At 72.4% G+C, this 55,435-nt stretch carries 51 protein-coding genes (2 of these 51 running past the window's edge); 23 read left to right on the top strand and 28 right to left on the bottom strand.

All coding sequences use genetic code 11. The features are described 5' to 3' along the window. From ACFWFZ_RS12180 to ACFWFZ_RS12155, 6 genes are all read left to right on the top strand, one after another. A protein-coding gene (locus tag ACFWFZ_RS12180; RefSeq protein ID WP_387120449.1) for an activator-dependent family glycosyltransferase crosses the window boundary here: on the top strand, positions 1-975 show its 3' portion. It extends 360 nt beyond the left edge of the window; 975 of the gene's 1,335 nt are visible here — the last part of the coding sequence; the start codon falls outside the window, past its left edge; its stop codon occupies positions 973-975. After that, a complete protein-coding gene (locus ACFWFZ_RS12175) occupies positions 968-1,741 on the top strand; it encodes an SDR family NAD(P)-dependent oxidoreductase (RefSeq protein WP_387120446.1) in 774 nt (257 codons plus the stop codon). The genes ACFWFZ_RS12180 and ACFWFZ_RS12175 overlap by 8 nt, the downstream gene beginning before the upstream one ends. Positions 1,742-1,802: 61 nt before the next feature. Continuing rightward, entirely contained in the window at positions 1,803-3,089 is a 1,287-nt protein-coding gene (locus tag ACFWFZ_RS12170) for a P450-derived glycosyltransferase activator (protein WP_387120443.1), read from the top strand. Positions 3,090-3,291: 202 nt separating this feature from the next. Continuing rightward, the gene (locus tag ACFWFZ_RS12165; protein WP_387120669.1) at positions 3,292-4,176 is read left to right on the top strand and encodes an ABC transporter ATP-binding protein; all 885 of its coding nucleotides are present in this window, start codon (positions 3,292-3,294) and stop codon (positions 4,174-4,176) included. After that, positions 4,173-5,027 (top strand): ABC transporter permease, encoded by an 855-nt coding sequence (locus ACFWFZ_RS12160; RefSeq protein WP_387120440.1) that lies wholly within the window; start codon positions 4,173-4,175, stop codon positions 5,025-5,027. The genes ACFWFZ_RS12165 and ACFWFZ_RS12160 overlap by 4 nt, the downstream gene beginning before the upstream one ends. Further along, positions 5,020-5,421 carry a helix-turn-helix transcriptional regulator gene (locus ACFWFZ_RS12155; protein ID WP_387120438.1) on the top strand — a complete coding sequence of 134 codons (402 nt, stop codon included), beginning with the start codon at positions 5,020-5,022 and terminating at the stop codon, positions 5,419-5,421. Before ACFWFZ_RS12160 ends, ACFWFZ_RS12155 begins: the two co-directional genes overlap by 8 nt. 94 nt (positions 5,422-5,515) lie before the next feature. Here the strand turns inward: ACFWFZ_RS12155 and ACFWFZ_RS12150 are convergent, their stop codons facing one another. Beyond that, positions 5,516-6,823 (bottom strand): activator-dependent family glycosyltransferase, encoded by a 1,308-nt coding sequence (locus tag ACFWFZ_RS12150; protein WP_387120435.1) that lies wholly within the window; start codon positions 6,821-6,823, stop codon positions 5,516-5,518. Between the two features lie 167 nt (positions 6,824-6,990). Here ACFWFZ_RS12150 and rdmE point away from each other — a divergent pair, with 167 nt between their 5' ends. The 6 genes from rdmE to ACFWFZ_RS12120 all read left to right on the top strand — a co-directional run bounded on the left by rdmE (position 6,991) and on the right by ACFWFZ_RS12120 (position 14,090). Next, positions 6,991-8,598, top strand: a complete 1,608-nt coding sequence (gene rdmE, locus ACFWFZ_RS12145; RefSeq protein ID WP_387120432.1) for an aklavinone 12-hydroxylase RdmE — start codon at positions 6,991-6,993, stop codon at positions 8,596-8,598. Between the two features lie 47 nt (positions 8,599-8,645). Beyond that, positions 8,646-9,443: a phytanoyl-CoA dioxygenase family protein gene (locus ACFWFZ_RS12140; protein ID WP_387120429.1), complete on the top strand. Its 798-nt coding sequence runs from the start codon at positions 8,646-8,648 to the stop codon at positions 9,441-9,443. Between the two features lie 24 nt (positions 9,444-9,467). After that, positions 9,468-10,625: a P450-derived glycosyltransferase activator gene (locus ACFWFZ_RS12135; protein WP_387120666.1), complete on the top strand. Its 1,158-nt coding sequence runs from the start codon at positions 9,468-9,470 to the stop codon at positions 10,623-10,625. 27 nt (positions 10,626-10,652) lie between these two features. After that, positions 10,653-11,936 (top strand): activator-dependent family glycosyltransferase, encoded by a 1,284-nt coding sequence (locus tag ACFWFZ_RS12130; protein WP_387120426.1) that lies wholly within the window; start codon positions 10,653-10,655, stop codon positions 11,934-11,936. Positions 11,937-12,014: 78 nt separating this feature from the next. Then, positions 12,015-12,824 carry an FkbM family methyltransferase gene (locus ACFWFZ_RS12125; protein WP_387120423.1) on the top strand — a complete coding sequence of 270 codons (810 nt, stop codon included), beginning with the start codon at positions 12,015-12,017 and terminating at the stop codon, positions 12,822-12,824. A gap of 21 nt (positions 12,825-12,845) precedes the next feature. After that, positions 12,846-14,090, top strand: coding sequence for a DUF418 domain-containing protein (locus ACFWFZ_RS12120; protein WP_387120420.1), 1,245 nt, complete (start codon positions 12,846-12,848; stop codon positions 14,088-14,090). Here ACFWFZ_RS12120 and ACFWFZ_RS12115 read toward each other — a convergent pair. Then, positions 14,068-14,928: a class I SAM-dependent methyltransferase gene (locus tag ACFWFZ_RS12115; RefSeq protein WP_387120417.1), complete on the bottom strand. Its 861-nt coding sequence runs from the start codon at positions 14,926-14,928 to the stop codon at positions 14,068-14,070. The two genes, ACFWFZ_RS12120 and ACFWFZ_RS12115, sit on opposite strands and share 23 nt — an antisense overlap. Positions 14,929-15,380: 452 nt before the next feature. Between ACFWFZ_RS12115 and ACFWFZ_RS12110 the strand changes: the two genes are divergently transcribed. After that, entirely contained in the window at positions 15,381-15,989 is a 609-nt protein-coding gene (locus ACFWFZ_RS12110; RefSeq protein ID WP_387120414.1) for a dTDP-4-dehydrorhamnose 3,5-epimerase family protein, read from the top strand. A 93-nt stretch (positions 15,990-16,082) separates the two neighbouring features. Here ACFWFZ_RS12110 and ACFWFZ_RS12105 read toward each other — a convergent pair whose 3' ends face one another. Further along, entirely contained in the window at positions 16,083-17,555 is a 1,473-nt protein-coding gene (locus tag ACFWFZ_RS12105) for an NDP-hexose 2,3-dehydratase family protein (RefSeq protein WP_387120411.1), read from the bottom strand. A gap of 725 nt (positions 17,556-18,280) precedes the next feature. On the opposite strand from ACFWFZ_RS12105, the gene ACFWFZ_RS12100 reads away from it, so the two are divergent. Further along, positions 18,281-20,344, top strand: coding sequence for a BTAD domain-containing putative transcriptional regulator (locus ACFWFZ_RS12100; RefSeq protein WP_387120408.1), 2,064 nt, complete (start codon positions 18,281-18,283; stop codon positions 20,342-20,344). Positions 20,345-20,399: 55 nt separating this feature from the next. Here ACFWFZ_RS12100 and ACFWFZ_RS12095 read toward each other — a convergent pair whose 3' ends face one another. From ACFWFZ_RS12095 to ACFWFZ_RS12080, 4 genes are all read right to left on the bottom strand, one after another. After that, positions 20,400-21,545: an ABC transporter substrate-binding protein gene (locus ACFWFZ_RS12095; RefSeq protein ID WP_387120405.1), complete on the bottom strand. Its 1,146-nt coding sequence runs from the start codon at positions 21,543-21,545 to the stop codon at positions 20,400-20,402. A gap of 308 nt (positions 21,546-21,853) precedes the next feature. Further along, positions 21,854-24,700 carry a SpoIIE family protein phosphatase gene (locus ACFWFZ_RS12090; protein ID WP_387120402.1) on the bottom strand — a complete coding sequence of 949 codons (2,847 nt, stop codon included), beginning with the start codon at positions 24,698-24,700 and terminating at the stop codon, positions 21,854-21,856. 299 nt (positions 24,701-24,999) lie between these two features. After that, positions 25,000-25,923, bottom strand: a complete 924-nt coding sequence (locus ACFWFZ_RS12085; RefSeq protein ID WP_387120399.1) for a PaaX family transcriptional regulator C-terminal domain-containing protein — start codon at positions 25,921-25,923, stop codon at positions 25,000-25,002. Next, positions 25,920-26,540 carry a GNAT family N-acetyltransferase gene (locus ACFWFZ_RS12080; protein ID WP_387120397.1) on the bottom strand — a complete coding sequence of 207 codons (621 nt, stop codon included), beginning with the start codon at positions 26,538-26,540 and terminating at the stop codon, positions 25,920-25,922. Before ACFWFZ_RS12080 ends, ACFWFZ_RS12085 begins: the two co-directional genes overlap by 4 nt. Positions 26,541-26,644: 104 nt before the next feature. Between ACFWFZ_RS12080 and ACFWFZ_RS12075 the strand changes: the two genes are divergently transcribed. After that, entirely contained in the window at positions 26,645-27,706 is a 1,062-nt protein-coding gene (locus tag ACFWFZ_RS12075) for an alpha/beta hydrolase family protein (protein WP_387120394.1), read from the top strand. Between the two features lie 269 nt (positions 27,707-27,975). Here ACFWFZ_RS12075 and ACFWFZ_RS12070 read toward each other — a convergent pair whose 3' ends face one another. From ACFWFZ_RS12070 to rpmB, 13 genes are all read right to left on the bottom strand, one after another. Beyond that, the gene (locus ACFWFZ_RS12070) at positions 27,976-28,731 is read right to left on the bottom strand and encodes a class I SAM-dependent methyltransferase (RefSeq protein WP_387120391.1); all 756 of its coding nucleotides are present in this window, start codon (positions 28,729-28,731) and stop codon (positions 27,976-27,978) included. A gap of 61 nt (positions 28,732-28,792) precedes the next feature. Beyond that, positions 28,793-29,992, bottom strand: coding sequence for an aminotransferase class V-fold PLP-dependent enzyme (locus ACFWFZ_RS12065; RefSeq protein WP_387120663.1), 1,200 nt, complete (start codon positions 29,990-29,992; stop codon positions 28,793-28,795). Position 29,993: 1 nt separating this feature from the next. Then, entirely contained in the window at positions 29,994-31,313 is a 1,320-nt protein-coding gene (locus tag ACFWFZ_RS12060; protein ID WP_387120388.1) for a pyridoxal-phosphate dependent enzyme, read from the bottom strand. Beyond that, positions 31,310-32,782 carry a Y4yA family PLP-dependent enzyme gene (locus ACFWFZ_RS12055; protein WP_387120385.1) on the bottom strand — a complete coding sequence of 491 codons (1,473 nt, stop codon included), beginning with the start codon at positions 32,780-32,782 and terminating at the stop codon, positions 31,310-31,312. The genes ACFWFZ_RS12060 and ACFWFZ_RS12055 overlap by 4 nt, the downstream gene beginning before the upstream one ends. A gap of 142 nt (positions 32,783-32,924) precedes the next feature. Beyond that, complete coding sequence (locus tag ACFWFZ_RS12050; RefSeq protein WP_387120382.1) at positions 32,925-33,476, bottom strand: GNAT family N-acetyltransferase; 552 nt, start codon at positions 33,474-33,476, stop codon at positions 32,925-32,927. Positions 33,477-33,533: 57 nt separating this feature from the next. Next, positions 33,534-33,770 (bottom strand): 30S ribosomal protein S18, encoded by a 237-nt coding sequence (gene rpsR / locus ACFWFZ_RS12045; RefSeq protein ID WP_387120379.1) that lies wholly within the window; start codon positions 33,768-33,770, stop codon positions 33,534-33,536. 37 nt (positions 33,771-33,807) lie between these two features. Next, positions 33,808-34,920: a CobW family GTP-binding protein gene (locus tag ACFWFZ_RS12040; protein WP_387120660.1), complete on the bottom strand. Its 1,113-nt coding sequence runs from the start codon at positions 34,918-34,920 to the stop codon at positions 33,808-33,810. Positions 34,921-34,946: 26 nt separating this feature from the next. Continuing rightward, on the bottom strand, positions 34,947-35,195 hold the full coding sequence (locus ACFWFZ_RS12035; RefSeq protein WP_030843780.1) for a type B 50S ribosomal protein L31: 249 nt from the start codon (positions 35,193-35,195) through the stop codon (positions 34,947-34,949). Positions 35,196-35,221: 26 nt separating this feature from the next. Next, the gene (gene rpmG / locus ACFWFZ_RS12030; protein WP_007267663.1) at positions 35,222-35,386 is read right to left on the bottom strand and encodes a 50S ribosomal protein L33; all 165 of its coding nucleotides are present in this window, start codon (positions 35,384-35,386) and stop codon (positions 35,222-35,224) included. Between the two features lie 96 nt (positions 35,387-35,482). Further along, a complete protein-coding gene (locus tag ACFWFZ_RS12025) occupies positions 35,483-36,661 on the bottom strand; it encodes a GTP-binding protein (RefSeq protein ID WP_387120373.1) in 1,179 nt (392 codons plus the stop codon). 4 nt (positions 36,662-36,665) lie between these two features. Further along, a complete protein-coding gene (gene rpmF, locus ACFWFZ_RS12020) occupies positions 36,666-36,836 on the bottom strand; it encodes a 50S ribosomal protein L32 (RefSeq protein ID WP_030843773.1) in 171 nt (56 codons plus the stop codon). 185 nt (positions 36,837-37,021) lie between these two features. Next, positions 37,022-37,327, bottom strand: coding sequence for a 30S ribosomal protein S14 (gene rpsN / locus ACFWFZ_RS12015; protein ID WP_387120369.1), 306 nt, complete (start codon positions 37,325-37,327; stop codon positions 37,022-37,024). Continuing rightward, positions 37,327-37,563, bottom strand: coding sequence for a 50S ribosomal protein L28 (gene rpmB / locus ACFWFZ_RS12010; protein WP_327364356.1), 237 nt, complete (start codon positions 37,561-37,563; stop codon positions 37,327-37,329). The genes rpsN and rpmB overlap by 1 nt, the downstream gene beginning before the upstream one ends. A 432-nt stretch (positions 37,564-37,995) precedes the next feature. Between rpmB and ACFWFZ_RS12005 the strand changes: the two genes are divergently transcribed. The 3 genes from ACFWFZ_RS12005 to ACFWFZ_RS11995 all read left to right on the top strand — a co-directional run bounded on the left by ACFWFZ_RS12005 (position 37,996) and on the right by ACFWFZ_RS11995 (position 39,789). After that, on the top strand, positions 37,996-38,871 hold the full coding sequence (locus ACFWFZ_RS12005) for a MarR family transcriptional regulator (protein ID WP_387120366.1): 876 nt from the start codon (positions 37,996-37,998) through the stop codon (positions 38,869-38,871). A 40-nt stretch (positions 38,872-38,911) separates the two neighbouring features. Then, the gene (locus tag ACFWFZ_RS12000; protein ID WP_387120364.1) at positions 38,912-39,310 is read left to right on the top strand and encodes a roadblock/LC7 domain-containing protein; all 399 of its coding nucleotides are present in this window, start codon (positions 38,912-38,914) and stop codon (positions 39,308-39,310) included. 74 nt (positions 39,311-39,384) lie between these two features. Next, a complete protein-coding gene (locus tag ACFWFZ_RS11995; RefSeq protein WP_387120657.1) occupies positions 39,385-39,789 on the top strand; it encodes a hypothetical protein in 405 nt (134 codons plus the stop codon). A 109-nt stretch (positions 39,790-39,898) separates the two neighbouring features. On the opposite strand, the gene ACFWFZ_RS11990 is transcribed toward ACFWFZ_RS11995, so the two are convergent. Continuing rightward, entirely contained in the window at positions 39,899-42,550 is a 2,652-nt protein-coding gene (locus ACFWFZ_RS11990) for an AMP-binding protein (RefSeq protein WP_387120361.1), read from the bottom strand. 214 nt (positions 42,551-42,764) lie between these two features. Between ACFWFZ_RS11990 and ACFWFZ_RS11985 the strand changes: the two genes are divergently transcribed. The 4 genes from ACFWFZ_RS11985 to ACFWFZ_RS11970 all read left to right on the top strand — a co-directional run bounded on the left by ACFWFZ_RS11985 (position 42,765) and on the right by ACFWFZ_RS11970 (position 47,220). After that, positions 42,765-43,784 carry an iron ABC transporter substrate-binding protein gene (locus ACFWFZ_RS11985; RefSeq protein ID WP_387120358.1) on the top strand — a complete coding sequence of 340 codons (1,020 nt, stop codon included), beginning with the start codon at positions 42,765-42,767 and terminating at the stop codon, positions 43,782-43,784. Between the two features lie 6 nt (positions 43,785-43,790). Then, positions 43,791-45,380, top strand: a complete 1,590-nt coding sequence (locus ACFWFZ_RS11980) for an ABC transporter permease (RefSeq protein ID WP_387120355.1) — start codon at positions 43,791-43,793, stop codon at positions 45,378-45,380. Then, the gene (locus ACFWFZ_RS11975; protein WP_387120352.1) at positions 45,377-46,423 is read left to right on the top strand and encodes an ABC transporter ATP-binding protein; all 1,047 of its coding nucleotides are present in this window, start codon (positions 45,377-45,379) and stop codon (positions 46,421-46,423) included. The genes ACFWFZ_RS11980 and ACFWFZ_RS11975 overlap by 4 nt, the downstream gene beginning before the upstream one ends. Before the next feature lie 230 nt (positions 46,424-46,653). Then, entirely contained in the window at positions 46,654-47,220 is a 567-nt protein-coding gene (locus tag ACFWFZ_RS11970) for a GNAT family N-acetyltransferase (protein ID WP_387120349.1), read from the top strand. On the opposite strand, the gene ACFWFZ_RS11965 is transcribed toward ACFWFZ_RS11970, so the two are convergent. From ACFWFZ_RS11965 to ACFWFZ_RS11950, 4 genes are all read right to left on the bottom strand, one after another. Beyond that, positions 47,196-47,951, bottom strand: a complete 756-nt coding sequence (locus ACFWFZ_RS11965; protein WP_387120346.1) for a nucleoside 2-deoxyribosyltransferase domain-containing protein — start codon at positions 47,949-47,951, stop codon at positions 47,196-47,198. The two genes, ACFWFZ_RS11970 and ACFWFZ_RS11965, sit on opposite strands and share 25 nt — an antisense overlap. Next, entirely contained in the window at positions 47,941-48,690 is a 750-nt protein-coding gene (locus ACFWFZ_RS11960) for an alpha/beta fold hydrolase (RefSeq protein ID WP_387120343.1), read from the bottom strand. Before ACFWFZ_RS11960 ends, ACFWFZ_RS11965 begins: the two co-directional genes overlap by 11 nt. Positions 48,691-48,803: 113 nt before the next feature. Next, positions 48,804-49,862 carry a macrolide 2'-phosphotransferase gene (locus ACFWFZ_RS11955; RefSeq protein ID WP_387120341.1) on the bottom strand — a complete coding sequence of 353 codons (1,059 nt, stop codon included), beginning with the start codon at positions 49,860-49,862 and terminating at the stop codon, positions 48,804-48,806. Beyond that, positions 49,859-51,364, bottom strand: coding sequence for an AMP-binding protein (locus ACFWFZ_RS11950; RefSeq protein ID WP_387120338.1), 1,506 nt, complete (start codon positions 51,362-51,364; stop codon positions 49,859-49,861). Before ACFWFZ_RS11950 ends, ACFWFZ_RS11955 begins: the two co-directional genes overlap by 4 nt. 43 nt (positions 51,365-51,407) lie before the next feature. On the opposite strand from ACFWFZ_RS11950, the gene ACFWFZ_RS11945 reads away from it, so the two are divergent. Further along, a complete protein-coding gene (locus ACFWFZ_RS11945) occupies positions 51,408-53,018 on the top strand; it encodes a CocE/NonD family hydrolase (protein WP_387120336.1) in 1,611 nt (536 codons plus the stop codon). Here ACFWFZ_RS11945 and ACFWFZ_RS11940 read toward each other — a convergent pair. The 3 genes in view from ACFWFZ_RS11940 to ACFWFZ_RS11930 are tightly spaced (at most 57 nt apart) and all read right to left on the bottom strand, a layout consistent with a single transcriptional unit that may run on beyond the window. Further along, entirely contained in the window at positions 52,983-54,062 is a 1,080-nt protein-coding gene (locus ACFWFZ_RS11940) for a glycosyltransferase family 2 protein (protein WP_387120333.1), read from the bottom strand. The two genes, ACFWFZ_RS11945 and ACFWFZ_RS11940, sit on opposite strands and share 36 nt — an antisense overlap. A 57-nt stretch (positions 54,063-54,119) precedes the next feature. Beyond that, complete coding sequence (locus ACFWFZ_RS11935; protein WP_387120330.1) at positions 54,120-55,352, bottom strand: acetyl-CoA carboxylase biotin carboxylase subunit family protein; 1,233 nt, start codon at positions 55,350-55,352, stop codon at positions 54,120-54,122. Then, positions 55,345-55,435: the final stretch of a PIG-L deacetylase family protein gene (locus ACFWFZ_RS11930; protein ID WP_387120327.1), read on the bottom strand. 614 nt of this gene lie beyond the right edge of the window; 91 of the gene's 705 nt are visible here — the last part of the coding sequence; the start codon falls outside the window, past its right edge; its stop codon occupies positions 55,345-55,347. Before ACFWFZ_RS11930 ends, ACFWFZ_RS11935 begins: the two co-directional genes overlap by 8 nt.

The raw sequence follows: 55,435 nt of genomic DNA, 5'->3' as shown, positions 1-55,435 counted from the left end.
GCCGGGATGATCGACGATCTGGTGGGCTTCGCCCGCGGCTGGCGTCCCGACCTGGTGATCTGGGATCCGCTGACCTTCGCCGGAGCCGTCGCCGCCCGGGTCACCGGTGCGGCGCACGCCCGGCTGATGTTCGGCCTGGACCTCGTCGGCCGCATGCGCGAGAGCTATCTGGCGCAGGTGCGCGGCAGGCCCGCCGCGCTGCGCGAGGACCCCATGCGGGAGTGGCTGGGCTGGGTGATGGAACGCTACGGCGGCGAGTTCACCGAGGATCTGGTGACCGGCCAGTGGACCGTCGACCCGGTGCCGACCTCGCTGCGGCTCCCGGCGGACCTGCCGTACGTACCCGTGCGCTGCGTCGCCTACAACGGCCGGGGCAGCGTTCCGCACTGGCTGCGCGAGGCACCCCGGCGGCCCCGGGTCTGCCTGACGCTGGGGGTCTCGCACCGCGAGGTGATGGGCGGCGACCAGGCGTCCGTCGGCGAGCTGATCGAGGCGGTGGCCGGACTGGACGTCGAGGTGGTCGCCACCCTCGACGCCCGCCAGCTGCGGGACGTCGGCAGCCTTCCGCCCAACGTCCGCGCCGTCGAATTCGTCCCGATGGACGTGCTGCTGCCGACCTGCTCGGCGCTCGTCAGCCACGGCGGGTCCGGCACGGTGCACACCGCCCTGCTGTACGGCGTCCCGCAGGTCCTGGTGCCGGGCACCATGTGGGACAACGCGATCCGTGCGGACCTCGTGGCACGGTCGGGCGCCGGACTGGGCCTGGACGCGCGGAACCTGACCGCGGCCGCCCTGCGCGACGCGCTCACCCGCGTGCTGACCGAGCCGTCGTTCGCGTCCGCGGCCGAGCGGCTGCGCCTGGAGACGCTCGCCACCCCGTCCCCCCGGGACATCGTCCCGCTGCTGGAGCAGCTCACCGCCGAACACCGGCAAGGACCCGCGCACCACGACGATCCTGTGAGGAACCATGTCTGACGCAGCACCCCCGCCCCCGGCCCCGCGGTCGGTCGTGGTGACCGGAGGCGGCTCCGGCATCGGCAGGGCCATCGCGCACGCCTTCGCCGACGAGGGCGCGGCCGTCCTCGTCGTCGGCCGCACCGCCGCTGACCTCGCGGCCACGGCCAAGGGGTACGACACGATCAGGACGCTCGCCGTCGACCTCACCCGGGCCGGCGCGCCCGGCCAGGTCGTGGAGACCGCGGTGCGCGAATTGGGCGGGATCGACGTCCTGGTGAACAACGCGGCGGCGCTGGGCCACCGGGCCCTCGCCGACGTCGACCCCGAGCAGGTGGCCGTCCAGCTCGGCACGAACCTCGCGGTGCCCGTGCTCCTCACCCGGGCCGCGCTCGACGCCCTGGCCGCCGACGGCGGCGGCACCGTGGTGAACATCGGCTCGTCCGGTGCGCGGGGGTCCCGGGCCTGGCCGGGCAACAGCGTGTACGGCGCCGCCAAGGCCGCCCTCGACTTCCTCACCCGCAGCTGGGCCGTCGAACTCGCACCGCGCGGCATCCGGGCCGTCGGCGTCGCCCCCGGGCTGGTCGACTCCGGCTTCGCGGAGCGGGCGGGCATGTCGGCCGAACACTACGACGGCATGCTCCGGCACGTGGGCGCGCTGACACCGCAGGGCCGGGTCGGCACCCCCGAGGAGATCGCCTGGTGGGTCACGCACCTCACCCGGCCCGGGGCACGCCATCTGACCGGCGCCGTACTGCCGGTCGACGGCGGGCTGTCCCTGACATGAACCGGCATGACCCCCATATCGGGACGGGGCCGCAGGCCCCCGGAGAGGCGGAGTTCGGCAGATGGCGACCATGAACGAGAGCGAGCTGGGCCGGGTGCTGCTCACGCACCGCGGCGTCCAGTGGATCATCGGCACGAAGGACGACCCGTACGCCCTGCTCGTGCGGGCCGCCGGCGACGACCCGCACCGGCTCGGTGAGCAGATCCGGGAGCGGGGCCCGCTGTACCGGAGCAGCGCCGAGGCCTGGGTGACGGCCCATCACGAGGTCGCCGCGGCCGCGCTCGGCGACCCGCGGCTGAGCGTCCGGCACCCCGACGCGGACGCGGCCGCCGCTCCGGACGAGGGCGGGCAGCGCGAGCCCATGCCCTGGGAGGTGCCCGCGCTGCGCGAGATCCTGCCCTTCGACGAGGTCTTCCTGACCGCCGGCCGGGCCGACTGCGAGCGGGTGCGCGAACTGCTCGAACCCCTGCTCGGCGCGAAGGCCCTGGAGCGGTGGCGGCCGGTGGCCGAGGGGGCGCTGCGCCGTGCCCTCGACGCGGCGGGCGGCGGCTTCGACCTGCGGGCGGAGGTGGCCGACCCGGTCGCCGCCCGGATCGTGGCGGAGCTCCTCGGTGTACCGGACGAGGAGCACGACCGGTTCGCGACGCTGTGCCGGGGCGCCGCGGGCCTCCTGGACGCCACGGTGTGCTCGCCGCACCTGCGCACGGCCCGCGAGCTGATCGCCTCCGTCGAGGGTATGCGCTCGCTGCTCACCGGCCTGATCGCGCGGCGGCGGGAGAGGCCCGGGGACGACCTCGTCAGCGCCCTGCTGGCGGCGGCGCACGAGGACGAGGTGCGGTCGGTGTGCATGCTGCTGGCCCTCGTCGGACCCGAGTTGGCCGCGACCCTGTACTGCGGCGCGGTGGCGGAGCTGCTCGACCACCCTGCGGTGTGGCGGGCGCTCCGCGAGGACCCCGGGCTCGCGCCGGCGGTGGTCGAGGAGACGCTGCGCCACGCGCCGCCCGTCCGGCTCGTTCCCCTGTACGCGGCCCGGGACCTCGAACTGGCGGGGACGGCCGTCGCGGCGGGCGGCCAGGTCGTGGTGGCGGTCGAGGCGGCCGGCCGGGACGCGGCGGTGCACGCGGATCCGGCCGCCTTCGATCCGGCCCGCGGGCGGACGGGGGAGCGGCTGGCGTTCGCCGAGGGCCTGCCCACGTCGCTGCCGGCCCCGCTGGTGCGGTTCCTGGCGGAGTCCGGGCTGCGCGTACTCGCGGCCGAGGCGCCCGGCCTGCGGCGGACCGGGCCCGTCCTGCGGCGGCTGCGGTCCGGGGTCACCGGGGCGGTCATCGAGCTGCCCGTCGCCCGCTGAGCCGGTCCTCACGGTGCGTCACGAACCCTTTGGTCATGTGACTTGTACGGGTCGTAGTAGAGATACTATCTTTGATCTCACAGGTCTGATCGAAAGGTAGGGACCTATGGCGGAGTTAAGTGATCTGCGCGAGGCGAACCGGGCTGCGGGAGCGCCGGACGACTCGGCAGGCGAACGAGTGATCGACATCCGCGGACTGCGTATGCGGTACGGGTCCAAAGACGTGCTGAACGGCGTCGACTTCAGCGTCCGCAGGGGTGAGGTGCTCGCTCTGCTCGGGCCCAACGGCGCCGGGAAGACGACGACCATCGAGATCATGGAGGGGTTCCGGACACGCTCGGCGGGCGAGGTCAGCGTGCTCGGCGTCGATCCGGCCAGGGGGGACGAGGAGTGGCGCGCCAGGCTGGGCGTCGTGCTCCAGTCCTGGCGCGACCACGGCAAGTGGAGGGTCCGCGAGCTGCTGGCCCAGCTGGGGGACTTCTACCGGCCCTACTCCACGCCCGAGCGGCCACGACCGCGCGACGTGGACGAACTGATCTCCATGGTCAGCCTGGAGGAGCAGGCGGACCAGAAGATCGGATCCCTGTCGGGCGGCCAGCGCCGCCGCCTGGACGTCGCGATCGGCATCGTGGGACGGCCGGAGGTGCTGTTCCTGGACGAGCCCACCGTCGGGTTCGACCCCAAGGCGCGCCGCGACTTCCACGACGTCGTGCACCGGCTGTCCGACCTGGAGGACACCACGATCCTGCTCACCACGCACGACCTGGACGAGGCCGAGAAGCTCTCCGACCGCATCCTGATCCTCGCGGGCGGCCAGATCGTCGCGGACGGCAGCGCCGACCAGCTCGCCCGCCAGACGTCGGGCAAGGCCGAGGTCCGCTGGAGCCTGAACGGCGAGCAGTTCGTCCACGCCACCCCCGACGCCAGCACGTTCGTCCACGAGCTGTTCAAGCAGCACGGCGACCGGGTCCGCGACCTGGAGGTGCGCCGGGCCAGCCTGGAGGACACGTACATGACCATGGTCCGTCAGCACGAGGCCGGCCGGTCCGAAGAGGCGGTCGCCGCGTTCAGGGAGGCAGGCCGATGAACCCCACCCTCTACGCCGTACGGCTCGGTCTGCGCCGCGGCTGGACCGAGTTCCGGCAGAGCGTGACCTCGCCGGGCGACATCGTCTACTACCTCTTCCTCGGGGGCGTCTTCCTCGGGGTGCTGTTCTTCATGCGGAACTCGACCGTGGAGGGCACCGACCTGTCGCTGGCCACGCTGACCATGCCGAGCATGATCGGCGGACTGCTGGCCTTCCAGGCCCTGGGCGGAGCGGCGTTCGCGCTGGCGGCCGAGCGGGAGGACGGCACGCTGCTGCGGGCCAGGACCGTACCGCAGGGACTCGTCGGCTACATCGCCGGCCGGGTGCTGGGCATCGCGCTGAGCACCCTGCTCACCCTGGTCATCATCCTGGTGCCCAGCGTGTTCCTCTTCGACGACCTGATGACCGGGGACCTCGCCAAGTGGCTGAACCTGGTCTGGGTACTGGCCCTCGGGCTGCTCGCCACCCTGCCGATCGGCCTGATCATCGGCGCGATGGTGAAGAACCCGCGCGGCGCCAACACGTGGGGCATCTTCCCGACGATGGGCCTGATGGCGATCTCGGGTATTTTCTACCCGATCACCTCGCTCGCGGGCTGGCTCCAGGGCATTGCGCAGCTGTTCCCCGTGTACTGGGTGGGCCTGGGCACCCGCGCCGCGCTGCTGCCCGACGCGGCGGTCGCGGTCGAGCTCGGCGACTCCTGGCGCAGGCCCATGACCGCGGTCGTGCTCCTCGCCTGGGCCGTCGTCGCGCTGGTGATCGCACCGAGGGTCCTGGGCCGTACGGTGCGCGGCGAGACGGGTTCGAAGGTCGAGGCCCGGCAACAGGAGGCATTGAAGCGCGTTGGGTGACAAGGAAACCGGCAGCAGGCGCGCGCCGGCGCGCCGGGGCACGTCGGCGGCGGAGCCGGAGGCCGGGGCGGCTGCCCCGCGGTCCGGCTCCGGCGCCGACACGCCCGCGGCGGGCTGGCGCTCCGCCGGCGAGCAGAGCCGTCCGCGCGGCGGCGCCGGGAACGAGACGGTCCACAACCGCATCGCCGTGCTGCGGGTCGAGCGCGCCATCACGCGCAGGCAGCTCGCCGACGCCCTCGGGGTGCACTACCAGACGGTGGGCTACCTGGAGCGTGGCGAGTACAGCCCCAGCCTGCACCTCGCCCTGCGGATCGCGGAGTACTTCGAGGTACCGGTCGAGGTGATCTTCTCGACCTCCCCGTTCCCCCGGATCGGGAGCACTCCCTCCGCATAGGACGTGCCCAAGCCGGGGCCGTCCGCCGCGTGCCCCTGCGCGCAGGCGGACGGCCCCGAGCCGTGCTCCCGGCCGGGTGCCCCGTCCGCACGGTTCAGCGCGCCGCGGGTGCCGGGCCGCGCGACCGGTGTTCGGCGGTCAGCCGCTCCAGCACCGGGACGATGTCGGCCGGCGACGGCGTGGCGAGGACCTCCCGGCGCAGCCGCTCGGCGTTCGCGCGGAACGACGGCTCCCCCAGCACCCGGACCAGCGCGGCGCGCAGCCCCCCGGGTGTCAGCTCCTCCGGATCGATGCACAGCCCGGCCCCCGCGTCGCGCACCCGCTGCGCCTTGGGGACGTTGCACCACATCTTGGCCGGCACCATCACCTGGGGCACGCCGTGCGCCAGCGCGGTCTGGAGGGTGCCCGAACCCCCGTGGTGCACGATTGCCGCGCTGGTGGGCAGCAGCGCGTCCAGCGGTGCGAAGTCGACGACCCGGACGTTGTCCGGCACCCGCCGGCCGGGATCGAGCTGGTCCGCGGTGAACGTCGCGACCACGTCCACGTCCAGGTCCGCCACCGCCTCCAGCAGGTCGCCCGCTGACGCCCGGTCGGCGCCGACCACCTCGCGGAACGACCTGCCGAGGGTCATACACACGCGGGGCCGGCGGGGCGGCGGCTCCCGCAGCCAGCCCGGGACCGTCGCCTCGCCGTTGTACGGCACGTAGCGCACCGGCACGGACGGCAGGTCGACGGGCAGCCGCAGCGACGGCGGAACGGGATCGATCGTCCACTGCCCCACGACCAGGTCCTCGGTGAACTCCCGGCCGTACCGCCGCAGGATCCGGTCCATCCACTCCTCCAGCGGATCCTCCCGCAGCGCCGGCGGCAGTGCCGCCAGCCCGCGCAGATAGTGCTGCCGCATCAGCCCGACCAGGTCCAGCCCGAACATCAGCCGCGCGTGCGCCGCGCCGCTGATCCGCGCCGCGAGCGCGCCGGGGTAGTACATGGTGTCCCAGACGACCAGGTCGGGCCGCCAGGACCGGGCGAAGTCGATCAGTTCCCCGGTGGCGTCGTCGGGCAGGGTGTTCTGGTAGACGAACGATGTCCACGCGGTGAGCACCCCGTGGACATAGGGAAGGGTCAGCTTCTCCGGCTGGGTCTCGCTGATGTCGAGGACGTCCAGCCACGCTTCGTCGCGTATCTCGTCGGGCTCGTCGGTGTACTCCGGATTCATCGTGGCCGCGACGTCGAGGACCCCGCCGACCGCGACCGCGGTCAGGCCGGCGTTGTTGATGTCCTCGACCACGTCCGGCCTGGTGGCGACACGGACCTCGTGTCCCGCGGCCCGCATCGCCCACGCCAGGGGTACCTGGGTGTGGACGTGGGTGCTCGCCGGGAACGGCGTGAACAGCACTCGCATGGGAGGTCACCCTGCCGGTGCCGCTTCGTACGGCGCTCGAGGATTCCCGCAGCCCCGCACGAGCCCGCGCCGACGGGCCTCCAGCGAACTTCGAAGCCCACCGGCGAGTCTCGGCCCGGGGCAACGGAGGTCCGCCAGGACGGCCGCCACCGACGCGGGAGAAGACGATGGCCACATCTGACAAGGAATTAGACGTACTGGTCGTGGGCGCCGGCCTGGGAGGCCTGTCCACGACGATGTTCCTCGCCCGGCTGGGCGCGGCGGTGCTCATGGCCGAGAAGCATCCGACGACGTCGATCCACCCCAGGGCGATCGGCCAGAACCCGCGCACCATGGAGCTGTTGCGGCTCGGCGGGATCGCCGAACAGGTACAGGCCGCCACCGACCACCGCGGCGCCAAGGGCCACTTCACGACCCGCGTCGCCGAGACCGTACGCGGCGAGGTGCTCGGCACCTTCGAGGAGGGGTTCGACAACCTCGTCGCCACCACCGCGCCCTGTTCCCCCATGCCGTGGGCGCTGGCCTGGCAGGACCAGCTGGAACCGCTGATGCTGGACCGGGCCCGCCGGGACGGCGCGCGGATCCGGTTCGCCGCCGCGCTGGTCTCCTACGAACAGGACGCGCACGGGGTGACCGCGCTGCTCCGCGACCGCGAGAGCGGGGCGGAGACCACCGTACGGGCGCGCTACCTGGTGGCCGCGGACGGCGACCGCAGCCCCGTCAGGGAGGGGCTCGGCATCGCCCGCCGAGGCTACGGCTCGCTGTCCCACGTGGTCGGCATGATCTTCGAAGCCGACCTGTCCGAGGTGCTCACCTCGGACGCGTCCGGACTGTACTACCTGCGCAACCCCGCCTTCAGCGGCATCTTCATCGGCAGCGACCGGCCCGAGCGGCACACCTTCCTCGTCGAGTACGACCCCGAACGCGGCGAATCCGCCGAGGACTTCACCCCCGAGCGGTGCCTCGATCTGATCCGCACCGGCCTGGACGCACCGCAGCTCGAGCCCAAGGTGCTGGACGTCCAGCGCTGGGAGATGGCGGCCCGCATCGCCGAACGCTGGCGCGCCGGCCGGGTGTTCCTCGTCGGCGACTCGGCCAAGGTCGTACCGCCCACCGGCGGGCTCGGCGGCAACACGGCCATCGGCGACGGATACGACCTGGCCTGGAAGCTGTCCGCCGTCCTCACCGGCCAGGCCGGCCCAGGACTGCTGGACAGCTACGAACCCGAGCGCGGCCTCGTGGCCCGGCTCGTGATGGACGAGTCCATGGCCCTCTACGCCTCCCGGCTCGCCCCGCACCTGCAGGACCGCATGGCGGAGCCCGCCGGCTACGCCGAGGTGATCCTCGGCTTCCGGTACCGCTCGGACGCCGTCGTCATCGACGACGACGACCCCGCCCGGGTCGAGTCCCCGGCCCGGCCCTCCGGCCGGCCCGGATTCCGGATGCCGCACGTGTGGGTGCGCAGGGCGGGCGAGCGGATCTCCACCGTGGACCTCTTCGGCTCCGGCTGGCTGCTGATGACCGGGGCGGACGGCGCCGGCTGGACCGGATGGGCCCGCGGCGTGAGCCGGGACCTCGGCGTCCCCGTCGAGGTCCACGGCCCGGCCACCGGTCTGGACGACCCCGACGGCGAGCTCGCCGAACGGTTCGGCATCGGCACCGGCGGGGCCAGCCTCATCAGGCCCGACGGCGTCGTGGCCTGGCGCACCGCCACCCGGCCCGACGACCCTGCCGCCGCCCTGCGCGACGCCCTCACCCGGGTGTTGTCCCGCTGACCGGGACGCCCCCGTTCCCACCACCACGACGAAGGAGCGAACACGCCATGACGGCCCGAAGCGCCCCGGTAGCGGCCGGCGACCTCCTCACCGACGAGGCCCGCCGCCACTACCGGGAGAACGGTTTCGTCCGCATCCCCCAGGTCCTCTCCGCCTCCGAGGTGGAGCGGTTCAGGGCCGCCTCCGAGGAAGTGCTCGCCCGCTTCGGCCCGGAGGTCTGGGGCGCCGGCGAGGACGAGGTGCAGGTCCATTTCGTCGCCCAGGCCTGGCTCAAGCACGAGGCGCTGCGCGACCTCGCTCTGCACCCGGCGATCACCGGCATCGCCAAGCGGCTCGCCGCCGGCCCGCTGCGCCTCTACAGCACCGACATCCTCCTCAAGTCCGGCCGGAAGAAGCTGAACACGCTGCCCACGATCGTCCACGACGACGAGACCGGCCTCCCGCTGCACGGCATCGACCGGACGCTGACGGCGTGGGTCGCGCTGGTCGACGTACCGGCCGAGAGCGGCTGCCTCACGTACCTGCCCGGTTCCCACCTGCGCGACGACGCCGAGCGGCAGATCCACATGACCAGCTTCGCCGAGTACCGGCCCATCGCCGACATCTGGCCGGACTACGACTGGCACCCCCGGGTCACCGTGCCGCTGCGGGCCGGAGACGTCGCCTTCCACCACTGCCGCACCGTGCACATGGCCGGGGCGAACCTCACCGACAACCCCCGGATGGGCCACGGCATCGTCTACATGGACGACGGCGCCACCTACCGGCCCGGGACCGAGGACGCCCACATCTCCCACATGGCCCCCGGGGACCCGCTGGACAACGAGAAGTTCCCCCTTCTCTAGAGGAGACCGCCGAAGGTGAGCGTCATGCAGGGCACATGGAACCGCACGGACATCAAAGAGCTGGGCAGACGGCTCCAGCGGGCCAACGGGGAGCTGTGGCTCCAGCAGGTCAAGGGCGATCCGTACGCCGACCTCCTGCGCGGCCACGCCGAGGACCCCCGGCCGGCCCAGGAGCGGATCCGCGCGCTCGGCCCGCTGTGGCGCAGCGCCACGGGCGCCTGGGTGACGGCGGACCACGCACTCGCCGCGGAGCTCCTGGGCGGGACGTGGCCGCACCGGCCCCTGACGGACGAGGAGGCCCACGTCCCGGTGCACGGCGCCGGGCTCGGCGGGGACGCCGCGCGGTACGAACACCTGCGCGGCCACGTACGGGACGCCGTCACCCCCGCGGCGGTGGACGCGGTGTGCGAGCGGGTGGTCGGCGGCCTGGCCGCGGACTTCGACCTCGTCACCGACCTCGCGGAGGTCGTGGCCGTGGACCTGCTCGCCGCCACCCTCGGGCCGGCCGGGGCGGACCGCCGGGAGCTGGCCCGGTCCTGCGCCGCCGCGGGGGTCGTCCTCGACGGCCTGCTGTGCCCGCAGCCGCTGGACGCCACCCGGCGGGCGGTGGCCGCCGTCGGCCGGCTGCGCGAACTCCTCGCAGCCCCTGCAACCGGCCCGGGTCCCGGGCCCGGCCCGCAGGAGGCCGCGGTCCTGCTCGCCACCGCGGGGGTGCGCACCGCGGCGCGCCTGACCGCCGGCGCCGTGCTGGCGGTGGTGGACCACCCCGCCCAGTGGTCGCGGCTGGCCGACGACCCCGCGCACGCCGCCCCGGTCGTCGCCGAGGTACTGCGCCACGACCCCCCGGTGCAGATCCATCCGGCGGTCGCCCTCGCCGACACCGAGTTCGCCGGACAGCGCGTCGCGGCGGGCGGGCGGGTCGTGGTGCTCGTCGCCGCGGCGAACCGCGATCCCGAGGTCTTCGACGCCCCCGACCGGTTCGTCACCGGCCGCCCCGCCGAAGCACTGGCCCCCGCTCTGTACCACCGGGTGACGTGGCCGTTCGCCCGCGCCCAGGCGGAAGCGGTCCTGCGCGCACTGGCGGCCGCCGGCCCGCGCCCGCGCCGGTCGGCCGGCCACCTGCGAAGCCGCCGCTCACCGGTGACGAGGCACCTGCTCGGCTGCCCCCTCACCACCGGCTGACCGGCGCCCACAGAAAGGAACCCGGCGATGAGAGTCCTGTTCACGTCGATCGAGGGCAACCACTTCCACCAGATGGTCCCGCTGGCCTGGGCCCTGCGCACCGCGGGCCACGAGGTGCGGGCCGCCTGCAACGAGAGCCTCGTCGACACCGTCACCCAGACCGGCCTGACCGCCGTGCCGATCCAGTCGCCCACCCTCTGGGAGCAGCTCGACGGCTTCCAGAAGGAGGCGATCTCCCTCTTCAACGAGATCGGCACCAGCAAGCAGGACCCCTCCAAGGCGACCTGGGAGGACCACCTCTCCTACGAGAACATGGTCGTCCCCGCGCTCTACCAGCCGCTCAACAACGACGCGCAGATCGACCAGCTCGTCGAGGCGGCCCGCAGCTGGCAGCCCGACCTCGTCATCTGGGAGAGCTTCTCGATCGCCGGGGCCGTCGTCGCCGTCGCGACCGGCGCCGCCCACGCCCGCCTGGTGTCCGGCCCCGAACTCGCCCTGCAGATGGTCACCCGCGGACACTTCGTACGCCACCGCGACCGGCAGCCCGAGCCGCTGCGCGAGGACCCGACGGCCGAGTGGCTGAACTGGACCCTCGAACGCCTCGGCAGCGACCGGCGGTTCGACGAGACGATGCTGACGGGCCAGTGGGTCGTCGACACCCGGCCCGCCCGCCTGCGCCAGGAGCTCGACCTGCCCACCGTCCCGATGCGCTACGTCCCCTACAACGGGCGCTGCGTGGTGCCCAGGTGGCTGGGCGAACCGGCGGAGCGCCGCCGGGTGTGCATCACCCTCGGCACCTCCATCACCAGTGAGGAGTCCGAGCGGTTCCGCCTCGACGACACCCTCGCCGCCCTCTTCCAGAGCCTGGCCGGACTCGACGTCGAGATCATCGCCGCCCTCGACCCGGCACAGCTCGACGCCCTGCCCGACCTGCCGGAGAACATCCGCACCACCGACTTCGTCCCGCTGGCCGAGCTGGCGCCGTCGTGCTCGGTGATCGTGCACCACGCCGGCTACCAGACGAAGGCCACCGCGGACCTGCACGGCGTGCCCCAGGTCGTCATCGTCGGCTACGAATGGGTGAGCGAGGACATGGGCGAGGAATACGAGAAGTCCGGCACCACCCTGGCCGTCTCCGCCCGCGACCTGACCGCCGAGGTGCTCCGCGAGAAGATCCTCCGGCTGCTCGACGAACCCTCGTACACCGAACGGGCCGGCGCGCTCCGCGAGGAGATCCTCGCCATGCCGACGCCCAACGACATCGTCCCGGTCCTTGAGGCGATGACCAGGGAGCACCGGCACCGCGGATGACCGGTGCGCCGGTCCGGCCAGCCGGTGGACCAGTGCTCCTCGTGCGCGCTTCGAGATCCGTGCCGCAGATTCGACGCCATGCCGAATCCGTGGGATCTCCCCGACGAACTGCCCACCGACCTTCCCGTCTCCCGCTGCGAACTGCCCGACGGCCGCGTGCTGTCGGCGGTCCAGGAAGCGGAGGCGCACACCCTCTGGGAGGAGATCAGCACCGCCGCCCCCTATCGCAAGGCGGCCGAGGGCCTCCGCCCCGACGAGGCCGTCATCGACATCGGCGCCCACATCGGGCTGGCGTCCCTGCTCTTCGGCGGGCTGGCCCCCCAGAGCCGCCTGCTCGCCTTCGAACCCGCCCCCAAGGCCTTCACCTGCCTTGAGGACAACCTCGCCCGCCACCTGCCCAGGGCGACCGCGGTCCGGCAGGCGCTGGGAGCGGCGCCCGGCACGTCCGAACTGACCTACCGGCCCTACGTGGCCTCCGCCTCGACCCTGTACGACGACGCCGAGGACGACGCCCGCAACCTCGAAGCGCACCTCGACAACATCGGCGCCGACGAACGGACCCGGGAGGTCGTACGGCGCACCTTCAACGTGACCCAGCGCGTCACGGTCGAGGTGACCACGCTGGCCGCCGTCATGGAGGAGCACGCCGTCGACCGGGTGGGCCTGCTCAAGATCGATGTCGAACGCGGTGAACTCGACGTCCTCGACGGCATCGGCCCGGCCTGCTGGCCCCGCATCCGAAGGGTCCTCCTGGAGGTCCACGACATCGACGGCCGGCTCGGCAGCGTCGTCTCACGGCTGGCCGGCCTGGGCTTCCACGTCACCGTCTCCCAGTGGGGGGTCTACGTCGGGGGCAGCGTCCACCTCGTGCTGGCGGAGCGGGACTGACGTGCCGGGGAGGAAGGGCCGATGAGCGACGGCGCTCCGCGTCCGCCGGGAGCCGGGGCGACGGCGGACCGCGCCCTCGCCCCCGATCTCGCCCGGGGCCTGATGCTGCTGATCGTCGCGCTGGTGCACGCCCACATGTTCGTCAGCGGGAGCGCCGCCGTGATCCGGGGCTACCCGGTGGTCGCCGGCTCGCCGGCGGACGCGCTGACGGCGGGCGTGCTCACGGTGCTGGCCGACAGCCGCAGCTTCCCCATGTTCGCCCTGCTGTTCGGCTACGGCACGGGCCGGATCCTCGCGCGCGAGCGGGAGCGGGGGCGGGACGGACCCGGTGCGCGCGGGGTGCTGCGGCGCCGCGCCCGGTGGCTGCTGCTGTTCGGGGCCGTCCACGCGCTGCTGCTGTTCGCCGGGGACGTGCTGGGCGCCTACGGACTGCTCGGGCTGGCCGCCGTCGGCCTGACCGGCGCCCGCGACCGCACCCTGTTCTCGGTGGCGGGCGCCGGTGTCGTCGTGGGGACGGTGCTGTACGCGAGCATGCTGGCCGCGAGTGCCTCCGGCGACCCGGACGACACCGCGGCGGCGCTGGTCCTGGCCGCCGACCCGGTGTCCGACGCGGTGTACCGCCTCGGCACCTGGGTGTTCACCACACCGCTGTTCGCCGTCATGTCGCTCGGCCCGTTCCTGATCGGCGCGCACGCGGCCCGCCGACGGATCCTGGAGGAGCCGGGCCGCCACCGGGTCCTGCTGCGCCGGGTGGCGGTGGCGGGCACCGCCCTGAGCGTCGCCGGAGGTCTTCCGCTGGCGCTGGTCACCTCCGGGGCGTGGACCACCGCGCCCTCCGACGTGGTGTGGGGGCTCGCCGCCCTGCACGTGCTGACGGGGTACGCGGGGGGCTGCGGCCTGGCCGCGGCGGTGGCCCTGCTCGCGCTGCGACTGGAAGACCTCAGGAGCAGGGCCGTCGTCGCCGTCGCCGCCTGCGGACGGCGGTCGATGAGCGCTTACGTCTGGCAGTCGGTCGTATGGCTGGCGCTGTTCGCGCCGTACACCTTCGGGCTCGGTGACCGCGTGGGCGTCCTCGGCTCCGCGCTCGTCGCCCTCGGCACGTGGGGCGCCGGGGTGCTGCTCGCCGAACTGCTGCGCCGCGGGGGCCGGCGGGGGCCCGCCGAGACCCTGCTGGCCAGAGCCACCCGCCGCCGGTCGTCGCTGGCGGCCGCCGCTGCGGCGCGGGGGAGCGCGGTACGGGAGGTCAACGGGCCACCGTCGCCGTGACGTAGCGCACCGGCGTCTCGATCGACAGGGGTCCGCCGTCGTGACGCATCGCGTCCAGCGCCCCGGTGAGCCGGATCCGCAGCCGCTCGCGGTCGTCGTCGGGCAGGTGCTCCCACAGCAGGCGCATGCCCTGGGTGTGGGACCACGCCACCCATGCCTCGCCGGACGGGGCCACGAGGTCGACCGCCTCGTCAGTGATCTCGACCTCGTGGAACCCCGCGGACTCCAGGGCCCGGCGCAGGTCCGCCTCCTGCGCCAGCCAGCTGTTGAAGCGCTTCTGGAGTTCCTCCGGCCGCCACTGCGGCGGCAGGTTCTCCAGGAGCGAGCGCGGGATGAGCTCGGTGAAGACGGGCGGGAGGAACGGGAAGGTGTCGTCGTCGAACACCGGGCTGGTGAAGGCGATGCGCCCGCCGTCGGCGAGCAGTTCGGCGTAGCGCGGCAGGGCGGCCCGGGCGTCGGGGAAGAAGATCAGGCTGTAGCTGCCGGTGACGACGTCGAAGGAGCGGGCCGGCAGATCGGGGAACTCCCCGTCCATCACCCGCAGTTCGATGTTGCCGGCGCCGATGCCGGCCGCCTCCTTGCGGGCCTCCTCGATCATGGCCGGCGCGATGTCGATGCCGAGGACGCGGCCCTGCCCGCCGACGAGCGTGGCGGCGTGGAACAGGCACGCCCCGCGCCCGCAGCCCACGTCCAGCACGCGCTGCCCGGGCCTCGGTGCGGCCCGCTCGACGAGGCGCCGCCCCATGGGGGTGAAGAAGGTGACCCCCATCCGGTCGTAGGACCCGGCGGCACGGTCGAAGGCGGCCGTGACATGGGCCTTGTAGGTGGTGTTGTCCACGTGCGTCGCTCCCAGGAGTGGTCGGCGTGTCCGGCCCACCATCGTCCGGCCGGCACCTGCGCAAGCGCTCGAGGGCAGGTGGACCCCGCCCGGTCGCGGGCGGGGCCGGGGGCGGCGGCGTCCAGCCGTCGTTGAGGCGCGTACGAGACCCCGCGGGAATCATCGTCAGCAGCACGCGGGCCCAGGTCCTGTCGTCGAAGTCCCGTCGGGCCCGCGGCGTCCGGCACCGCACCTCGCCGCGTTGTCGGAGCGCCCGAGTACGTCCAGTACACGGGCGCCCCTCCGCCGTGCGATGCACGGCACCGGACGCCGCGGGCCTGACCGACGCCACTTCGACGACAGGACCTGGCGGAGAACTCCCGATCCTGGCACGCCGGACACGGGACCCGGGCGCTCACGGACCACAGACCGCACATCACTGCACCGAATGGGAGTCCGTCATGCTTTCCTCCATGGAGTCGCGGAAACTCTCCGTCGAGGGCGCAATCGAATTCACCCCGCGCGTGTTTGACGACGAGCGTGGCATATTCCTCTCGCCCTACCAGGAGTCGGCGTTCTCGGACGCCACCGGCGGGCACACGCTGTTCCGCGTGGCCCAGACCAACCACAGCAGGTCACGGCAGGGCGTGGTGCGAGGGCTGCACTACACCCTGACGCCGCCGGGTTGCGCCAAATACGTGTACTGCGCGCGCGGCAGGACGCTCGACATAGCGGTGGACGTCCGGGTCGGATCGCCCACCTTCGGACAGTGGGACGCCGTACTGCTGGACACCGAGGTGTTCCGCTCCGTGTACTTCCCGGTCGGCGTGGCCCACGGCTTCGTCGCGCTGGAGGACGACACCGTCGTGTCCTACCTGCTCTCCGGGGAGTACGTCCCGGAACACGAGCTGGCGCTGTCGATCCTCGACCCGGAACTGGCCCTGCCCATCCCCGCCGGCATCGAGCCCGTCCTGTCCGAGCGCGACCTCGCGGCTCCCACCCTGGAGAAGGCAGCCTCGGAGGGCCTGCTGCCCGACTACGCCGAGTGCCTGGCGATCGACCGCGCCCTGCGCTCCGCCTGATCCGCGGCGCTGCGACGAGGGGTGGGGCCCACCGCTGGAAACCGCCGATCCGGCGGGCCCCACCCCTCGTCCGCGTCCGGGCGGCTCAGCCGCTCACAGGACGAGCGCCTCTCCGCCGGGCCGCCGCGGCGCCAGCAGGCTGTGCAGACAGGCCACGAGGGTACGGGCCTGGACGTTGAGGTAGTGGCTGTGCCTCAGGAGGGTGCTGAGCTGCTCCAGGGTCAGCCAGCGGAAGTCCCGGTCCTCCATGGACTCGGCGTCGCCGTCCGCCTCGACGACGAGGTAGCGGTTGAGGGCGTGGTGGAAACGGCCGCCCTCCTCGGACAGCAGGCAGTCGAACCTGGTCCGTTCCGGCGGGGCCGACAGCACGTCGTCGACGAAGCGGGGCAGGGCCGCGCCCGGCGCCACGCTCTCGGGGGTGAACTGGACGGTGGGGGAGAGCTCGACCCCGTCCACGTATCCCGGCTCCACACTGGCCCGCAGCAGGACGTGGAGCACCCCGCCGATCTCCTTGACCAGCACGGCGATCACGCCGGTGCCGTGCGGCTCCAGCATGGGCTGGGACCAGCCGCGGACCTCGCGCGTGCCGGCCGAGACGTTCACCCCGATCACGGAGAAGAAGCGCCCGCTGGTGTGGGAGACCCGCTCCGGCGAGCTGTGCCAGTCGCGCAGCTCGACCAGCGGTACCGGGCGGGTGGTGAGGTCGTTCTGGGCGCGGTGCTCGGTGATCCAGCTCTGGAGCTCGTCCACGGTGTGCACTCCGCCCGGCTCCCCGGCGCACGAGCGCGCCAGCGCGTCCCGGAAGCCGTCGCCGCTGCCCGTCAGGACGTCGAGACCGCCGCCGGCCAGGGGCAGGCACGACAGAGTGGTGCGTGTGTCCATGTTGACGATGTCCTCGACGGCCAGCAGCCGGTGGATCTCGCCGAGCGTCATCCAGCGGAAGTCCTCCTCGACGGCGATGTCCTCGGTGGCCTCGATCACGATGTTCCTGTTCCGCTTGCGGTAGAACCAGGCGCCCTGTTCCGACTGGAGCACGTCGGCGATGACGCGGTGCCGCGTCCTTTGCTGGAAGTACTCCAGATAGGGGACGGCGCGCCCTTTGTGCAGCCGCCGGTAATTGCTGCGGGTGGCCTGCACGGTAGGGGACAGCTGCAGGTGGTTCCTGTTCCCCGGCTCGACCTTGGCCTGCATGAGGAAATGCAGCACCCCGTCGAACTCCTTGGCCAGCAGGCCGAGGACGCCGACCTCCGGCTGGTGGATGATCGGCTGCTGCCAGTGGGGTACGGGACCGGAGGGGAAGCGCACGTCGAGCCCGTCGATGGCGAAGAAGCCGCCGCTGGAGTGCCGCAGCGCCCCGGTCCCCGGGTCCCGCTCCCAGTTGTCGAGGCCGTCGAGGTCCACGCGTTCGACGTGCAGGCCGGAGCGCTCGCGGGCGCCCGCGAACCACGAGGCGAACGGGACCGGTTGGCGGACGCGGCTCTCCTCGGCGAGGGCCGACCCCGCGAGCCGGTCCTGGAGCGTGCGCAGGACGGTCGGGGAAGGGAGCGGGAGGGCGATTCTGTTCACAGGGACTCCTTTGCGCCGGGAGGACAGGGTCGTGCTGCGTGTTCGGCGGTCGTCCGCGTCCGCGGCGTCGAGGAGGGTGGCCGTACCGGTGTCCTCGGACGCTCCCGTGGGGGTCGGGGCCTTCGACGGCGCGCAGGGCCCAGTACAGTGCGGGCTGCCAGCAACGACCTCGAATCTCCCTGAACCCCGGCGGCGGGGCGGGTTGGTGTCCCGCGCAGCGGAACTGATGCGTCCGGATGGAGTCCGGTGAGGGGTTCGACCGTTCTTCGAGGGTGACGCCCGATGGTTGTGGCCATGACGCCCCCCACGCGCCGCCCGTGCCCGTCCGGAGAGTGCTGCCCTCCTCCCGGAGTCGAGCCAGGATCGTGGCGACCTCCAGGCACCCCGACGGCTGTGTGCGCCGAAAGGAACCGGCGCATTCACGCGGGTGATTGGCGTGAATCCGAAGCGGAATCCCGCCGCTGTGAGGGTTCCCAGAGGTGGGCGGGTCTCGGAAGATCCAACTCCGTTTAATTCTGGCCTGTTTGGGGCCGGTAAACCCGCCGGTGGCCGACGCCGCCTGGGTGAACGGGTCGCAGGACGCTGGCATATGGCCTTGCCCTGTCTTAAAGGAAGAGTTAACTTAGTGCAAAGTCAGGAGAGAAGTAGCTCCGTGACCCTTACGTCGGCCAGGCGGCGCTCGAACCTCTTGTGAACGTGCAGCATCACTGAACGGGGGACGTGAGATGGACTTCCGGATGCTCGGCCCATTGGAAATACTCGATGGTCCGCGCAATGTCGTGCCCACCGCACCCAAGCCGCGCCAGGTGATAGCCCTTCTCCTCATGCGGAGGAACACCCTGGTGCAGACCTCTGAGCTTATCGATGAACTGTGGGAAAGCGACCCTCCCGCAAGTGCGATGACCACGCTGCAAACGTATATCTACAAACTCCGGAAGATTCTGACGGCGCGAAATTCGGAAGAAATTCTTTTCACCAGGCCCGGGGGATACACCCTCGCCATTCCCGACCGCTCCGTCGACCTCCACCGATTCGAAACGGAAGCCGGTGAGGGAAAGTCGCTCTTGAAGGGCGGCGACCCGGCGGGGGCGGCCGAGTCGCTCCGGCGCTCGCTCGCGCTCTGGCGCGGCTCCGCACTGGTCGACGTCGTGCCGGGCGGCCTGCTGTCCTCCTACGTGACACGGCTTGAGGAGTTCCGGGAGCGCACCCTCGACCTGCGGATCGAGGCCGATCTCCAGCTGGGACGCCACCAGGAGCTGATCAGCGAGCTGAAGTCGCTCGTGCTCAGCCGCCCGCTCCACGAGAACGTGCACGCCTCCCTGATGATCGCGCTCCACCGCTCCGGACGGCGCCACGAGGCCCTGGAGGTCTATCAGGTGCTGCGCCGCAGCATGATCGACAACCTCGGTCTCGAACCGGGCAAGGAACTCCGGGCGCTCCACCAGGCGCTGTTGTCGGAGGCCACGGGGGGCGTACTGTACGAACGCCACCGCCAGCCCGTCCTGATCGAGCCCGACCGGAGCCCGGTCATGCCCCCCGAACACGAGGAGGAGCCGGCGGCCGCCACACCCCGGCCCACCCCTGTCCGGCCCACCGCGCAGGGCATCCCCGCACCCGCCCAGCTCCCGCCGGACATAGCCGACTTCACCGGCCGGGAGTCCATCGTCGACCAGGCTCCCGCGCTCCTGGCCGGGACGGGGGAGCGCGACCGGCCCCCTACGGCCCCCGCCGTCGCGGTCATCAGCGGCATGCCGGGCGTCGGCAAGAGCGCACTCGCCGTGCACCTGTCCCACACCGTCCGGCCGTTCTTCGAGGGCGGCCAGCTCTACGCGGACCTGCGCGGCTCCACCGGCGTGGGCGCCGACCCCTCGGAGGTGCTCCACGGCTTCCTGCGCGCCCTGGCCGTCGCGGAATCCGAGATCCCCGCCGACCTGGAGGAGCGGTCCAAACTCTTCCGCTCCACCACGGTCGGCCGGCGCCTGCTGATCCTGCTGGACGACGTGTCCTCGCTGGCCGACGTACGCTCCCTGCTCCCCGGCGACCCGGAGTGCTCCGTGGTCATCACGAGCCGCAGGCGCCTGCACGGCCTGGGGGGAGCCTGGAACGTCGACCTCGACGCCATGGACACCGCGGAGGGCCGGGAGCTGCTCGCCCGCATCATCGGATCGGCGCGGGTCAGGCGGGAGCGCAACGCCGCCAACCAGCTGATGGAGACCGTCGGCGGACACCCCCTCGCCGTGCGGTGCATCGGAGGGCGCCTGAGCGGCAGTCCGGGGCTCACACTGTCCGGCTTAGCCAGCCAACTGACCTGTTCCGAGAAGCTGCTGGACGAGCTGCGCCTCGGGGAACTCGACGTACGGTCCCGCTACGACTTCAGCTACGAGGGGCTCGGCCGCGTGGAGCAGAGCGTCTTCCGGCTGCTGAGCATCCTGCCGCCCAGACGGTTCACCGCGGACTCCGTCGTCGAGCTCCTCGGCAGCGACAGCCGCAGCGTGGAGCACCTGCTCCAGCGCTTCGTCGACAGCCATCTCATCAACATCGTCCGGTGGGAGGACGGCGGGGCCCGCTACGAGTTCCCCGAACTCACCCGGGTGTACGCCCGCGAGCGGCTGCTCGACACCCTCTCGCGCGACGGACTGGAGAACGATCGGCCCTCGACCCCGATGGGCGGGCCCGCGGTTCCCGGCGAGGAGGGCACGGGGGTCGACCTGCCGGGCCTGCGGACCCGGTCCGGATCCGGCCGCCCGGCCCCCGCGGCGGGCATCTGGCCGGACCGCCGCCGGTGCTGACCCGGCTCCCCACCTGTTCCCGCCCGCCCCGCGCACCGCTTGGCCGTTGCGCCCCTCAGCCGTAGACGGCCTTGGCCCAGCCGCGGTCGACGGTCCGCGCCGCCCTCTCCAGCTGCGCCTCCGTCGGGAACACCGGGGTGCCCTCGACCGTCGGCAGCTTCTCCGCCGCGGTCTTGTCGAGGGTGCCGTTCTCCTCCATCGCCTCCATGAGGACCGGGCGCGCGTAGGCCATGAGCCGCAGGTTCTGCCCCTCCGGGCTGAAGAGGTACTCCTGCCACAGCCTCGCCGCCGCGGGGTGCGGGGCGTCCTTGTTGATCCCCTGCGCGTAGTACTGGGCGAAACTGCCGTCGAAGGGGATGGCGGTGTGCCAGTCCACGTCCGCGCCCTTCCTGCGGAAGTCGTCGGCGTATCCGAGGTTGAGGAAGTCCCAGTCGACGCTGATCGGGGTCTGCCCCTTCTCGATCGTGGCGGGGGTGGACTGGACCGGGATGAAGTTGCCGTTCTCGCGCAGCTCGGCGAAGAAGTCGATACCGGGCTGGATGTTGTCGAAGGAGCCCCCGTTCGCCAGGGCCGCCGCGTACACCCCGGCGAAGGCGGAGCCGGACTTGGTGGGGTCGCCGTTGAGCGAGACCTGGCCCTTGTACTCGGGCCTTCGCAGGTCGGCGAAGGTCGAGGGGCAGGTCTTGACGCGCTTGGCGTCGCAGCCGATCGAGACGTAGCCGCCGTAGTTGTCGTACCAGCGGGCCCGCGGGTCCTTGTGCCCGTCGGGGATGTCGTCGTACGGGGCCACCTCGTACGCGGCGAGCAGGCCCTGCCGGGCCGCGGCGGGGCCGAAGGTGCCGCCCACGTCTACCACGTCGGGCGCGGTCCCGTCGCGCCGGTGCTCCTTGAGGGCGTCGACCTCGTCCTGGCTGGTGCCTTCCGGGTTCTCCACCGTGACCTCGATCCCGTACTTCTTCTCGAAGCCGTCGATCAAGGCGCCGTAGCCCGCCCAGTCCCTCGGGAGGGCCATGGTGTTGAGCGTGCCCTCCTTCCTGGCCGCCGCGGCGAGTGCCGCCATGCCGCCCGCGTCTGCCGCGGAGGTGGCCACCGCGGGCGCCCTGGGGGTGGCGGGGGGCTTGTCTCCGCAGGCGCCGAGGGGCCACGCGGCGAGGGCGAGGCAGGCGGCGACGGCGGCTGTCCGGAGACGAGGTGTGGGCACAAAGGCTCCATAACGGGCGGCACGTACTGATCAAGGCCAGCGTACGTGGGGCAGCCGCCACCGCGCAGTCCCGGCGGGTCGCGCCCACCCCCCTGTCCTCCGGCCGACGTACCGGAAGGCGTCCCGGAGCGCACCGCAGCCGTCCTAGTGCCGCGTCAGGCAACGTTCGCCCCGTCGCGACGCCCGGCACGCACTCCCGCCGCACCGGCCGAAAGCCACCTACGTCCCGCACGACCGCTCCCGGCCGGCACGCCGAGAGCACGCACCGGACGCCGCTCCTTGCTCCACGGGGCAACTCGATACAGACCCTAGAACGGCTCGTCGTCCCAGGCGGCGAGAAGCGCCGCCCCCAGGTCCTCCCCGGCCGAGGAGGGCTCGGCATGGATGACCTGCTCACTCCAGATGATCTTGCCGCGGGCGGTGTAGCGGGTGCCCCACCGCTCGGCGAACTGGGCGACGAGGAACAGCCCCCGCCCTCCCTCGTCGGTGGCCTCGGCCCGGCGCAGGTGCGGGGAGGTGCTGGACCCGTCGGACACCTCGCAGATCAGGCTGCGGTCGTACAGCAGCCTCACCCGGATGGGCTGCGAACCGTAGCGGACGGCGTTGGTGATCAGTTCGCTGAGGATGAGTTCCGTGGTGAAGGCGATCTCCTCCAGCCCCCAGTCGGCCAGCCGGCGGGCGCAGGCGTTGCGCACCGGAGACACCGCCGCCGGATCGGACGGCACCTCCCACTCGGCGATCCGCCCCGGGTCCAGCCGGCGGGTCCGGGCCACCAGCAGCGCGATGTCGTCGCTCTGCCCGCTGGGCAGCATCGCGCCGATCACCGCGGCGCAGGTCTCCTCCGGTGTCCTCGCGGGCCCGGCCAGCGCGGCGCCCAGCGCGGCCAGGCCGGCGTCGACGTCGCGGTCACGGCCTTCCAGCAGCCCGTCGGTGAAGAGCACCAGCTGGGCGCCCTCGGGCACGGTCAGCACCGCGGTCTCCATGGGCATGCCGGCGCCCAGGCCCAGCGGTGGCGAGACCGGCATCTCGGGGAAGGACACGGCGCCGTCGGGGTGGACGACGGCGAGGCCCGGATGGCCGGCGGTGGCGGCCGTCACCTGCCCGGAGACCGAGTCGTAGACGGCGCACAGGCAGGTGGCGCCGGTCAGCCCCTGCCACTCCTGCTCACCGGCGCCCTCGTCGGTGTCGATGTGGGCGACCAGCTCGTCCAGATGGCTCAGGAGCTCGTCCGCGGGCAGGTCGAGCGTGGAGAAGTTGTGCATGGCCGTCCGCAGCCGGCCCATGGTGGCCGCCGCGTGCAGCCCGTGCCCGACGACGTCGCCGACCACCAGCGCCACCCGGGCGCCCGGCAGCGGGATGACGTCGAACCAGTCGCCGCCCACCCCCGCCTGCGCGGGCATGTAGCGGTGGGCGACCTCGACCGCGGACTGGTCCGGTACGCCCCGGGGCAACAGGCTGCGCTGCAGCGTGACGGCCATGGTGTGCTCGCGCGTGAAGCGGCGGGCGTTGTCGACGGACAGGGCCGCCCGGGCGGTCAGCTCCTCGGCGAAGGACACGTCCTCCTCCTCGAAGGGCGGGGAGGGCTCCACCCGCCAGAAGCCCGCCATCCCCAGCAGCACGCCGCGGGCCCGCAGGGGGACGGCGATCACGGAGTGGAGGCCCTGGTCCAGCATGCGCCGGGACCGGGCGGGGTCCTGGGCCATCCAGTCCCGGGTGGCCCGCAGGTCCGCCACGCGCACCGCGTGCTCGCCGGCCACCCCGATCGCCATGGGGCTGGTCGGGACGAACCGGATCAGCTCGCCGACCTGGTAGAGCGGGTGCGGGTGCTGCGCGGCGACGACCGCGGTGCGGCGCATCTCGGTGCCCGGCTCGGGCGGCTCGTCGCCCTGCAGTACCGGGTCCAGCAGGTCGACCGAGGCGATGTCGGCGAACCTCGGGACGGCGACCTCCGCCAGTTCCCGGGCGGTGCGCTCCACGTCCAGGGTCGTACCGATGCGCACCCCCGCGTCGTAGAGCAGCTTCAGCCGCTCGTGGGCCATCTCGGCCCGGCCGGACAGAGCCCGCAGCTCGGTGGTGTCGCGCAGGGTGACCACGGTCCCCGCCTGCCCGAAGGGGGCGGTGGGCCGGATGTTCACCGCCAGCAGCCGATCGGCCGCCATGTGCAGCTCGTCGGTCGCGGAACGGCCCGACGCGATCGACGCCGCGATCCCCTCCTCCAGGCCGAGCTCCGTGACGGGGCGCCCTTCCGCGTCCGCGGGGAGGTCCAGCAGCCGCCGCGCCTCGTCGTTGGCCAGCAGCAGGCGCCCACCGCCGCCGACGATCACCACGCCCTCCCGCACCGCGTGCAGCACCGCGTCGTGGTGCTCGTACATCCTCGTCATCTCCGCCGGCCCAAGGCCGTGGGTCCGGCGCAGCAGCCGGCGGCTCACCAGGGCCGTGCCGCCCGCGGACAGGGCCAGCACCAGGGCCGCGGTGCCGATGACGACCGGCAGCTGCCGGTTCACCATGCTCTGCACGTTCTGCACCGTGACCGGGGAGGAGACCACGGCGATGACCCGGTCCTCGGCGTCCTTGACGGGCACCACCGAGACCACGGACTGCCCCAGGGAGCCCTCGAACGTCTCGGTGAAGGACTTCCCGGCCGCCGCCTTGGAGAAGGGCCCGACCACGTGCTTGCCGATCTGGCGCGGGTCGCTGTGGGTGAGGGTGAGCCCGTCGAGCGTGTAGACGTTGATGCCGTCGACCCCGGCGATCTTCCGGGCCGCCTGGGCGCTCGGCTGCAGCAGCGCGCTCGGGTTGGGGCTGCGCAGGGCGGCGACGATGCCGGGGGACTCCGCGAACGTACCCGCGGCGGCGAGCGTGCGGTGCCGCGCGTCCAGCATGGCGTCGCTGCGGGCCTGCACCACGAGCGCCACCACCGCGGCGGCGACGAGCAGCACCACCACGACGAGCTGGAGCAGGAACACCTCACCGGCCACGCTGCGCGCGCTCAGGAGCGAGGACAGCCGCTGCGGCTTCCGGACCTTGCTTGCCCAGGGCTGGGCGGGTTCCTGCGGCTCCTGCTGGTGTTCTGAGCGGGGACCTTCGGAGGCGGCGGAGGAGCGTGTGGCCAGGCCAGGCAGCTGACGCCGGAGATGTCCCAGGAAGACGCTCATAATCCATCTTCTAACCTCTCCGTCCCGTTGGCAGCGGGGAGCGCCACGCACCGAGCTGCGCCCGCCTGCGATCCCGGAGCTCTCCCGCCCTGTGGAGGACGTTCCACGGCGTCCCCAGGTGCCGGCTGGCTGACCGGCACCGCCGCCTCTCCCGCCCTCTCCCACGAGGAGGCCGGCCCCCGCCACGTGGGGCGAGGAGCAGCGGGGGCCGCCCCGACCGCCGTCCTGCTCTGCGCCCACGACGTGGCCATCCGCCGCGCTGGGCCGAACGCGACCGAGGAACCGAGGGGCCACTTCCCCTACCGCGCCGGCGCCGGCGCCTGAGGGTCGGCGGGCGTCGGGGCGGTGAGGGTGGTGAGGGCTTCGTCATAGAGGCGGAACAGGCGGGGGCGCCCGGCGTCCTGGTCTGCGCCGCCCAGGGCTTCCCAGCACTCGGCGGCCAGGGCGCGGGCACGGGTGCCGGGCCAGGGCTGGGGCAGCAGTTCTGGCGGCAGCAGCGGGTCGGGCTCCATGGCGGTGGTGAAGGCCGCCGCGAGCTCCATGGCGTAGGTCAGCCTTTCGACCCCGGTGGGACGGCCGGGGGCGGACAGCCGGGCCGTCCGGGCCGTGGCGAGGGCGGCCAGTGCCTCGTGGCGCTCCGCGATCGCGTCGAGCGGCCACAGGAGGGCGGCCAGCCGCGCCGGGTCCCCCTCCTCGCCGACCCTCAGATCGCGGCTGGTGAGACGGGTGAGTGCGGGCAGGACGCCGAGGTGGCGGGCGTGGGCCTCCACGATGCCGCCGATCGCGTTCGCGGCGACGTACAGGCCGCCCTGGAGCGGGGCGGCGCCGAGGTGCAGGAGCGTGTCGCGCAGGGCGTCGCGGGACTGCCGGGCGGTCTCGGGGATGGCGAAGGCGAACAGGTGCCAGGTTCCGTCCCAGGGGGCGAGTCCCCGGTCCTGCCGGTAGGCGTGGCGGACGTACTCGACGTCGGGCGCGATGGCGCCCGTCGCGTCGGCGGTGGCGAGCAGGCGGGCCTTGCGGCCGCGGCCCTCCTGGGCGAACCGGCCCTCGGCGACCAGCCGCTTGAGACAGAGCCGGACCTGCTGATCGGTCATGCCGAGGGCTTCGGCGACGGCGTACAGCTCGCCCGCGTCGACGGTGCCGTCCTCGCGGACGAGGGCGAACACCAGGGTCCGGGTCCCGATGCCGGGGGTGGCGGGCTCTGCTGCGGGTCGGCTGGTCATCGCTGCTGCTCCAAGGAGTGGCCGGGGTGGGCCCGGTGCATCGTGGTCACCGCGCCGAAGCCCATGAGGTGCTTGAGGTACGGGGTCTGCTCGGTCCGTACGGCGCTGAAGCCGTGTCGCTCGTACAGGGCGCGGGCCCTGGGGTTGGCGTCGATCACGTCCAGCCGGACCCGGGAGCACCCGTGTTCGGCCGCGACGGCCGCGATCTCCGTCAGCAGGAGGCTGCCGATGCCCGCGCCGCGGTGTGCGGGGTCGACGGCGATGCCGTCCATGACCAGTTCGCCGGGCTCCGGGGTGCGTTCGAGCAGGGCCAGTACGGCGAGCCGGGGCAGGCCGCGGAAGAGCCCGTAGGCGCCGAGCACGTCGCGCACGCCGCCGCCGGTCAGTGCGCGTCCGCCGAGCCGGTAGCCGGCCACGCCCACGACCCGGTCGCCGCCGCGGGTGAGGGCCACGGCGGCGCGGTCGTGGTGGATGTGGTCGGCGATGAAGGCCCGGCCGCGTTCCGGCGGACCCAGAGCGGCGCCGAGCTTTCGACCGAAGGCCTCCCAGTACAGCTCGGCGACCTGCTCCTCGGCCCCGAGCGGCACGCCACGCCCGATGACGACTGCTGCGTCCATGACTCCTCGACCCCTCTCGCGTTAACTGTATGAACAGAGTACGGTCGAATTAGATACGGTCGTTGCAAAAGCGATAGTTTTTTGGAGGGGGTCGGATGGAGCACATGCGGACGACACGAACGCCGCGCCGCCGCCGAGCGGTGCCCGCCGCGCTCGCGGCGCTGGTCGCGCTGGTGGTGGCGGCGGGGGGTCTGGGCGGGCTGGTGGTCTGGCAGAACACCTACGAACTGCGCGAGGAAGCGGTGACGATACGTCAGGGAGGGCGCGTCCTGCACGGCGTGCTGGCCCTGCCCGCACAGGGGAAGGGGCCTTTCCCGCTGGTGGTGTTCGTGCACGGGGACGGTCCGGTGGACGCCACCCACGACACCTTCTACCGTCCGATGTGGGAGGCCTTCGCCCGCTCCGGGTACGCCTCGCTGTCCTGGAACAAACCGGGCGTCGGCGGTGCGCCGGGCGACTGGCTCGACCAGAGCATGGCCGACCGCGCCGGCGAGGCCGTCGACGCGATCACCTGGGCCCGGCAGCGCCCGGACGTCGACGGCGGCAGGATCGGACTGTGGGGCGCCAGCCAGGCCGGCTGGGTCCTGCCCAAGATCGCCGCCGAGGACCCCGGCATCCGGTTCGTCATCGCCGTCTCGCCCGCCGTCAACTGGCACCGGCAGGGCCGCTACAACCTCCTCGCCGAGCTGAGCCGTGACGGCGCCTCCGGCGCGGAGGTCGCGACCGCCCTCGCCCGCCGCGAGACGGGCCTGGAACTCCTCGCGCGCGGCGCCTCCTACGAGGAGTACGTCCGCGCCGTCGGCGACCCGAAGGGCATGACGGCCGCCCGCTGGCGGTTCGTCTCCAAGAACCACACCGCCGACGCGAGCGCAGACCTGCCGGCCCTGCGCGGCACACCCGTCCTCCTGGTGCTCGCCGGACACGACGTCAACGTGGACACCGCCGACACCGAGGCCGCGTACCGCCGCCTGCTGCCAGGGCCGGCGCTGCACGTCGCCCACTACCCCGATGCCGGCCACGGCCTGGTCAGACACGCCGTCGAGGACTCCTCGCTGCGCCTGGCCCTGACCGCGCTGTGCGCGCCCCGATCCCTGTTCGCCGAGGGATTCCTCGCCGACCAGGAGCGGTTCCTGACCTCCGTCGCCACCGACGGAGCCGAGCGGTGACCACCGGGCGACGGCTGCTTCAGGCCCGCGGCCTACGGCGTCAGGCGCTGGTAGGCGGATCGGGCGTGGGCGAGCCGGGCGAGAACGGTCCCCTTTGCCGTGGCCGCTGCACTCCGAGACCAAGGCCGCCCCGACATCCGCCGACGAGGGCCGAGGGGCCTTGAGCGCGCGCTGAATTCGAGGCGTCGGCTCGGCCGGGGCTCGGGCTCGGGAGGCCTCCGACTCCCGGGGCGCCGCGGCGGCCGCCGGCGTACGGGACCGGGCCGTCCTCAGCGAACGGCGACCAGAACGTGGCTGTTGCCGAACTGCCAGACGGCTCCGGCATGCCGGAACCCACCCCCGCGCAGAAGCTCGACGTGGGCGGAGACGGAGAGGTCGTTGCCCTCGCAGTGGGGGTGGCGGCGCTCTCCGGTCCGGGCGGGCAGCGCGGAAAGTTCGGGGTCGGCCGTGGCGCCGGCCCACCACGACTGCCAGTCCTCCCGGGCGTGGGCCTGGCACCGTTCGGACCTGCGCCGGCCGATCTCCCGGGCGAGGTCGTGGATGGCCGCGGAGTCGGGGTTGATGTGGTCGCCGTTGACGAACACCCCGCCGGGTCTCAGCCGTTCGGCCAGCTCGCGGTACACCGCGCGCAGCGTGCCCTCTCCCAGGTAGTGCAGGGCCGTCGTGGACACGGCCGCGTCCAGTGGCCGGTCCAGCGCCAGGGCGTCGAGCCAACCCGGCGCCCCGATCATCGCCTCCACGTAGCGCAGGGCGGAGCCGTAGTGCGCCCGGCCCAGCTCCAGCAGGAGCGGATCGGCGTCCACCGCCAGCACCACAGCAGTCGGCAGGCGGGCGGCGAGCCGGGCGGCCAGCGCTCCCGGTCCGCTGCCCAGGTCGACGATCAGCGGGGCGGTGCAGTCGCGCGATACGTGCTCGACCACGTCCGCGATGACGGTGAACCGCTCCTCACGGTCGATCGCGTAGCGCTGCTGCTGGTCCTCCCAGCGCTCCACCCACTGTGCGGCCACCGCTGTGCTCATACTCATGCTCGCGCTCATCGTGATCGAACTGCCTCCGTCACCCGCACCCACACCCTGCTCATGAAAATCATTGCAGTTCGGTGAGCAGGGTCAGCAACTCCTCCATCTCTTCGGGTGTGTTGTAGAGATGCAGACTGACGCGCACCGAGCCGTCGCGTACACTCCGCCCGGCCTGGCAGTGGTCGTCGGAACGCACCATGAATCCCCGGCTGAAGAGGATGAAGCCGAGGTCCTGGGCGCTGATCTCGCGGTGCCGGAAGGTCACGATGCTGCTTCGCCGCTGGACCGCGGTGCCCGCCGAGAGGCTGGTCCGGCAGCCGAGCACCTCGTACGCGTCCAGTGTGCTCAGCCCGTCGGTGAGCAGCGACGCCAGAGACGTCGTCCAGCGCTCGATACGGCCGGTTCCCGCGGCGTCCAGCCAGTCGAGGGCGGCGGCCAGGCTCGCGATCCCCACGGTGTTCGGGGTGCCCTGCCAGCCGCCGGGGCGGAAGCCGGGGCCGCGGAGCCCGCGCGCCCAGACGGCGCCGGTTCCGGGCAGGGCCAGCGCCTTGTGTCCGGAGAAGACCAGGAAGTCCACGTCCAGAGCGGCCACCGACACCGGCAGGTGCCCGACGCTCTGCGCCGCGTCCAGGCAGATGACCGCATCCGGACCGACGGCCTCCCGGATCCGGTGCACGTTCATGTCGGCGCCGTACACGTGGTGCACGTGCGTGGCGGCCACGAACCGGGTGCGCGGCCCGACCGTCCGGGCGAGGGCCTGAGGATCGTAGTCCCCCGAACTCGCCTGGTACGGCAGCTGCTGTACCAGGATCCGCACCCCCTGCCGGGCCAGCTGCTCCCGGGCCTCCAGCCAGGGCGCCAGGTTCGCCTGGTGATCCGCGTACGGGACGACGATCTCGTCGCCGTCCTCCAGGAGCTCCGGAAGCCAGTCCCGTGCCACCGTGCGCAGCCCCTCGGTGGTCCCACTCGTGAAGTGGACCGACGAGCGCTCCGGGGCCGGATCGCCGAGGAATTCCTTCACACGGTCGCGCGTACGCTCCACCAGGGAGGTCGTGGTGTTCGCCCACGGGTAGGAACCCCGTCCGGCGTTGGCGTTGGCCGTCGTGAGGTAGGTCTGCACGGCGTCGAGAACCGCTCGCGGTTTCTGCGCGGTGGCGGCGCTGTCCAGGTAGGCCAGGTCCGTATGGCGGGCCACGATGGGGAACTGGGCGCGCAGTGGACGCTGCCATGAGGCGAGGGACTTCAGTTCGACTGCCGGGTCGTCCATGTCAGTCACGCACCAGCGGTGCGCCCGCGTCCCGCCAGGCGACGATGCCACCGGCCAGGCTCCGAACGTCCGGATGGCCCATGCGGGTCAGCAGGGCCGCGTACCGGGCGGACTTGTCGCCGACGGGACACGCCAGCAGCACCGGCCGGCTCGTGCTGAACGGCAGCGCGGAGCGTACGAGTTCGTCGAAGAGCTCGTCGACGATGTTGACGGAGCCGTCGATGTGCAGGGCGGCGTACGCGAACGGGCCGCGCAGGTCGACCACGAGCGGATGCCCGGTCTCGATCCACTTCTGTGCCTCGTCGACGCCGATGGCCGTGACCCGGCTCAGGTCCGCCGGGGTCAGGGTGGTCACGGAGTTCTTGACCGGAGGGCGGCCGAACAGCTCAGGGCGGCGCGCGCGGACGTAGCCCAGGTAGCTTTCCGCCCGGTCGCACACGATGAAGACGGCGGTCCGGCGCTCGGTCAGCTCTGCGTCCAGCGACCGGAGATGGCGTACGGCGCCGAGGTAGGCGGCTCCGCCGGTGGGCCCGGCCAGCAGCGCGCAGCGCCGCAGCAGGGTCACCATCCCGTCGATGGCCTCGTCCGTACTGACGGTCTCGATGGCGTCGTAGGCGGCCGGGTCGAAGAGGCCGACCTCCTGCACCTCGTCGGCCGTGCGGATGCCGGGGATGAAGTCGGACTTCTCCCCGACGAGGCCGATGACGCGGACGGCCGGGTCGTGGTCCCGCAGCGCGGCGGCGACGCCGGTGGACGAACCGGCCGTGCCCACACAGGCGATGAACCAGTCCGGGGCGCGGCCGTCCAGGTCCGCGATGATCTCGGGACCGGTGCCCTGCGCGTGGGCCTGGGCGTTCAGCGGGTTGAAGTACTGGTCGGTGTGGAGATGGGCGCTGCCAGGGCGGCCCAGCTGTTGGTGGAAGACGGTCAGCGGATCGTCGATGGCGGTCGGGTCGAGGCATTCGCTCTGCCCGGGCAACTCCTCGATCTCGGCGCCCAGTAACAGCAGGAGGTCCTTGACCTCGGGGATCCGCATGCGGTTGGTGACGCTCTTGAAGGCAAGCCCGTGCAGGCCGGCGATGAGCGCCAGGGCCTTGGCGGTGTTCCCGCTCGACAGCTCGACGATCGTCTCGCCCCGCTCGGTCGCCCCGGCCAGGCCCGCGCGGACCATGTTCCAGGCGGCCCGGTCCTTGAGGGAGCCGAACGGGTTGAGCATCTCCAGCTTGGCGTAGAGGTCGATGTTGCGCAGTCCGTGCACGTGCGGATCGATGCGGACCAGCGGGGTGTTCCCGACGGCCTCGGTGATGTTGTCGTACCTCATGCCCGCTGTCCCCCCGTATCCAAGACCGGCCAGTACCGCTCGTCGAGACACCAGCGCCAGGAACCGCCCTCCTCCCATACGGCGACTCTGCGGGCCGAGGGCTGCTGTTGGGCGGCGGTGGCGGTGAAGTCCATGCAGTAGCCCGCCGTGTTGGAGAAGGCGAGGAGGTCACCCGGCTGGGGCAGGGCGGGCAGGAAGACCGTGCGGCGGGTGATCAGGTCGGACTCCAGGCAGAGGTTACCCGCGAGGTGCACTCCCACGGGCCGGCCGGACGCGGTCGCGGGCGTGGTGCCGTCGCGGCGCAGCAGGACGGGGTCCACGAGGATGCCGTGCTGCTCCAGTCCGATGTCTCCGGAGTTCAGGGCGAGCCGCACCATGGGCGGACCGCCGCCCGCCTCCCGCACCTCCAGGACTGTGCCGAGGGTGACCCCGCACTGGTCCACCGCGGCGCGGCCGGGCTCGGCGTACAGATCGCACAGGCTCTCCAGCAGCAGGGTGCCCAGCGGCCGGTCGAGGCGCGGAGCCGGGCAGGAAAGGAGCTCGTCCAGGTACCCGGCCCCCGCGACGGGGCGGAAGGCAGGGTAGAGACCCAGCGCCCCCTTGAGGGTTCCGTTCTCCGCGCGGAGTCCGTAGCCGTGCCCGCCCCAGGTCATGGGGGATCGCGCGCCCATCACGGCCTGGGTGAGCGCGGTCGTGTAGCGCTCCCACTGCTCCGCGTGGGCCAGGTAGCTGACGCCGAAACCCCCGCCGACGTCGACCGCCCGTGGCCGGAAGCCGCGCAGCCTCAGCTCCTCCACGGCGAGCAGGCAGCCTTCGAGCGCCGCCGCCTTCTCGTCGAGACCGGTGGTGTCGAGGTGGTAGCCCACACCGATCGGCTCCAGCTCGTCCTTGAAGTACTGCAGGGTGTCGAGCAGGCGCCCGAGGGCCTTGAAGGAGGTGCCGAACCGGCTGGTGCGGGAGAGTGTCCGCGCGCCGGAGGTCTCGCACCCGGACAGGCGCAGCAGGACCCTCAGCCGCGGCAGGCCGTACGTCCGGACGAATCCGGCGGCCGCGGTCAGTTCACCCAGCCCGTCGACATGGACGATCGCCCCGGCCCGCGCGGCCAGCCACAGGAACTCAGGGTCCTTGGGTCCGGTCGCCATCACCTTGTCGGCGGTGAAGCCGCAACCGAGCGCGTGCTGCAACTCGCCGATGGAGGCCGCGTCCAGCCCGGCGTCGGTCGTCGTGAGGCGGCGGACCAGAGCGCTCGACCGGTTCGCCTTGTGCGCGAAGAAGAACCGCCCGGAGAGCTGATGCCGGCGCAGAACGGAGCGGAACACCTCCAGATTCAGGACGATCTGATCAGGAAGCATCACATTGAGCGGTGATCCGAGTGCGGCCACGAGCGACTGCAGGAAGGGGCCCGACCGCAGCAGCGACGTCATCGCCGCACTGAGCCGAGGTTCCAGGTACAAAGGCGCGTCGCTCATGGCGGCTGTTGCCTCCCCGACGAGGTATCCAGGCCCGTGCTCAGCGTACGTTCGTACGGCTTGGCTCCATCATGGGCCCCTTTGCGTCGACTCTCCAGGGGACGGGTCGGCTCCGCTCCCGTATCGGCCGGAACAGGCCGGTTCAGGGGCTGACGCTCATGAGGATGTCGTCACGGTCGTCGCCCGGTGCCACGCGCAGCGCACCCGGCCACCGGCCCACCTCCACCCACCCGAGCCTCCCGTAGAACTCCTCCAGGCCGAGTCCCGCCCGCGCGCTGAGCTGCAAGCGCTCCAGGCCCATCTCCTCGCGTGCCACCACTCGTACACGCTCCATCAGGGCCGCGCCGATCCCTCGGCCGCGGAATCCCGGATGTGTCTGGACGTGGTTGACCACACCGCAGTGCGCGATCAGAGGGTGCGGGTCGCGCCGGAGGACGAGCCAGCCGGCGAGGGTGTCCCCGTAAGCGGCCAGAAGGATCCGGCAGCGATCCGGTTCCAGCCCGGCGATGAGCTGATCCGCGACCGGGGCCACCTCGTGCGTACGGACCGGCGGCATCGGGAACCCGGCCGCGATCACCGCACCGCCTGTGTTGGCCACGGCCACCCAGCAGTCGATCAGCTGCCGCCTCAGGTCGGCGGCCAGTGCGTCGGGCCGGGTCGCCTGGAGGAAGTCGGGGGACTCGGGGGTCGCCATGGTGGTCAGCCTGCCAGAGGGTCGTGGGCGGTGGCCAAGTGGCGCACGGCCCGTGCGCTATCGGCCGGCGTACGGGAGCAGGGCCATCTCGCGGGCGTTCTTGATGGCCAGGGCGAGCTGGCGCTGCTGCTGCGCGGTGACGCGGGTGACGCGGCGGCTGCGGATCTTGCCCCGGTCGGAGATGAACTTACGGAGCAGGTCGGTGTCCTTGTAGTCGATGTACGTGATTCCTGCCGTGTCCAGCGGGTTGGGGCGGGACTTCGGGGGCTTGCTGGGGGAGGGGCGGCGGGCCATGTCGGTTCCTCGGGGTACGGGAGTGCGGGGTGTCGGGTCAGGAGACGGAGTCGAGCAACGGCGCGAAGGCGGCGGGGAGCTGTTTCCAGGCCTCCCGCCCGGCCGTGTACTCGGCTTCGGTCAGGAGGCATGAGTCCAGGAGCTGTTCGATCCCGTCGCGGTCGAGCCCGGGAGAGGTGAAGACCAGGTGCTGGCAGCAGTCGCCGTGTTCGGGGTGCCAGTCGAGGGCGGCTGCCGCCTGGCGCATGGCGGGGACCAGGTCCCAGGCGGCGTCGGGGAGCGAGGCCAGCCAGGGGCCGGCGCTCTCCACGCACAGCGCGCCACCGGCCGCGTCCCAGGCGAGGAGGGTGTCGGGGCGGTCGGCGAGCCAGAACCGGCCGCGGCTGCGGGCCGCGGCGCAGGTCAGGTCCTCCAGGGCCTCGTACAGTCGCTCGGGGTGGAACGGGCGCCGGCGCTGCCATACGAACGTGGCGACCCCGGCCTCGTCGGCCTCCTGGGGGAGGAGCGCGCAGGCCGGGTGCTGGGCGGCCGCCGCCGTCTCCACGTCGAAGCCGGCGAAGGCCAGACGGGTGAGCTCGCTGGAGCCGGTGGGCACCTGTCGGGCCGTCGGGTGCAGTTGGGCGAGCAGGGCGCGGTCCTCGTCGTCCGCCTCCTCACTGTCGGCGATCGCGAGGACCGGCGCGTATTCGAGCTGACGGGCCCAGGTGTCCCCGACGGTCCGCTGGTCGGTGGCCGCCGCGGCGAGTCCGGCCTCGGTGAGGTCGTCCCCGTTGCCGAGACAGGGCAGGACCAGCGCGGGGTCGACGGCGGTGATCACGTTGGTGAGTTCCAGTACGTCACCGGCGTGGGCGGCCACGACCTCGGCCATCGCCCTGGGCTCGACGGAGTCCCAGAGCTCCACCACGGCCAGCCGGGTCAGCCCGCCGGAGGCCAGCCGCTCCAGCTCGGGGACGAGGTCCTCGCGCAGGGCGCAGCAGGCGCAGTCGTTGACGAGCGGGGTCTCGTCGGTGGAGATCGCACCCCCCGAATCGCGCAGCGTGCGAAGGACGTTGCCGTCGGCCGCCGAGGACAGATCGTGGTGCAGGGCGATGCTTCCCGGCACGGCGCGCAGCAGGTGCTCGACGGTCTCCTTGCGCGCGTCGGCGTGCATGCCGCCGACGATCACGACGGGGAGGGTCACTTCCGCCCTCCGTAACGCCGTTCGAAGCGCTCGACACGGCCGGCGGTGTCCAGGACGCGGGCGGTGCCGGTGTAGAAGGGGTGGCTCTGCGAGGAGATCTCGACGTCGATGACCGGGTAGGTGTTGCCGTCCTCCCACTCGACCGTCTTGTCACTGGTGGCGGTCGAGCGGGTCAGGAACGCGAAGTCGGCGGCCTTGTCACGGAAGACGACGGGGCCGTAGGCGGGGTGGATTCCAGGCTTCATGAGGTGGATCTCTCTGGGGGAGGGGGTCAGCGCTCTTCGCGGAAGTCGACGTGCCGGCGGACCACCGGGTCGAACTTGCGCAGCACCATGCGGTCCGGGTCGTTTCGCCGGTTCTTGCGGGTCACGTAGGTGTAGCCGGTGCCAGCGGTGGAGCGGAGCTTGATGATCGGGCGTACTTCGTTGCGTGCCATGGCCTCAGTATACGATAATGGAAATCATTTTCAATAATGGGGTGAAAGCCGGGCCGGACGGTGCCGTGGCTGCGACCACCGTCCGGCCCGGAGTCTTCAGGCCGCTTGAGGGGCGGCGGGTTCGTGCTCGCAGGCATCGTCGATCCCGTACGTCTCCCAGTCCGGGAAGGCGTCCCCGGTGGGCACGGCTTCACCCGGGCTGAGCAGGCAGGCTTCGAGGGCTGCCCGCAGCGCCTCGGCGCGCAGGCCGGTGCCGATGAAGACGAGCTCCTGGCCCTGCGCGGTGTCCGGTCCGCGGGCACCTGAGGGCTCGAAGCGGGCGACCGCGCCGGCCTGGGACCACAGGCCGGTCACGCGGGGACGGCTGGCCAGCCAGAAGAAGCCCTTGGAACGCAGGATCTGCCCGAACCTCCCGCTGTCGAGCCCCTTGGTGACGAAGGCCCAGAGCCGGCCGGGATGGAATGCCAGGTCCGAGCGGAACACGAGCGAGGAGATCCCGTACTCCTCCGTCTCCGGGACGTGGTCGCCGTTCAGCTCCTTGACCCAGCCCGGAGCCTGCTGGGCCCGCTCGACATCGAAGAGGCCGGTGCCCAGCACCTGCTCAAGAGCCACTTGCCCGCGGACGGCGGGAACGATCCTCGCCTCCGGGTTGAGCCGCGCGAGAGTGGCGCGCAGCCGGGAGGCCTCCGCCGGCCCGACCAGATCGAGCTTGTTGAGGACGATGACGTCCGCGAACTCGATCTGGTCCATGAGGAGATCGCTGACCGTCCGCTCGTCGTCCTCGTACTGGTCGAGCCCGCGAGCGGTGAGCTCGTCGCCGCCGGCGAGCTCCGGCAGGAAGTTCGCGGCGTCGACGACGGTGACCATGGTGTCGAGGCGGGCGATGTCGCCGAGGGTGGCGCCGTCGTCGCGGGGGAAGGAGAACGTGGCCGCCACGGGCATCGGTTCGGAGATCCCGCTGGACTCGATGAGGAGGTGGTCGAAGCGCCCCTCGCGGGCCAGTCGGTCCACCTCCTCCAACAGGTCGTCCCGCAGGGTGCAGCAGATGCACCCGTTGGTCATCTCGACCAGCCGCTCCTCGGTGCGCGACAGTGCGGCCTGACCGCCGCGGACGAGGACGGCGTCGATGTTGACCTCGCTCATGTCGTTGACGATGACCGCGACGCGCAGGCCTTCGCGGTTGCCGAGCACGTGGTTGAGCAGGGTGGTCTTGCCGGCTCCGAGAAATCCGGACAGGACGGTGACCGGGAGCGGGGCGTTCGTCGAGCATGCCATCGGCTCAGCCTTCAGGGTGCAGCAGGCCGCGTTCGTACGCCTTCACCAGTCGCTGCGGGACCTGGTGCACGGAGCCGTCGACCGTGATCGGGACGAGCTGCGGCGTGGTCGCCTTCCACTGGGCCCGGCGGTGACGGGTGTTGCTGCGGGACATCTTCCGCTTGGGGACGGCCATCGGGGTCTCCTGAGGTGTCGAAGTATTCGGCGCGAGACTATATGAAAACGACGACCATTTTCAATTGGCTCGGATGGGGGCGGCTCGTGCGGCAAGGCGGTGGAGGCCGACGGCACGGCTGCCGACGCACTTCACCGGATGCCTGTGGCGGGGTGCGTCGGCAGCGAAGGGTCATCCAGGTGGAACTACCAAGAGGACTTGGTCACGCCGGGCAGGAAGCCGGCGTGTACCTGCTGCCGGGTGCGTACGCGGGAGAGTCCGAACCTGCGGAGGTAACCGCGGGGGCGGCCGTCGACGCTGTCGCGATTGCGCACGCGGGTGGCGCTGGCGTCACGCGGCTGTCGGCGCAGTTCCGCCAGCGCGCTCCGGCGCTCGTCCTCGGTGGACGAAGTGCGCCGGATGATCTCCTTCAGTTCGGCCCGCCGCGCGGCGTACCGCTCGACGACCTCCTTGCGCTTCTCGTTCCGCGCGATCTTGCTCTTCTTCGCCATCAGACCTTCACCCCTCGCGCCCGGATCCGGGCCACGGCGGCTTCGATGCCGATGGCGTCCACCGTCTTGATCGCCTTGGCGCTCAGTGTCAGGCGGACGTTGCGGCCTTCGCTGGGCAGCCAGTAGCGCTTGCTCTGGATGTTCGGGTCGAAGCGGCGTGACGTGCGCCGGTGGGAATGGGAGATGTTGTTGCCGAACCCGGGCTTGGCGCCGGTCAGTTGGCAGTGGGCGGACATGGCTGGTTCCTGCCTCTCGCTAGCCATCGCTTAATGGAAATGGAAACCGTATCCATATACTAGCGTCCTGGGTCGCGGGGGTTCCGCCCGGCCGCCGCTGACGGTCGTCGTCGGGGCCGGCGGCGCCAGAGCGGCGGCTCCGGCCCGCCCCCCGCCCGACCCTCCGCTCGGTGTCGAGGTCTTGGTGGTGAGACGGGTGAACAGTTCTCAACCAAGGAAAGTTGAACGTCGCGAATGATGCACGAATGCTCGATTGGCGCCACAAAGCGATCACTGCGGCGACTTATCGTCAGATGATCGGCCTACCTGGATACGGTGTGACGACCGGGCTGGCGTAGGGAGTTCCCAGTTGCGGTGTCCACGGCGAGAGCGGCTGATTGCGGGGACATGTCAGAGGTTGATGTATCGGCACCACACCGAGGACCGTCGAGAGTGACGGGGCTTGATCTGGCCAGGGCACTCACCGAGGTGTCGCAGGACCGGCTCTCCGGGGCGCTGATGGTGTCGGGGGAACCTGGAGGAGTCTTCCACCTCCGGTGCGGTGCCCTCGTCGAAGTGGCTTCACCCGGGGCCCCCGGAGTCGAGACCCTGCTCCTGCGATCGGGCCGGGTGAGTGAGGCCGACTGGGTGTCGGTCACCCGGTCGTGTGCCGCGGACGGTCGCGTCGGGGCCGTGCTGATCGCCCAGGACCTGGTCGGCAGTGCGGAACTGCAGCTGATGTGTGCGATGGCCGCGCTGGACGGAGCGCTGGCCGTCGGGATGGGCCGGATCAGCGACTTCACCTTCGAGCGGGATGCCCGCACCTGCCGCCTGGCCGCTCCGGACGGCATTGAACCGGAATGGCTGGTGGAGGAAGCGGGAAGGCGGATTCGGGTCCTCGGCGCCATTGCGCAGTACCTCTCCCCGTTCCGCAGTCGGCTTGCCCAAACCCCTGCCGGCTCAGCATGGCTCGCCACCACGGGCAGGGGCGAGCGCAGGGAGATCCTGTTAAGGGCCAACGGTCGCCGCAGCGTCCGGGACATCGCCTTCCTGCTCGGCCGGAGCCTGTACGCCGTCACCGTCGAGGTCTCGCGCCTGATGAGCGACGGCCTGTTGGAGACGGTGGTACCGGCCGATGTCCCGAGCCCCGCAGTCCCGTCCCCGCATCCCGCTCCCGTCCGTGGCCGGCCCGCCCAGGGGCAGCTGCCGCAACGCCTCCCCGGTGCCAGCGGCATCACCGAGGTGCTGCCGCTGAGGCCGGTGGCCGAGTGCTGGCGGCCCCCGTCGACGTACCTCGCCAGGCACCGGGCCCGCGGTGGAAACCCTTGAACCCTCCAACAGGTAACACGTCGAGCACAACAGGAGAATCGTGACAACCAGGAATGCGCAGCTCGTCACCGAGATGCGGGAGCTGCGGCACCGGGTCGTCGGCGTCACCGACGTCGTGGTGGCCTCCGCCGACGGTCTGCTGATCACGGCAGAGACCGACGACGTCGCGGATCCGGAGTGCTTGGCCGCGCTCACCGCGGCGACCCTCAGTATCGCCCGCCGTGCCGGGGCCATGACGAGCAAGGGGCTGCTCCACCACACGGTGTCGCGGTACACCGACGGCTACCTCGTAGCCCATGCCGTCGGAGACATGGCCCTGATCGGGGTGCTCGGCGACACGGGCCTGGACATCGGGCGCCTCCACGCCGAGACGCAGGCCTCCCTGCAGCGCCTGGGCGCACTGCTCACCTCGCCGGACACGCAGTCTGCGGGCGACTGACCGGTGCGCTGGAACAAGAACAACGTCAACGAAGGAGCACGATGAGCGGCGCGAACACCCAGGGGCAGCAGAGCATGTCCGAGCAGGTCGCAAGCCTGGTCAAGAGGTTGCGTATGGAGGTTCCCGACTGTGTGGCCGCGGGGGTCATCGACATGGCGACCGGCATGCTGCTGTCCGTGGAGACCGTCGACTCCCACCCGGCGGAAGTCCTCGACATGCTGGCGGCGGCGACACTGGACCTCTTCCAGGGCCGCAACGTGGTGATGATCGAAGGGATCTTCAAGGAGCGCCGCGGGATCGTGAGCGACCGCCACTACTTCCAGGAGATCCTGGTCAACAGCGACAACCTGACCCACCTCTTCCTGCGGGTCGACAGCGCCGACGAAGTGGTCGCCGTGGTCGTGTGCCGCAAGACCGTGAACGTGGGCATGCTCTTCGCGCAGGCCCGCCGGGTCCTGAGGGAACACGGACATCTGTAGGCCGTGCCACGGGCGACGTCCCCACGCCCCTCCTGCGCTGGCGGCGACGACCGCGACGTGAACGGTGTCGGCATGGGACAGCGCCGCGGGCCCCGGCGCAGCCCGTGGCTCAAGGACCTCTGTGTCCTTGAACGGAGGTTGTCGGCGTAGGAGTTCGACGCAGCCGCTCCGCTACGCTCACCGGAACCCGGACTCGGAGTCCCTCAGGGGCGCGTCTGCGGAGTGCACCCGGCGAGAGCAGCGAGGGCAGTCCGCGCATCACGCGGGTCGCTGCGATGCCGAAGACCAGCGAGGTGAGGAAGGCCAGGTGCCGGGAGAACCCGTCGATCAACGGGAAGATCTGCCAGTGGGTCAGGTAGATGTACAGCGAGCTGCCGGCCAGGAGGCCGGCGACCTGATTGACGCGTTCGCCGCCGGGGAGGGTCGGCACCCAGACGAGCAGGGCGAATGTTCCCATGACGATCGCTTCTCGTCCGGGGTCGCCGGGGAAGAAGCCGGGCACCGTGGCCAGGGCGGCGGCCGTGACGATGATCCGCTGTGTCCTGGTCCCGGCCTTCGCCGCCGCCCAGCCCAGCGCGAACAGCCAGAAGACGGTGACCGCGTCGGGTATCCGGGTGCGGTCGGGGAGCCCGAGCAGGTCGTAGCGGGTGAGCAGGCCGAGAGCGGCGAGTGTCAGGGGCAGGCCGTACGGGAATCGGCGCTCCGCCCGGTCCGCGAGGGGGAGTGCCAGGAGGGCCACGGTGACGATCAGGATGTAGACCAGCGCCTCGATGAACCAGAAGTGCATGCCCGTCTTGCTGTCCTCGGGCCCGAGGACACTGTCGAGGAGGGCGAGGTTGGCCAGGGTGTAGTCGTCGTTGAGGAGGAGGACGAAGCCGATCCAGACCATGGCCGGCACCGCGACCCGCGCGATGCTGAGGCAGGCGCGCCGGATGCGCTCGCCGCGGTCGACGGTGGTGAGGTGGAAACGGGCGAAGTTGTAGCCGGCGATGGCGAGGAGCAGGTGTGCTCCGCCCTTGATGCCGAAGACGTGGATGTGCGATCCGACGATGCAGAAGATCGCCATGGCGCGCAGGGCGACGCTGGTCTCCAGGGTCCGTCTGCGTGCCGGGAACCCGCCCTTCGCGGGCCTGAGTTCCCGGATCGGCGTAGTGTGCCAGTCGGTCGGCAGGTGACCGAGCCGCTCTTCCAGGTGGAGGGACATCTCGACGTACGAGAGGGAGTCGCCGCCGAGGCCGACGAAGGTGCTGTCCCGCGTCACATCGGTCCGGTCGAGTACGCGTGCGTAGAGCAGGCACAGGTCGTCGGGGCCGTTGCCCGGCCCCTGTGCCGGTGAGGCGCCGTCGGCCGGGCCGGCCAGCTCGCGTACGGCCCGGTAGTCGGGCTTGCCCGTCGGCAGACGGGGAAGGTCCGCCAGGACGTGGACCCGGACCGCCCGGGCCGGCAGGCCGCACTCGCTCGTCACCAGCCTGCGTATGCGCCGCGCGTCGGCCGCGGGGGCACCGGCGGTCGCGACGGCGGCCACGGACAGCGCGGTGTCGTCGCCGGCGCACAGGGCGGTGACCTCGTGCCGTGCGAGCATCGCCTCGACCTGTGCGGGGTCGACGCGCAGGCCGAGGATCTTCACGAACCGGCTCCGCCGGCCGATGATCTCGTACATGCCCTCGGCGGTGCGCCGCGCGATGTCGCCCGTGTACAGCTCCTCCACGGTCCGGCCCAGGGCGAGGTCGCCGGGGGTGTGCGCGTAGCCGAGCATGACGTTCGGACCCGCGTAGACGAGTTCCCCGGTGTCCTCCTCGGGCCGGTCGGCCAGCGGCCGGAGCCGGAAGGAGCCGCCGGGGATCGCGACTCCGACCGCCTCGGGGTGGCTCTCCGCGAGGTCGGGCGGCAGGTAGGCCATCCGGGCCGTCGCCTCGGTCTGGCCGTACATCGCGAACAGCTCCCAGCCGGCGGCGCGGCCGAGAGCCGCGTAGTGGCGGACCCGGCCGGGCGCGAGTCGGCCGCCCGCCTGGGTGACGTAGCGCAGGTGGGGCAGGTCCATCGCGGCGAAGCCGACGCGGTCGAGCAGGTCGAAGGTGTACGGGACGCCGGCGAAGGTCGTTGCGCGGGCGCTCCGGAACAGATCCCAGAAGCAACTGTCGGCGACCGAGAGGTCGGTGAGGATCAGTGCGGCGCCGCGCAGCAGATGGCTGTGGATGACGGAAAGGCCGTAGCAGTAGTGCATGGGCAAGGTCGTGGCAGCACGGTCGGTGTCCCGGATTCCCAGGTACTCGGAAATGGATTCCGCGTTGGCCTGAAGGTTTTCGTGCGAAAGCCGGACCAGTTTCGGCGACCCCGTCGAGCCGGACGTGCTCAGCAGGAGGGCGAGTTCCGGGTGCAGGTCGTGCGCGGAGTCGGGGCGGCGTTCGTCGAGCAGCCACTCCCCGCTGTCGTCGGGGCACGCGACAACATCCGGATCGTAGGCCTCGACGAGTGACCGCACCGCTTCCGGGTGGTCGCCCGGCACCAGCAGGACCGGGTGCCCCGCCGAGAGCGCCGCGAGATGGACGACGAGGGCGTCGACGGTGTTGGCTCCGGCCACCAGGACCAGGCGCCGGGTCCGCCCCAGGCGCTCGGCTGTCGCCGCCACCCGGGCGGCGAGCTCGCGGTAGGTCACGGCGCCGTCGGCGGTGATGACCGCGGTGCGGTCGCCGTGGGTCGCGAGAGCGCCGGCGAAGGGGACGTTCTTGGAGCCTGGCAGGAGGACGGAGGGGGCAGTCACGCGTGCATCTTAGGAAAGGCTTACCTGAGGGAGTAGTCACAGGAATATCACGACCGGGCCGATGAAGATCCATAAGGATTTCCCGGATAGGGTCGGCTCCGCCGAACTCCCGGCGAAGCCGAAATGTTGCGTGCATCACCTTGACGTTTAGGTAAGCTTTACCTTACTTATAAGGCGTTCCCAGGTTCTCGCTGCACGTGCAGGAAGGCTTCCCATGCGACGCCCCTCGACCCGACGTCTGACCGCGCTCCTCGCGGCAGCGCTTCTCCTCCCCGCCGCCGCCGGCTGCGGCGTCGACGAGGACGATGCCGGGCTCGTGATCTACTCCGGCCGCAACGAGAAGCTGGTCAAGCCGCTCCTCGACGAGCTCGAAGAGGTCGTCGGCACCACGGTCGCCGTCCGCTACGGCGAGAGCGCCGAACTCGCCGCCCAGATCCAGGAGGAGGGGGGCAGGACCAAGGCGGGCCTGTTCTTCTCCCAGGACGCCGGCGCCCTCGGCGCGCTCTCCTCCCAGGGCCTGCTGGAGAAGCTGCCCCAGGCCTCGCTCGACAGGGTCGACCCGGCGTTCCGCGGCGGCGCGGGCGACTGGGTGGGCACCTCCGGACGTGTCCGAGTCCTCGCGTACCACCCCGGCCAGGTGGCGAAGGCGCCGGACACCGTGCACGACCTGGTCAAGCCGGAGTGGAAGGGCAAGATCGGTTACGCCCCGACCAACGCCTCCTTCCAGGCGTTCGTCACCGGCATGCGCGTCCTCGAAGGCGACGACGCCACCCGCGCCTGGCTCAAGGGACTCAAGGCCAACGAGCCGAAGGCCTACGACAACAACCTCAAGGTGCTGGACGCCGTCGGCAAGGGCGAGGTCTCCCTCGGCCTGGTCAACCACTACTACTGGTACGAGCGCGTCGCCGAGAAGGGCGCGGACAAGGTCGGCGCGAAGATCCACTTCCTTCCGGGCGGCGATCCGGGCGCACTCGTGAACGCGGCCGGAGTCGGCATCGTCAAGGGCACCGACCAGGCGCCCGCGGCCCAGAAGGCCGTCGACTTCCTCCTCTCCGAGAAGGCACAGAAGTACTTCGCCGACGAAACCAAGGAGTACCCCCTGGCCTTCGGCGTCACCAGCACGGTCAAGGACCTGCCGCCGCTGTCCTCCCTCGAAGCCCCCAAGATCGACCTCGGCAAGCTCGAATCTCTTCAGGAGACCCTGAAGATGCTGCAGGACGCCGGGATGGTCTGAGCCGTCATGCACTCCACGGATCCCGTTCCGCACAAGGATCCGGCCGCCCGCCCGCCCGGCGCCACCCCGCCGGCCGGGCGGCTGCGTGCCGTGAGCCGCCCGCCTGCCGCCCTCCTCGTCCCCGCCGCCGTCGCCGCCGTGTTCGCGCTGCTGCCCCTCGGCTATCTCGCGATCCGCTCCCTGGAACGCGGTCCCGCCTTCGCCTGGGACGTCATCGCCGACGAGCGCACGGCCCAGCTCCTCGGCCGCAGCGTGGGACTCGCCGCGGTCGTCGTGACCGCCTCCCTGCTGCTGGGCGTCTCGCTGGCCTGGCTCACCGTACGGACCGCTCTGCCCGGCGCCCGGGCCTGGTCGGTGCTGGTGACCCTGCCGCTGGCCGTGCCCAGCTACGTCGCCGCGTTCGCCTGGCTCTCCGCCTTCCCCGGCCTGGAGGGCTTCACCGGGGCCGCGCTCGCCCTGACGCTGGTGAGCTTCCCGTACGTGTATCTCCCGGTCACAGCCGCGCTGCGCGGAACCGATCCGGCGCAGGAGGAGGTCTCCCGCTCGCTCGGCCACGGACCGCTGCGGACCTTCCTGCGCGTCACCCTGCCGCAGCTGCGCCCTGCGGCCGCCGGGGGATCCGTCCTCGTCGCGCTGTACGTGTTCTCCGACTTCGGCGCCGTCTCCCTGATGCGGTACGACACCTTCACGCGCGGTATCTACACCTCCTACCGGGCCAGCTTCGACCGTACCCCGGCCGCCGCGCTGAGCGTCGTCCTGGTGGTCATGACCATCCTGCTCGTGGCCGCCGAGGCCCGCACCCGCGGCCGCGCGGGCCATGCCAGGACCGGAGCCGGCACCGCGCGCCCCGCCGTCCCCCTACCGCTCGGCCGCTGGCGGGGGCCCGCGCTGGTGTGGTGCACAGCCGTCACGGCCGTCGCCGTCCTCGCCCCGCTGGCCACGCTCGCGTACTGGCTCGCCGTCGGCAACTCCGCCACCTGGGACCCGGCCCGGCTCCTCGACACCGCCGGCACGACCCTCGGGGTTGCCGCCGCCGGAGCCGCCCTCACCACGTTCCTCGCCCTGCCGGTCGGCGTGATCGCCGCCCGCTACCGCAGCCGGACGGCCTCCCTGCTGGAGCAGTCCGCGTATGCCGGACACGCCTTGCCCGGCATCACCGTCGCGCTGTCCCTCGTCTTCTTCGCGGTCCGCTACGCCGAACCGGTGTACCAGGAACTCCCGCTGCTGGTCTGCGCGTACGCCGTGCTCTTCCTGCCGGTCGCGGTGGCCGGCACCCGCGCGGCCGTGCTCCAGTCCCCGCCGCTGCTGGAGGACGTGGCCCGCTCGCTCGGCCGATCCCCGCTGAAGGTGCTGCGCGAGGTGACGGTGCCGCTGGCGGCGCCCGGAGTGCTGGCCGGAGCCGCGCTGACCTTCGTGGTCTGCATGAAGGAACTCCCCGCGACCCTCCTGCTGCGCCCCACCGGCATGGACACCCTCGCCACCCGCCTCTGGACGGAGACCGGCACCGGATCCTTCGCCGCCGCGGCCCCCTACGCCGCAGCGCTGATCCTGCTGGCCGCCGTACCGTCCTACTTCCTCGGAAGGCACCGCACATGACCGACCTTCAGATCACGGGGCTGACCAAGGCGTACGGCCCAGGCGCCACCGTGCTCGACGGACTCGACCTCACCGTCCCCGCCGGCGCCCTGGTCGCCGTACTCGGCCCTTCCGGCTGCGGCAAGACCACCCTGCTGCGCATCATCGCCGGCTTCCTGCGCGCCGACGGGGGCACCGTCACCCTCGGCGACCGCATCCTCAGCGGCCCCGGATCGCACCTGGTGCCCGAACACCGCCGCATCGGGATCGTTCCCCAGGAAGGCGCCCTGTTCCCGCACCTCAGCGTGGCGCGCAACGTCGCCTTCGGCCTGACCGGCCTGGACCGGGGTGCGCGCAGCCGTCGCGTGGGGGACATGCTGGAACTGGTCGGACTCGCCGGGTTCGGTGACCGTATGCCGCACGAGCTCTCCGGCGGCCAGCAACAGCGCATCGCCCTCGCCCGAGCCCTGGCCCCGCAGCCTCAGCTGGTACTGCTCGACGAGCCGTTCAACGCACTGGACAGCGCCTTGCGGTCCGGCGTGCGGGCCGATGTACGGGCCGCCCTCCGGGCCACCGGTGCCACCGCTGTCCTGGTCACCCACGACCAGCAGGAGGCACTGTCCGCGGCCGACCTCGTCGCCGTCGTACGGAACGGGCGGGTGGCCCAGTGCGACACACCGCACGAGGTCTACCGCCGCCCCGCAGACCCCTGGGTGGCGGCCTTCGTCGGTGACGCGGTACTCGTCGCCGGCACCGTGGACAGGGGCACGGCGACCACCGCGCTCGGCCGTGTCCCGCTGGCAGACCCGCCGGGGGGCGTACACGCGGGCATGGTGCTGCTCCGGCCCGAACAGATCCGACTGACCGACACCACTTCGGCGGAGGCCTGCGGCACGGTGACGGACGTCCGCTACTACGGCCACGACGCGATGGTCACCGTCACCCTGGACGGAGTGGACGCACCCATCGACATCCGCGTCCCGGGCCCCGCACCGGCGTCCCCCGGCGAGCGCACCGGCATCCGGATCACGGGAGAGGCCACCCTCCACCCGGTCCCCGCGTGACCCTCCACCCCCCGAGCGCCGCCAGGAGCAGCCGTACAGGAGGCGGGCGGACCCGGTGCGAGCGCCGGTGCCGACCAGCGGTTCCCCCGGAGGGCACCGTGCGCCGGCCGGCCTCCTGGCGGACGCCGGTGACGAGGCGACGACCGAGGGACCGCCGGACAGGGCGAGCGGCCCAGCCCATTCGGCTGAAACCCGCCCATACCAGGTCGGCCCGGCCATAGCCTCATGCCATGACAGCGATCAATGACACGACGTATGAGTACCGCATCGCCCGCCCCGAGGACACCGAGGCCATCGAGGCCCTCGACGGGTCCTTCAGCACCAGCACGGTCTTCGAAGTGGCCGTGACCGGCGACGGCTTCGCCCTCCGCGAGGTTCCGGTGGACCCGCCACTGGTCAAGGTGTTCCCCGAGGACGAAGGAGGCGACGACGCGGAGACGGAGGGCGAGGACGCCGACAGCCGCACCTTCGTGGCCGTTGGCGCCGCCCGGGCGCTGGTCGGCTTCGCCGCCGTCTCCTACTCCCCGTGGAACCGGCGGCTGACCATCGAGGACATCGAGGTCGCCGCCGACCATCGGGGCCGGGGTATCGGCCGCGCGTTGATGGGACACGCGCTGGACTTCGCCCGGGAGCGGGGCGCCGGGCACGTCTGGCTGGAAGTGACCAACGTCAACGCCCCGGCCATCCATGCCTACCGGCGGATGGGCTTCTCCCTCTGCGGCTTGGACACCGCCCTGTACCTGGGCACCGAATCCGAGGGCGAGCAGGCGCTCTACATGAGCATGCCCTGCCCCTGAGCAGCCAGCAGGCGGCCCACAGCGGGGCCGGAGCCGTCGGCGGGCGCGACGGTGACGGTCAGCAGCCAGGCGGCGGCCCCGTCCGGCCCGGCCGTCGGTGCGTACCACTCCACGCGCGCGTCCAGCAGCCGGTCCCCGGCCTCCCGGCGTGCGGCGTACCACGTCCGGAACGGCTCGGTCCGCCACACCGTCAGCGGTACCGCCCGCTCGCCACCGCTGCGCGCGGAGCCCGGCCCGACCGCTCGCAGCGCAGCCTCGGCCGCACCCGCCGGCGTCCGCTCCACCGGCACCCCCAGGGCGTCCGCGAAGTGGAGCAGGTAGGCCATGCGTTCGGCCTCCGGCGGTGCACCGAGCACGGCGCGGCCCGAGTCGCACCACGAGCCCCACTTGATGTTGGACACCAGGCCCGGCAGCGTGGCCATGTCGCGGGGGATCCAGAAGAGGATCACGTCGGACCGGCGCATGGCGTCCTCCTCCCACGCGATCTGGTCCCCGTACGCCGGGTAGCCGCCGCCGGGTACCGGTTCGGGCAGGAACACCACCAGCCGTCCGGCACCGGACCACGCGGACCGCAGTGCGGCGACGGCGCCCGGCCGCCACGACGGTTCGGCGGGGTCGACGGGGGTCGGGCCGCACAGGTACACGGCCGCGGCCCAGGAGTCCGGCGGCTCCTGGCCGACGTGGACGACCTCGACCTCCGAGGTGACGGGGGTGCGGGGCTCAAGGGGCATGGGACACTCCGGGGTCGGTCGGGGCCAAGGTGGTGAGGAAGTCCAGCAGGACGGCGTTGAAGGCCTCGGGCCGTTCCAGGAACCCGAGATGGCCGGTGTCCGGCAGCTCCGTGTACCGGGCTCCGGGGATCGCGGCGGCGACCTCCCGGCCCAGCGGGGCGGGCGCGAGGACGTCGTCGGCGAACCCCAGCACCAGGACGGGGACGGGGATCCGGCCGTAGTCGGCCAGCCGGTCGACGACCGCAGGGCCCGGCCGGTACGCGACCGACTCGCCGGCCAACGCGGCGAGTTCGAACAAGTCGAGCCATTCTGCGGCCGCGCCCTCGTCGGCCAGGGTCCGGGGGGAGAGGTTCTGCACCAGGCGGACGAAGGCCTCGTACTCCGGCGGCAGCCGGATACCCGCTCCGGCGGACGCGGCCTCCGCACGTGCCAGGGCCTCTCCCACCGCGTCGGGCCGGCCGCGGGTCGCCGTGAGCAGCGCCCCGCTCGCCAGGTGCGGATCGGTCAGGAGCAGCTCCTGGACGGCGAGGGCACCGAGGGAGTGGCCGACCAGCGGGCAGGGCGGCAGATCGAGAGCGATCAGCAACTCGCGTGTCTGGGCGGCCAGTTGCGCAGCTCCGGCCGTGGCTGTCGGCCCGTGGTCGAAGGTGACCGCCTGTCGGCCCGCGGCGGTCAGCGCCGGCACCTGGTGGTGTTCCCAGATCCGTCCCGCGCCGCCCCCGCCTGCGACCAGCACCACCGGAAGGTCCCCCGTCCCGTGCCGGGTGTACGCCGTCCCTCCGGGCGTGTGTCCCGTCCTGCGCACGGAACACGCCGCGCCGTCCGCCCCGTGCCGGCTCGCCCCCGGGCCCCTCACGGTGCCATCCTGCGCAGCGCCGTCTCCACCCATGCGGGGCGGCCGGTGTCCAGGCCCCGCAGCGCCACGTGGACCCAGAGGAAGGAGGCGCGTGCCAGGACGTGCGCCCGCATGCCGTCGCGCACCTCACCCCCCGCCGCCCGGTAGGCATCCAGGAGCCGGTCCAGGACGGCGGGGCCGCCGGCGTACAGCATGTCGACGAAGTCGACCGCCGGATCGCCGACATCGGCATTGGCCCAGTCCAGCAGCCCCGACAGGGCCGGCGGGCCGGAGCGCGGGCGCACCACCAGGGTGTGCCCGGGGTGTACGTCGCCGTGGACGAGAGTCAGCCGGCCGGGCCACAGCCGGTCGTCGTCCAACCAGGCCCTCCAGCGTCGCAGCCCGGCGGAGGGGAGCGGGAGTTCGGCGCGGGCCCGGGTGAGCCGGTTCGCGATCCTGGTGCGCACGGTGCCGGGGTCCGCCTGGCCCCGGCCCGCGAGGACGGGGGAGCTGTCCAGTGCGGTCGTGTGCACCGTGACCAGGGCCCGGGCGAGGGGTTCCAGGTAGTGGCCGGGGTGGGCCAGTGGGTCCATGGACCAGCCGTAGACCAGCGTGTGGGGATCCTCGGTGCCCGCCGCCTCACCGGGCAGACGAGGGTAGGCGACCAGGTCCGGGCCGTGCAGGCGCCAGTCGGGTACCGGCACGGGTGTCCGTCCGCGCACCGCGGCCAGTACCGCGCCCTCGAAGGCGAGTTGCTCCGAGGCTTCGGGTCGGCGCGGCTGCCGCAGGATCCACCAGGCGCCGTCGGCCGCGCGGATGTGCGTGACCCGGAAGTCCCAGCCGCTCTCGTCGGCGCGAGCGGTCGAGGGATCGAGGGTCACGCCCAGGCGGCGGGAGGCGTACGCGGCGAGGTCGGACCGGTCGGCGCCGGCACCGGGGTCCGCCCCGGCGGGCGCAGCGGACTCCGGTACGGCCGGGCCCGGCGCGGCCGCCTCGGCGACAGGTTCCGGTGCCTCGGCACCCGCTGTCGACGCCTTCCCGCGTGCCGCCCCCGCGGCGCCGGTCGCGGCGTTCACCGCACCGCCCCGGTCGTGGCCAGGTACCGGTCCCTTGTGGCGTTGCGGTCCACCTTGCCGGTGTGGGTGCGTTCCAGTTCCGCGACCGGTACCAGCAGGCTGGGCACCAGGTGCGGCGCCGCCGTGCCGGCCAGCCGGGCCCGGACGCCCGTCGCGACCTCACCGGGGTCGTGGTCCGCGAGCGGCACGAAGAAGGCGGCCAGCGTGCTGTGTTCCGCCCGGTCGACCCGCGCGGCCGCCACCTCCCGCACCCCCTCGCAGCTTCCGACGAGAGCCTCCACGTCGACCAGGTCCACCCGGTGACCGCGGATCTTGACCTGGTGGTCGGAGCGGCCCCGGAACACCAGGGCACCCCCGGGCGCCACGGAGACCAGGTCCCCGGTGCGGTACCAGCGGGTTCCTCCGTGTTCGGTGAACCTGGCCGCCGTCGCCTCCGGGGCCGCGTGGTACCCGAGGGCCAGCCCGGGCCCGGACACGTACAACTCGCCCGATTCGTCGACGTGCTGGCCGACGTGCGGCAAGGGCAGCCCGATGGGCAGGTCGCCGCCCGTCTCCGGCAGTCCGGGCGCGCCCGGCCCGGCCAGCTGCACGGCGTGGGTGACCAGGGCCGTCTCGGTGGATCCGTAGGTGTTGAGCAGCCGCACCCCGTGGGCCCCGAGCCGCCGCCAGCGTTCCAGCATGTCGGCGCGCACCGCCTCCCCGCCGATCACGACCGTACGCAGGGACGGGGGCAGACCGGCGCCCTGCTGCAGCAGGTCACCGGTCAGGCTGTACCAGAATCCGGTCGGCAGCACCGCGACGGTGACCTCCTGGTCCTCGGCGACCTGCGTGAAACCCTCGCGTGCCGCGTCGTCGACGACGAGGGTGGCGCCGCCGGTCAGGGTGGGCAGGATCTCCTCCAGGCTCGTGTCGCCGCCGGCGCCGTGGAAGTGCAGCACGGTGGCGTGCGGGCCGATGTCGTACAGAGCGCGCAGCGCCGGCACCACGGCGGCCAGGGACCGGTGCGGCACCACAACCCCCTTGGGCCTGCCGGTGGAGCCGGAGGTGAACAGCACGTACGCCGGATCCTCGGGGCGTACGCCCGAGTCGTGGAGCACGGGGGGCGCCAGCGGGGAGGGCGCCCAGCGGGGGCGGATCAGCCGTGCGACGGTCGGCTGCCAGCCGGCGTCGGCCGTCGCCACGGCCTCGCGGACCCCCAGTCGGGCCAGGACGGACTCCAGCAGGGCCCCGGGGTGACCGGCCTCCAGGGGCACGTAGGCGCGCCCCGCCGCGAGAACGCCCAGGAGGGCCGCCACGTCGCGGGCCGAGTGGTGTACGACGACCCCGACCGGCGGCTGGGGCAGATCCGTCCGGGGGGCGACGGCGTCGGCCACCTCCAGCACCCAGGCGGCGAGGGTGCCGTAGCCGACGACGAGCCCGTTGTCGACCACGGCCGGGCGGGCCGGATCCGTACGCGCCGTCTCGAAGAACGGTTCCAGGAAATGGATTCCTGAGGGCTGCATTGTGAATTCCCTCGTCCTGATGGAATATGGGTGGGTGCGAATCATGGTGGAACACGATCTGAAAATACCTATGCGCGACGGCACTTTATTGAGTGCCGATCTCTACCGTCCCGAGGCCGCAGGCCCGGTGCCGGTGCTCGTGCGCCGGACGCCCTACGGGAAGTCGGGCAGCCCGGGCGGCGCCTCCGTCGACGGCCTGCGCCTGGTCCGCTCCGGATACGCCGTGCTGGTGCAGGACGTGCGCGGCCGGTTCGGCTCCGACGGCTCCTTCGAGCCGTACTGGCACGAGGCGGCGGACGGCGCGGACACCGTTGCCTGGGCGGTGGAGCAGCCCTGGTGCGACGGCTCGGCCGGCCTGTTCGGCCGCTCGTACGAGGCGATGGCCGCACTGCTTGCCGCGGCCGAACGCCCGCCCGGCCTGGGCGCGATCGTCCCGCACGTGGCCGGATCGGGCTTCGACGAGGGCTGGACCCGGCAGGGCGGCGCCTTCCAACTTGGCTTCGTCCTGTACTGGGTGCTCTACGACCTGCTGCTGGAGGGGGCCGGGCTGACCGGGACCGATCTGGACGAGGTGGCCCGCGCCGTCGACCGGATCGACGAGCTCTACCGGGACCCGGACGCCGCCGCGGACCTGCTGGACCGGCTGGCTCCGTACTACCGCCAATGGCGCGAGCGCCCGGGCGGCCACCCGTACTGGCGGCGCGCCGCCCCGCGCGAGTCCTATGCGGCGATCGACGTCCCGGTACTTCACCTCACCGGCTGGTACGACATTTTCCTCGCCGGCGCCCTGGAGAATCACAGGGGAATTCGGGAATGCGGAACGCCGTCGCAGCTGGTGGTCGGCCCGTGGTCCCACTGCGTTACCGGCGGGATATTCCCGCAGCGCCGTTACGGGCTGGCAGCCGATGAACGCAGCATTGATGTCACCGGTCTCCATCTGGACCATTTCGACCGGCATCTGCGACTGCGCGCCGATGCCCCGGAAGCCGACCCGGTACGGCTGTTCGTCACCGGTGCCGACGAGTGGCGCGTCTTCCCCGACTGGCCCGTCCCCGGGACCCGGGACCTCGTCCTGCACCTCCATGACCGCTGTCTGACGCCCGGCCCCACCCCGGAGGACTCCGGTTGCGACCGGCTCCGTCACGACCCGGCCGACCCCGTGCCCACCACCGGCGGGGCCACCGCCCTCCCCGGCCAGTTCACCGGCGGCGACTGCGGTCCGCTGGACCAGCGCGGGGTGGAACGGCGCGCCGACGTGCTGTGCTTCACGAGCGAGCAGCTCACGGCGCCGCTGACCGTCGTCGGCGACACCGTCCTGACGGTGTACGTCACCCCGGACGCGGCGGGCGGCGACGTGACCGGCAAGCTCGTCGACGTGTACCCCGACGGCAGGGCCGAGCTGCTGTGCGACAGCGTGCGCCGGCTGGCGCCGGGGGCGGATGCGGCATCCGCCCCCGGGGAGCCGGCCGAGGTCACCGTCGCGCTGGGCGCGGTCGGTCACGTGTTCCGCGCGGGCCACCGGATCCGTCTGGAGATCGCGGCGAGCAACGCGCCACGCTTCGACGTCCACCCGCGGGTCCTCGCCCACCACACCGTCCATCACGGCGGCGACCACCCCTCACGCCTGCTGCTGCCGTGCCTGCCCGGCGGCTGACGGTTTGCCAGGGCCGGCGGCGTCCGGGTGGAAGACCGACAGGTCGGCCACCTTCTCGATCCGCCGGCCCGCCTCCCAGTGCGCCCGTCGCAGGCGTCGCAGCTGGGCACTGCTCAGCTTGGTGCTGTGCTGCGGGATCGACCGCACCATCCGCGCCCGTTTCGCCGAGGCGGGGTAGCGGTCGCGCACCTGGTACGGGTCGTTGAGCAGGTGGTGGACGGTGCCCGTGTGGAAGGCCGCCTTCAGCAGCGCGTAGTAGGCCGCCGCGCCCACACCCTTGTCACGGGCGCAGTGCACCAGCGTCCGCGACGCCTCGAACAGCCGCCACACCACCGGTACCGCCGGGGTGGTGAACACGCCGGTCTCCTGGGCGATGCCCTCGCCGACGCCGTAGCGGAAGTAGCTGCGCATGTTGCCGAAGCCGTGCTGTGCGTCGTGGAAGATCCGCGCCTGCGGCAGGTACACCACGGGGATGCCCGCCAACTGGAGCCGGAAGTCGAACTCGCGGTCCTCGCACCAGTGGATCAGCTCGTCGAAGTGGTAGCCGCCGATGTGGTCGACGATGTCGCGGTTGTAGATCAGCGGCGGGGACAGCGCACTGACGTAGTCGCCCTCGTCGAACTCCCTCACACGGGCGGTGAGTTTGCTCAGCGTTCCGTCCGACTCCCCGTACACCACCTGCCCCTTGACCACCGGGTCGGTGAGCACCGCGCGGACCATGGCGCGGACCACCCCCGGGGCGAAGACGCAGTCGGAGTCCATCAGCAGCAGGTACTGCCGGTCGGTGGCGGCGGCTCCCGCGTTGTAGGCGGCGCCCAGGTTGCCGACGTCTTCGATCTCGGTGACGGTCAGCGGGCGGGGGTGCTCGGCGATCAGTTTCAGCACGGCGTCGCTCGGCCCGTTGAGTGCCAGGACGATCTCGACGTCCTCGTCGATCGACGCGATGCAGTCGGCGATCCGCAGGTCGTCACGCAGGGCGATGATCACGCTGGTCCGGGCGATGCCCTTCTCGACTGCCGCCTCGTCCACCAGGTCGGTGGCCATCTCAGTTCTCCCTCGTCAAGCTCGTGTGCGGACGGTGTGCCCGCTGCGTGGGCGCTGTCATGGAGAGCCCGCCTTGAACCGCAGGGGCAGGGCGTGCAAGGCGCGCTCGGCGATGGCCTCGGCCTCCCCGGCGTGCGCCGCGTGGGCGATCACCCCGGCCAGTACGTCGGCGCCGCCGCGGTAGGGCGGCACCACGGTGCCGGGCTCCAGGTCGAGGCCCCAGAAGACGTCGTGCACCCCGGACCGGCGGGCGACGTCCCGCGGGTCGCCGACCCACTCGACCACGCCGCCGTCCGCCGGGACGAACCGCTGTACCGCGGCGCGGCTGTGCCGGGGCGTCAGTTCGCCCGTTTCCAGGGGCCGGCCCAGGGCCAGCCGGACCAGGTTGGGCAGCGGGTCCACCCCGGTCGCCAGCCGCATCACCTCGGTGGCGATCCGGGCTCCGGTCAGCCGGCAGGTGATCTCCAGGAGGATCACACGGCCGTCGTGTGTGCGCAGGATGTCGGTGTTGATCACCGCCGGGTCCAGGCGGAGGGCGCGTGCCCCGCGCCGCACCGTCTCGGTGACCTCCTCGATCTGCTCGGCGGCCAGCCGGCTGGGAAGGGTGTCGCCGCCCTCGAAGAAGTGCGGGGCGAACTCCTCCTTGCGCCCGTACTCCCGGTCGGCGAATCCGAAGCGGTGGAGCTCGCCGTCGACCATGAAGGCCGCCAGCGTGTGCTCGGTGCCCTCCAGGAACTCCTCCACCACGATCCGCCCGCCGGGGCTGAGCCGCAGCGCTTCCTCCGCCAGCCCGCGCACCTGCCCTTCCGACTCCACCTTCAGCACACCCAGCGACCCGGTCTGGTCGCTGGGCTTGATGACCGCAGGCAGACCGATCTCGGCTACCGCCCGCACCGCCTCGCCGACGCTCTCGGCGGTGGCGAACCGGGGCAGGTCCAGCCCGGCCGCGCGCAGGATCCGCAGCCGCCGGTCCTTGAGCGTGCAGTCGAGGGCCGTCTCCAGCGGCAGCCCGGGGCGGCCGAACCGCTGCGCGAGCACGCTGATCACCGGCGGATTGTCCGCGCCGAGCGAGAACACCCCGTCGATCCGGTCGATGCCGGCCCTCGACAGTTCCGCGAGGACCGCCACGGCGTCGTTCGGGTCGCACACGAGCAGGACGTCCGCGGCCGCCCGGGCCCGGTCCGTCGGGTGGTCGGTCACCACCACCAGTTCTCGCCGGGGCGAACGCAGTTCGGACAGGGACCGGTCCATGCCCGAGCCGATCCCGCAGACCAGGAGGCGGTCAGTCATGGCCGCCGCCGGCCCGGCCGGAGGAGGGCATGCCGCCCAGGCTCAGCACCTGGAACACCTCGGCGTGCCCGGAGCCGGCCGAC

Origin of the sequence: Streptomyces sp. NPDC060232, assembly GCF_042726555.1 — a bacterium.
GTDB lineage: Bacteria > Actinomycetota > Actinomycetes > Streptomycetales > Streptomycetaceae > Streptomyces.
The sequence above is the reverse complement of the archived record's forward strand: the minus strand, read 5'-3'. Positions and strand labels throughout refer to the sequence as shown.

Excerpts from the sequence above, each read along its gene's own strand:
- ACFWFZ_RS12140 (WP_387120429.1), top strand. The coding sequence starts at position 8,646 with ATGACGGCCCGAAGCGCCCCGGTAGCGGCCGGCGACCTCCTCACCGAC.
- ACFWFZ_RS12130 (WP_387120426.1), top strand. The coding sequence starts at position 10,653 with ATGAGAGTCCTGTTCACGTCGATCGAGGGCAACCACTTCCACCAGATG.
- ACFWFZ_RS11945 (WP_387120336.1), top strand. The coding sequence starts at position 51,408 with ATGGTGGAACACGATCTGAAAATACCTATGCGCGACGGCACTTTATTG.
- ACFWFZ_RS12110 (WP_387120414.1), top strand. The coding sequence starts at position 15,381 with ATGGAGTCGCGGAAACTCTCCGTCGAGGGCGCAATCGAATTCACCCCG.
- ACFWFZ_RS12060 (WP_387120388.1), bottom strand. The coding sequence starts at position 31,313 with ATGAGGTACGACAACATCACCGAGGCCGTCGGGAACACCCCGCTGGTC.
- ACFWFZ_RS12050 (WP_387120382.1), bottom strand. The coding sequence starts at position 33,476 with ATGGCGACCCCCGAGTCCCCCGACTTCCTCCAGGCGACCCGGCCCGAC.
- ACFWFZ_RS12080 (WP_387120397.1), bottom strand. The coding sequence starts at position 26,540 with ATGGACGCAGCAGTCGTCATCGGGCGTGGCGTGCCGCTCGGGGCCGAG.
- ACFWFZ_RS11935 (WP_387120330.1), bottom strand. The coding sequence starts at position 55,352 with ATGACTGACCGCCTCCTGGTCTGCGGGATCGGCTCGGGCATGGACCGG.
- ACFWFZ_RS12055 (WP_387120385.1), bottom strand. The coding sequence starts at position 32,782 with ATGAGCGACGCGCCTTTGTACCTGGAACCTCGGCTCAGTGCGGCGATG.
- ACFWFZ_RS12160 (WP_387120440.1), top strand. The coding sequence starts at position 4,173 with ATGAACCCCACCCTCTACGCCGTACGGCTCGGTCTGCGCCGCGGCTGG.
- ACFWFZ_RS11970 (WP_387120349.1), top strand. The coding sequence starts at position 46,654 with ATGACAGCGATCAATGACACGACGTATGAGTACCGCATCGCCCGCCCC.
- ACFWFZ_RS12150 (WP_387120435.1), bottom strand. The coding sequence starts at position 6,823 with ATGCGAGTGCTGTTCACGCCGTTCCCGGCGAGCACCCACGTCCACACC.
- rpsN (WP_387120369.1), bottom strand. The coding sequence starts at position 37,327 with ATGGCGAAGAAGAGCAAGATCGCGCGGAACGAGAAGCGCAAGGAGGTC.
- ACFWFZ_RS11985 (WP_387120358.1), top strand. The coding sequence starts at position 42,765 with ATGCGACGCCCCTCGACCCGACGTCTGACCGCGCTCCTCGCGGCAGCG.
- ACFWFZ_RS12135 (WP_387120666.1), top strand. The coding sequence starts at position 9,468 with ATGCAGGGCACATGGAACCGCACGGACATCAAAGAGCTGGGCAGACGG.
- ACFWFZ_RS12085 (WP_387120399.1), bottom strand. The coding sequence starts at position 25,923 with ATGACCAGCCGACCCGCAGCAGAGCCCGCCACCCCCGGCATCGGGACC.
- ACFWFZ_RS12175 (WP_387120446.1), top strand. The coding sequence starts at position 968 with ATGTCTGACGCAGCACCCCCGCCCCCGGCCCCGCGGTCGGTCGTGGTG.
- ACFWFZ_RS11995 (WP_387120657.1), top strand. The coding sequence starts at position 39,385 with ATGTCCGAGCAGGTCGCAAGCCTGGTCAAGAGGTTGCGTATGGAGGTT.
- ACFWFZ_RS12170 (WP_387120443.1), top strand. The coding sequence starts at position 1,803 with ATGGCGACCATGAACGAGAGCGAGCTGGGCCGGGTGCTGCTCACGCAC.
- ACFWFZ_RS12075 (WP_387120394.1), top strand. The coding sequence starts at position 26,645 with ATGCGGACGACACGAACGCCGCGCCGCCGCCGAGCGGTGCCCGCCGCG.
- ACFWFZ_RS12120 (WP_387120420.1), top strand. The coding sequence starts at position 12,846 with ATGAGCGACGGCGCTCCGCGTCCGCCGGGAGCCGGGGCGACGGCGGAC.
- ACFWFZ_RS11940 (WP_387120333.1), bottom strand. The coding sequence starts at position 54,062 with ATGGCCACCGACCTGGTGGACGAGGCGGCAGTCGAGAAGGGCATCGCC.
- ACFWFZ_RS12100 (WP_387120408.1), top strand. The coding sequence starts at position 18,281 with ATGGACTTCCGGATGCTCGGCCCATTGGAAATACTCGATGGTCCGCGC.
- ACFWFZ_RS11980 (WP_387120355.1), top strand. The coding sequence starts at position 43,791 with ATGCACTCCACGGATCCCGTTCCGCACAAGGATCCGGCCGCCCGCCCG.
- ACFWFZ_RS12040 (WP_387120660.1), bottom strand. The coding sequence starts at position 34,920 with ATGCACGCCGACGCGCGCAAGGAGACCGTCGAGCACCTGCTGCGCGCC.
- rpmF (WP_030843773.1), bottom strand. The coding sequence starts at position 36,836 with ATGGCCGTCCCCAAGCGGAAGATGTCCCGCAGCAACACCCGTCACCGC.
- ACFWFZ_RS11950 (WP_387120338.1), bottom strand. The coding sequence starts at position 51,364 with ATGCAGCCCTCAGGAATCCATTTCCTGGAACCGTTCTTCGAGACGGCG.
- ACFWFZ_RS12165 (WP_387120669.1), top strand. The coding sequence starts at position 3,292 with ATGCGGTACGGGTCCAAAGACGTGCTGAACGGCGTCGACTTCAGCGTC.
- ACFWFZ_RS12070 (WP_387120391.1), bottom strand. The coding sequence starts at position 28,731 with ATGAGTATGAGCACAGCGGTGGCCGCACAGTGGGTGGAGCGCTGGGAG.
- rpmG (WP_007267663.1), bottom strand. The coding sequence starts at position 35,386 with ATGGCACGCAACGAAGTACGCCCGATCATCAAGCTCCGCTCCACCGCT.
- ACFWFZ_RS12090 (WP_387120402.1), bottom strand. The coding sequence starts at position 24,700 with ATGAGCGTCTTCCTGGGACATCTCCGGCGTCAGCTGCCTGGCCTGGCC.
- ACFWFZ_RS12025 (WP_387120373.1), bottom strand. The coding sequence starts at position 36,661 with ATGGCATGCTCGACGAACGCCCCGCTCCCGGTCACCGTCCTGTCCGGA.
- ACFWFZ_RS11975 (WP_387120352.1), top strand. The coding sequence starts at position 45,377 with ATGACCGACCTTCAGATCACGGGGCTGACCAAGGCGTACGGCCCAGGC.
- ACFWFZ_RS12065 (WP_387120663.1), bottom strand. The coding sequence starts at position 29,992 with ATGGACGACCCGGCAGTCGAACTGAAGTCCCTCGCCTCATGGCAGCGT.
- rdmE (WP_387120432.1), top strand. The coding sequence starts at position 6,991 with ATGGCCACATCTGACAAGGAATTAGACGTACTGGTCGTGGGCGCCGGC.
- rpmB (WP_327364356.1), bottom strand. The coding sequence starts at position 37,563 with ATGTCCGCCCACTGCCAACTGACCGGCGCCAAGCCCGGGTTCGGCAAC.
- ACFWFZ_RS12035 (WP_030843780.1), bottom strand. The coding sequence starts at position 35,195 with ATGAAGCCTGGAATCCACCCCGCCTACGGCCCCGTCGTCTTCCGTGAC.
- rpsR (WP_387120379.1), bottom strand. The coding sequence starts at position 33,770 with ATGGCCCGCCGCCCCTCCCCCAGCAAGCCCCCGAAGTCCCGCCCCAAC.
- ACFWFZ_RS11965 (WP_387120346.1), bottom strand. The coding sequence starts at position 47,951 with ATGCCCCTTGAGCCCCGCACCCCCGTCACCTCGGAGGTCGAGGTCGTC.
- ACFWFZ_RS12125 (WP_387120423.1), top strand. The coding sequence starts at position 12,015 with ATGCCGAATCCGTGGGATCTCCCCGACGAACTGCCCACCGACCTTCCC.